This window comes from Citrobacter telavivensis (assembly GCA_009363175.1).
GTDB classification, from domain to species: Bacteria; Pseudomonadota; Gammaproteobacteria; order Enterobacterales; family Enterobacteriaceae; genus Citrobacter_A; species Citrobacter_A telavivensis.
Map to the genome: position 1 here is coordinate 168,988 of CP045205.1, position 57,671 is coordinate 226,658.

The 57,671-nt window shown below is 56.6% G+C and carries 52 protein-coding genes (2 of these 52 only partly in view); 34 read left to right on the forward strand and 18 right to left on the reverse strand.

The window, feature by feature from the left end; genetic code table 11:
• The 22 genes from GBC03_03025 to nikR form a co-directional block, all read left to right on the forward strand.
• Nucleotides 1–780, forward strand: partial view of a 1-acyl-sn-glycerol-3-phosphate acyltransferase gene (locus GBC03_03025; GenBank protein ID QFS69253.1) — the 3' portion only. Its footprint begins 36 nt before the window's first position; 780 of the gene's 816 nt are visible here — the last part of the coding sequence; the start codon falls outside the window, past its left edge; its stop codon occupies nt 778–780.
• Nucleotides 761–1,018: an acyl carrier protein gene (locus GBC03_03030; GenBank protein QFS73900.1), complete on the forward strand. Its 258-nt coding sequence runs from the start codon at nt 761–763 to the stop codon at nt 1,016–1,018. Before GBC03_03025 ends, GBC03_03030 begins: the two co-directional genes overlap by 20 nt.
• A gap of 12 nt (nt 1,019–1,030) precedes the next feature.
• Entirely contained in the window at nt 1,031–1,282 is a 252-nt protein-coding gene (locus GBC03_03035) for an acyl carrier protein (GenBank protein ID QFS69254.1), read from the forward strand.
• A 6-nt stretch (nt 1,283–1,288) separates the two neighbouring features.
• Nucleotides 1,289–1,861, forward strand: coding sequence for a DNA gyrase subunit B (locus GBC03_03040; protein QFS69255.1), 573 nt, complete (start codon nt 1,289–1,291; stop codon nt 1,859–1,861).
• Nucleotides 1,858–3,219, forward strand: a complete 1,362-nt coding sequence (locus GBC03_03045; GenBank protein ID QFS69256.1) for an AMP-binding protein — start codon at nt 1,858–1,860, stop codon at nt 3,217–3,219. Before GBC03_03040 ends, GBC03_03045 begins: the two co-directional genes overlap by 4 nt.
• Nucleotides 3,206–3,559, forward strand: a complete 354-nt coding sequence (locus GBC03_03050) for a hydroxymyristoyl-ACP dehydratase (protein QFS69257.1) — start codon at nt 3,206–3,208, stop codon at nt 3,557–3,559. Before GBC03_03045 ends, GBC03_03050 begins: the two co-directional genes overlap by 14 nt.
• Entirely contained in the window at nt 3,550–5,241 is a 1,692-nt protein-coding gene (locus tag GBC03_03055; GenBank protein QFS69258.1) for a glycosyltransferase, read from the forward strand. Before GBC03_03050 ends, GBC03_03055 begins: the two co-directional genes overlap by 10 nt.
• 3 nt (nt 5,242–5,244) lie before the next feature.
• Entirely contained in the window at nt 5,245–5,667 is a 423-nt protein-coding gene (locus tag GBC03_03060; protein ID QFS69259.1) for an acyl-CoA thioesterase, read from the forward strand.
• Entirely contained in the window at nt 5,664–6,269 is a 606-nt protein-coding gene (locus GBC03_03065; GenBank protein QFS69260.1) for an outer membrane lipoprotein carrier protein LolA, read from the forward strand. The genes GBC03_03060 and GBC03_03065 overlap by 4 nt, the downstream gene beginning before the upstream one ends.
• Nucleotides 6,238–8,556 carry an MMPL family transporter gene (locus tag GBC03_03070; GenBank protein ID QFS69261.1) on the forward strand — a complete coding sequence of 773 codons (2,319 nt, stop codon included), beginning with the start codon at nt 6,238–6,240 and terminating at the stop codon, nt 8,554–8,556. The genes GBC03_03065 and GBC03_03070 overlap by 32 nt, the downstream gene beginning before the upstream one ends.
• 86 nt (nt 8,557–8,642) lie before the next feature.
• Entirely contained in the window at nt 8,643–9,212 is a 570-nt protein-coding gene (locus tag GBC03_03075; GenBank protein QFS73901.1) for a DUF3261 domain-containing protein, read from the forward strand.
• A gap of 1 nt (nt 9,213) precedes the next feature.
• Nucleotides 9,214–10,383, forward strand: coding sequence for a beta-ketoacyl-ACP synthase (locus tag GBC03_03080; protein ID QFS69262.1), 1,170 nt, complete (start codon nt 9,214–9,216; stop codon nt 10,381–10,383).
• Entirely contained in the window at nt 10,380–10,856 is a 477-nt protein-coding gene (locus tag GBC03_03085) for a 3-hydroxy-fatty acyl-ACP dehydratase (protein QFS69263.1), read from the forward strand. Before GBC03_03080 ends, GBC03_03085 begins: the two co-directional genes overlap by 4 nt.
• Nucleotides 10,853–11,584, forward strand: coding sequence for a 3-oxoacyl-ACP reductase FabG (gene fabG / locus GBC03_03090; GenBank protein QFS69264.1), 732 nt, complete (start codon nt 10,853–10,855; stop codon nt 11,582–11,584). Before GBC03_03085 ends, fabG begins: the two co-directional genes overlap by 4 nt.
• Nucleotides 11,581–12,810, forward strand: coding sequence for a beta-ketoacyl-ACP synthase (locus tag GBC03_03095; GenBank protein QFS69265.1), 1,230 nt, complete (start codon nt 11,581–11,583; stop codon nt 12,808–12,810). The genes fabG and GBC03_03095 overlap by 4 nt, the downstream gene beginning before the upstream one ends.
• Nucleotide 12,811: 1 nt before the next feature.
• Nucleotides 12,812–13,396 (forward strand): 4'-phosphopantetheinyl transferase AcpT, encoded by a 585-nt coding sequence (gene acpT / locus GBC03_03100; GenBank protein ID QFS69266.1) that lies wholly within the window; start codon nt 12,812–12,814, stop codon nt 13,394–13,396.
• Nucleotides 13,397–13,532: 136 nt separating this feature from the next.
• Complete coding sequence (nikA, locus tag GBC03_03105; protein QFS69267.1) at nt 13,533–15,107, forward strand: nickel ABC transporter, nickel/metallophore periplasmic binding protein; 1,575 nt, start codon at nt 13,533–13,535, stop codon at nt 15,105–15,107.
• Nucleotides 15,107–16,051, forward strand: a complete 945-nt coding sequence (gene nikB, locus GBC03_03110; GenBank protein ID QFS69268.1) for a nickel ABC transporter permease subunit NikB — start codon at nt 15,107–15,109, stop codon at nt 16,049–16,051. The genes nikA and nikB overlap by 1 nt, the downstream gene beginning before the upstream one ends.
• Entirely contained in the window at nt 16,048–16,881 is an 834-nt protein-coding gene (gene nikC / locus GBC03_03115) for a nickel ABC transporter permease subunit NikC (GenBank protein QFS69269.1), read from the forward strand. Before nikB ends, nikC begins: the two co-directional genes overlap by 4 nt.
• On the forward strand, nt 16,881–17,645 hold the full coding sequence (gene nikD / locus GBC03_03120) for a nickel import ATP-binding protein NikD (protein ID QFS69270.1): 765 nt from the start codon (nt 16,881–16,883) through the stop codon (nt 17,643–17,645). The genes nikC and nikD overlap by 1 nt, the downstream gene beginning before the upstream one ends.
• Nucleotides 17,642–18,442 (forward strand): nickel import ATP-binding protein NikE, encoded by an 801-nt coding sequence (gene nikE / locus GBC03_03125; GenBank protein QFS69271.1) that lies wholly within the window; start codon nt 17,642–17,644, stop codon nt 18,440–18,442. Before nikD ends, nikE begins: the two co-directional genes overlap by 4 nt.
• Nucleotides 18,443–18,454: 12 nt before the next feature.
• On the forward strand, nt 18,455–18,856 hold the full coding sequence (nikR, locus tag GBC03_03130) for a nickel-responsive transcriptional regulator NikR (protein ID QFS69272.1): 402 nt from the start codon (nt 18,455–18,457) through the stop codon (nt 18,854–18,856).
• A 214-nt stretch (nt 18,857–19,070) separates the two neighbouring features.
• Here the strand turns inward: nikR and GBC03_03135 are convergent, their stop codons facing one another.
• The 4 genes from GBC03_03135 to GBC03_03150 form a co-directional block, all read right to left on the reverse strand.
• Nucleotides 19,071–20,195 (reverse strand): ABC transporter permease subunit, encoded by a 1,125-nt coding sequence (locus tag GBC03_03135; GenBank protein QFS69273.1) that lies wholly within the window; start codon nt 20,193–20,195, stop codon nt 19,071–19,073.
• Entirely contained in the window at nt 20,195–22,933 is a 2,739-nt protein-coding gene (locus tag GBC03_03140) for a ribosome-associated ATPase/putative transporter RbbA (GenBank protein QFS69274.1), read from the reverse strand. Before GBC03_03140 ends, GBC03_03135 begins: the two co-directional genes overlap by 1 nt.
• The gene (locus GBC03_03145) at nt 22,930–23,997 is read right to left on the reverse strand and encodes an HlyD family efflux transporter periplasmic adaptor subunit (GenBank protein ID QFS69275.1); all 1,068 of its coding nucleotides are present in this window, start codon (nt 23,995–23,997) and stop codon (nt 22,930–22,932) included. Before GBC03_03145 ends, GBC03_03140 begins: the two co-directional genes overlap by 4 nt.
• 321 nt (nt 23,998–24,318) lie before the next feature.
• Nucleotides 24,319–25,512, reverse strand: coding sequence for an aminoacetone oxidase family FAD-binding enzyme (locus GBC03_03150; protein ID QFS69276.1), 1,194 nt, complete (start codon nt 25,510–25,512; stop codon nt 24,319–24,321).
• Between the two features lie 230 nt (nt 25,513–25,742).
• Here GBC03_03150 and pitA point away from each other — a divergent pair, with 230 nt between their 5' ends.
• Entirely contained in the window at nt 25,743–27,242 is a 1,500-nt protein-coding gene (gene pitA / locus GBC03_03155) for an inorganic phosphate transporter PitA (GenBank protein QFS69277.1), read from the forward strand.
• 62 nt (nt 27,243–27,304) lie between these two features.
• On the opposite strand, the gene uspB is transcribed toward pitA, so the two are convergent.
• Nucleotides 27,305–27,640, reverse strand: coding sequence for a universal stress protein UspB (uspB, locus tag GBC03_03160; GenBank protein QFS69278.1), 336 nt, complete (start codon nt 27,638–27,640; stop codon nt 27,305–27,307).
• Nucleotides 27,641–28,038: 398 nt separating this feature from the next.
• Between uspB and uspA the strand changes: the two genes are divergently transcribed.
• Nucleotides 28,039–28,473 carry a universal stress protein UspA gene (gene uspA, locus GBC03_03165; protein QFS69279.1) on the forward strand — a complete coding sequence of 145 codons (435 nt, stop codon included), beginning with the start codon at nt 28,039–28,041 and terminating at the stop codon, nt 28,471–28,473.
• Nucleotides 28,474–28,737: 264 nt separating this feature from the next.
• Complete coding sequence (dtpB, locus tag GBC03_03170; GenBank protein ID QFS69280.1) at nt 28,738–30,216, forward strand: dipeptide/tripeptide permease DtpB; 1,479 nt, start codon at nt 28,738–28,740, stop codon at nt 30,214–30,216.
• 88 nt (nt 30,217–30,304) lie between these two features.
• On the opposite strand, the gene GBC03_03175 is transcribed toward dtpB, so the two are convergent.
• Nucleotides 30,305–30,808, reverse strand: coding sequence for an Rrf2 family transcriptional regulator (locus tag GBC03_03175; GenBank protein ID QFS69281.1), 504 nt, complete (start codon nt 30,806–30,808; stop codon nt 30,305–30,307).
• Nucleotides 30,809–31,040: 232 nt separating this feature from the next.
• Between GBC03_03175 and GBC03_03180 the strand changes: the two genes are divergently transcribed.
• A complete protein-coding gene (locus GBC03_03180) occupies nt 31,041–32,243 on the forward strand; it encodes an NAD(P)/FAD-dependent oxidoreductase (GenBank protein QFS69282.1) in 1,203 nt (400 codons plus the stop codon).
• 113 nt (nt 32,244–32,356) lie between these two features.
• Here GBC03_03180 and rsmJ read toward each other — a convergent pair whose 3' ends face one another.
• Both rsmJ and prlC read right to left on the reverse strand, forming a co-directional pair.
• Nucleotides 32,357–33,115, reverse strand: a complete 759-nt coding sequence (gene rsmJ / locus GBC03_03185) for a 16S rRNA (guanine(1516)-N(2))-methyltransferase RsmJ (protein ID QFS69283.1) — start codon at nt 33,113–33,115, stop codon at nt 32,357–32,359.
• Between the two features lie 134 nt (nt 33,116–33,249).
• Nucleotides 33,250–35,292: an oligopeptidase A gene (prlC, locus tag GBC03_03190; protein ID QFS69284.1), complete on the reverse strand. Its 2,043-nt coding sequence runs from the start codon at nt 35,290–35,292 to the stop codon at nt 33,250–33,252.
• Nucleotides 35,293–35,589: 297 nt separating this feature from the next.
• On the opposite strand from prlC, the gene rlmJ reads away from it, so the two are divergent.
• Both rlmJ and gorA read left to right on the forward strand, forming a co-directional pair.
• Entirely contained in the window at nt 35,590–36,432 is an 843-nt protein-coding gene (rlmJ, locus tag GBC03_03195; protein ID QFS69285.1) for a 23S rRNA (adenine(2030)-N(6))-methyltransferase RlmJ, read from the forward strand.
• A 71-nt stretch (nt 36,433–36,503) separates the two neighbouring features.
• The gene (gorA, locus tag GBC03_03200; GenBank protein ID QFS69286.1) at nt 36,504–37,856 is read left to right on the forward strand and encodes a glutathione-disulfide reductase; all 1,353 of its coding nucleotides are present in this window, start codon (nt 36,504–36,506) and stop codon (nt 37,854–37,856) included.
• 48 nt (nt 37,857–37,904) lie between these two features.
• Here the strand turns inward: gorA and GBC03_03205 are convergent, their stop codons facing one another.
• Nucleotides 37,905–39,299: a c-type cytochrome gene (locus GBC03_03205; protein QFS69287.1), complete on the reverse strand. Its 1,395-nt coding sequence runs from the start codon at nt 39,297–39,299 to the stop codon at nt 37,905–37,907.
• 415 nt (nt 39,300–39,714) lie between these two features.
• On the opposite strand from GBC03_03205, the gene treF reads away from it, so the two are divergent.
• Nucleotides 39,715–41,364 (forward strand): alpha,alpha-trehalase TreF, encoded by a 1,650-nt coding sequence (gene treF, locus GBC03_03210; protein ID QFS69288.1) that lies wholly within the window; start codon nt 39,715–39,717, stop codon nt 41,362–41,364.
• A gap of 3 nt (nt 41,365–41,367) precedes the next feature.
• On the opposite strand, the gene GBC03_03215 is transcribed toward treF, so the two are convergent.
• A complete protein-coding gene (locus GBC03_03215) occupies nt 41,368–42,948 on the reverse strand; it encodes a hypothetical protein (protein ID QFS69289.1) in 1,581 nt (526 codons plus the stop codon).
• Between the two features lie 152 nt (nt 42,949–43,100).
• Between GBC03_03215 and GBC03_03220 the strand changes: the two genes are divergently transcribed.
• The gene (locus GBC03_03220; protein ID QFS69290.1) at nt 43,101–43,655 is read left to right on the forward strand and encodes a GNAT family N-acetyltransferase; all 555 of its coding nucleotides are present in this window, start codon (nt 43,101–43,103) and stop codon (nt 43,653–43,655) included.
• 10 nt (nt 43,656–43,665) lie between these two features.
• On the opposite strand, the gene GBC03_03225 is transcribed toward GBC03_03220, so the two are convergent.
• Nucleotides 43,666–44,265 carry a DNA-binding response regulator gene (locus GBC03_03225; protein QFS69291.1) on the reverse strand — a complete coding sequence of 200 codons (600 nt, stop codon included), beginning with the start codon at nt 44,263–44,265 and terminating at the stop codon, nt 43,666–43,668.
• A gap of 358 nt (nt 44,266–44,623) precedes the next feature.
• Nucleotides 44,624–45,382 carry an SDR family oxidoreductase gene (locus tag GBC03_03230; protein QFS69292.1) on the reverse strand — a complete coding sequence of 253 codons (759 nt, stop codon included), beginning with the start codon at nt 45,380–45,382 and terminating at the stop codon, nt 44,624–44,626.
• A gap of 119 nt (nt 45,383–45,501) precedes the next feature.
• On the opposite strand from GBC03_03230, the gene GBC03_03235 reads away from it, so the two are divergent.
• Together GBC03_03235 and yhjD are read left to right on the forward strand one after the other, a co-directional pair.
• Entirely contained in the window at nt 45,502–46,401 is a 900-nt protein-coding gene (locus GBC03_03235; GenBank protein QFS69293.1) for a LysR family transcriptional regulator, read from the forward strand.
• Nucleotides 46,402–46,448: 47 nt separating this feature from the next.
• Nucleotides 46,449–47,477: an inner membrane protein YhjD gene (gene yhjD, locus GBC03_03240; GenBank protein ID QFS69294.1), complete on the forward strand. Its 1,029-nt coding sequence runs from the start codon at nt 46,449–46,451 to the stop codon at nt 47,475–47,477.
• Nucleotides 47,478–47,669: 192 nt separating this feature from the next.
• Here yhjD and GBC03_03245 read toward each other — a convergent pair whose 3' ends face one another.
• Nucleotides 47,670–47,849 carry a hypothetical protein gene (locus tag GBC03_03245; GenBank protein QFS69295.1) on the reverse strand — a complete coding sequence of 60 codons (180 nt, stop codon included), beginning with the start codon at nt 47,847–47,849 and terminating at the stop codon, nt 47,670–47,672.
• Between GBC03_03245 and GBC03_03250 the strand changes: the two genes are divergently transcribed.
• Nucleotides 47,830–49,152, forward strand: coding sequence for an MFS transporter (locus tag GBC03_03250; GenBank protein ID QFS69296.1), 1,323 nt, complete (start codon nt 47,830–47,832; stop codon nt 49,150–49,152). The two genes, GBC03_03245 and GBC03_03250, sit on opposite strands and share 20 nt — an antisense overlap.
• Before the next feature lie 106 nt (nt 49,153–49,258).
• Here the strand turns inward: GBC03_03250 and GBC03_03255 are convergent, their stop codons facing one another.
• Both GBC03_03255 and pdeH read right to left on the reverse strand, forming a co-directional pair.
• Nucleotides 49,259–51,319: an AsmA family protein gene (locus GBC03_03255; GenBank protein ID QFS69297.1), complete on the reverse strand. Its 2,061-nt coding sequence runs from the start codon at nt 51,317–51,319 to the stop codon at nt 49,259–49,261.
• 77 nt (nt 51,320–51,396) lie between these two features.
• Nucleotides 51,397–52,164 carry a cyclic-guanylate-specific phosphodiesterase gene (pdeH, locus tag GBC03_03260; GenBank protein ID QFS69298.1) on the reverse strand — a complete coding sequence of 256 codons (768 nt, stop codon included), beginning with the start codon at nt 52,162–52,164 and terminating at the stop codon, nt 51,397–51,399.
• A 232-nt stretch (nt 52,165–52,396) separates the two neighbouring features.
• On the opposite strand from pdeH, the gene GBC03_03265 reads away from it, so the two are divergent.
• On the forward strand, nt 52,397–53,326 hold the full coding sequence (locus tag GBC03_03265; GenBank protein ID QFS69299.1) for a sugar kinase: 930 nt from the start codon (nt 52,397–52,399) through the stop codon (nt 53,324–53,326).
• Nucleotides 53,327–53,429: 103 nt separating this feature from the next.
• On the opposite strand, the gene GBC03_03270 is transcribed toward GBC03_03265, so the two are convergent.
• The 3 genes from GBC03_03270 to hmsP form a co-directional block, all read right to left on the reverse strand.
• Nucleotides 53,430–54,923 carry an insulinase family protein gene (locus tag GBC03_03270; protein ID QFS69300.1) on the reverse strand — a complete coding sequence of 498 codons (1,494 nt, stop codon included), beginning with the start codon at nt 54,921–54,923 and terminating at the stop codon, nt 53,430–53,432.
• 222 nt (nt 54,924–55,145) lie between these two features.
• Nucleotides 55,146–56,432: a C4-dicarboxylate transporter DctA gene (gene dctA, locus GBC03_03275; protein QFS69301.1), complete on the reverse strand. Its 1,287-nt coding sequence runs from the start codon at nt 56,430–56,432 to the stop codon at nt 55,146–55,148.
• A gap of 175 nt (nt 56,433–56,607) precedes the next feature.
• A protein-coding gene (gene hmsP, locus GBC03_03280; protein ID QFS69302.1) for a biofilm formation regulator HmsP crosses the window boundary here: on the reverse strand, nt 56,608–57,671 show its 3' portion. Its footprint extends 925 nt past the window's final position; the window shows 1,064 of its 1,989 coding nt (coding positions 926–1,989); the start codon falls outside the window, past its right edge; the stop codon is at nt 56,608–56,610.

Here is a 57,671-nt window from a genome sequence, read left to right on the forward strand (position 1 = left end):
CGGATCGCCATGACCGGCTTCTGCTTCGCCCTCTTCGGACTCGGCGGGCTGCTGCTTTCGGTCGTCTGGTTTAACGTTTTGTTAGTTTTCGTATGGGACAACGCCCGCCGCCGCCGCATTGCCCGGCGCAGTATCGCCGCCAGTTTCCGTCTCTTTTTAACGGTGACCCGCGTGCTGGGCGTGCTGGATTATCAGATGAAAGGGGTGGATATTTTGCGTCAGGAACGCGGATGTCTGGTGGTCGCGAATCACCCCACCCTGATCGATTATGTACTGCTGGCGTCGGTGATGCCCGAAACAGATTGTCTGGTGAAAAGCGCGCTGCTGAAGAACCCATTTCTCAGCGGCGTGGTGCGCGCCGCGGATTATCTGGTGAACAGCCAGGCGGACGCCCTGTTACCGGCCAGTCAGCAACGACTGGCGCAGGGCGATACGATTTTGATTTTCCCCGAAGGCACCCGCACCCGTCCGGGCGAAGCCATGACGCTGCAACGCGGCGCGGCGAATATCGCCGTGCGCTGCGGCAGCGATATTCGCGTAGTGACCATCCATTGCAGCCAGCGCATGCTGGATAAAGAAAGCAAATGGTATCAGGTGCCGCCAACTAAACCGCTGTTTACCGTCGAGGTACGCGAGCGGGTGAAGCTCGACCACTTTTACGACGCAAATTTACAAGAACCGGCGCTGGCGGCAAGACAGCTAAACCGGCATCTTTTGCTTCAATTACAACCAGGTACGTTACCTCTCTCAGGAATTAATGATGCAAGCGCTTTATCTTGAAATTAAAAATCTCATCATAACCACATTGAATCTGGACGAACTGTCGACAGACGACATTGAAACCGAGGCGGCGCTGTTTGGCGACGGCCTGGGACTGGACTCAATTGATGCCCTGGAACTGGGACTGGCGGTAAAAAATCAGTACGGCGTGGTGCTTTCTGCGGAAAGCGAAGAGATGCGTCAGCACTTCTTCTCCGTCGCCACGCTGGCATCGTTCATTAATGCGCAACGTGCCTGAGGAGAGTCCGCTATGACCGATCAACACGCCATCTATGACGAAGTCTCTGCGCTGCTGGTTAAGCTGTTTGAGATAGATCCACAGGACATTAAACCTGAGGCGCGTCTGTACGAAGATCTGGAACTGGACAGCATCGATGCGGTCGACATGATCGTCCATTTGCAAAAGAAGACCGGTAAGAAGATCAAACCGGAAGAGTTCAAAGCCGTACGCACCGTGCAGGATGTCGTTGACGCGGTAGAACGCCTGCTTAAAGAAGCCTGATTCGCCGTGTCGGGCGTTCGCACATTGCCTGTGCTGACAGGCGTGCTGTTACTCGCCTGGCCTTTCCTGATTTGGTTTGGTCTGGCGCATCATAGCCTGCAGTGGTTACTGCCGCTGATGGCGCTGCTGCTGTTCTTACGCTTTCGCCAGACCCGGCGACAGGCGGGACCGTTGCGCGTGGTCACCCAGGTGGTGGCGGCGGTGGGTATCACGCTGTGCATCGCCAGTTACCTGCTTAAAACCCATCAGCTTCTGCTGTTTTATCCGGTTGTGGTGAACGCCGTCATGCTCGCCGTTTTTGGCGGCTCGCTCTGGTCTTCCATGCCCATAGTGGAACGACTGGCACGATTGCGCGATCCCCAACTCCCGGATGCGGCGGTGCGTTACACCCGCCGGGTGACGCAGATCTGGTGCGCCTTTTTTATCTTCAATGGCGGCGTGGCGCTGTTTACCGCTCTCCATGGCGATATGGCGATGTGGACCGCGTGGAATGGCATGATTGCCTACCTGCTGATGGGCCTGCTCATGGGCAGCGAATGGCTGATACGCCGTCGGATGATTAATCGAGATTTGCAATGAAGCAGACCCTGACGCTTGCCGAATGGCTCACCTCCCCTCGTCCGGCGAACACGCCCATCGCCTGGCTGGACGAACGTCACTGGACGCTCGGTCACTTGCGCCACGATGTCGCACGGTTGATGGCGCACCTGCAACAGCAGGAAGGCAGTCGCTGGGCACTCTGTTTTGAAAACAGCTATCTGTTTATCGTTGCGCTGCTGGCCGCCCTGCATGCGGGGAAAACGCCTGTGATTCCAGGGCATAACCGCGTCTCTTTGCTGGACGAGCAGCGGGCGTTGTTTGACGGTGTGCTGAGCGATAAAACGCTCGGCTGGCAGGGACCGCTGTGGGTTGTCAGCTCAGCCATGACGCTCAGCGACGAGGCGTTTATCTTCCCGCCCCTGCGCCACGATGCGTTTATCGAGCTGTTTACCTCGGGCTCGACCGGGCAGCCGAAACGTATCGTCAAACCCGTTGACCGTCTGGACCATGAAGCCGAACTGTTGGCAGCGCGCTTTGCCGACCGCCTGGCAGGCTGCCGGATAGTGGCCTCGGTTGTACCACAGCATCTGTACGGTCTGACGTTCCGCATTTTCCTGCCGATGGCGCTGGGCCTGCCGCTGCATGCGGCCATGCTTTACTATGCGGAACAACTGGCCGCGCTGGGCCGCGAACATCGCTATGTGTTTATCAGCAGTCCGGCGTTTTTAAAACGCCTCGACCACCAGCTTCCTGCGCCGTCGGTGGACATGATCCTCTCGGCAGGCGGCATGTTGCCGTGGCAGGACGTGACGCAGACCGCCGCCTGGCTGAACGTCTGGCCGGATGAGATCTACGGCAGCACCGAGACCGGCATTCTGGCCTGGCGCTATCGTCAACAAGAGAATGTCACCTGGCTGCCCTTCCCCGGCGTGTCATTTACCGCAGAAGATGAAGCATTTCGCGTCTTCTCTCCGCTGATCGCCGACGCTAACGGTCTGCTGCTTGACGATATCCTGCAGTTTGAGCCAAACGGCCAGTTCCGCCTGATGGGACGCCGTGGGCGAGTGGTCAAAATTGAAGAGAAACGCATTTCGCTCAGCGAAGTTGAGCAACGCCTGCTGGAGCTGGAGGGCATCCGCGACGTCGCCGCCCTGCCGATTGCGCGTGGCGGTCGCCAGGGGGTGGGCGTACTGCTGGTCCTGAATGACGAGGCGCGCCAGCGCTGGCAGAACAGCGGCGGAAAAACCCAGGAGCTGACGTGGCGACGGGCGCTGCTGCCGTGGCTGGAGCCGGTCGCCGTACCGCGTTACTGGCGGGTCATCGACGAAATCCCGGTCAACAGTATGAATAAGCGTGTCTATGCGCAATTACAGGAGTTGTTTCATGATACCCCATGAAATTGAGCGCCATCAGGCACAGCCCCAACAGATTGAGGTCGTCCTGCATCTTGATCCTTCCCTTTTCTGGTTCAGCGGCCATTTTGCCGTGCAGCCGCTGCTGCCGGGCGTCGCGCAGATGGACTGGGTGATGCACTATGCCACCACCCTGCTCGCCCCCGGCTGGCGTTTTCACAGCATTCAGAACGTGAAGTTCCAGGCACCGCTGCTGCCGGAAAACACCGTCACGTTAACCCTGAGCTGGCAGGAAGCACGTCAGCTCCTGACGTTTAGCTATCAACGCCACGATGGCGATGCGCGCCATACCGCCAGCAGCGGGAAGATCCGGCTATGTCGTTGACCTTGTCCCCCTGCGTGCTGATCCCCTGCTATAACCACGGCGCCATGATGTCGCGCGTGCTGGCACGCCTGCAGCCATTTAATCTGCCGTGTATTGTGGTGGACGACGGCAGCGACGCGGCTACGCAGCAGGAACTGGACAGGCTCGCCGCAGGCACCGCAAACCTGACCTTAATTCGTCTGGCGGAAAACGCCGGCAAGGGCGCGGCGGTGATCCGCGGATTAGAGGCGGCCGCAGAGGCCGGATTTACCCATGCCGTCCAGGTCGACGCCGACGGTCAACATGCGATTGAAGACATTCCAAAGCTGCTGGAACTGGCACAGGCGCACCCCGCCGCGCTGATCTCCGGACAGCCGATTTACGATGATTCCATCCCCCGTTCGCGCCTGTACGGACGCTGGATAACCCACGTCTGGGTGTGGATTGAAACCCTTTCGCTGCAACTGAAAGACAGCATGTGCGGCTTTCGCGTCTACCCGGTCAGCCCCACGCGCCAACTGGCGCAACGGGTCACGCTCGGCAAGCGGATGGATTTCGACACCGAAGTGATGGTGCGTCTCTGGTGGCAGGGCACCCCCAGCTATTTTGTCCCGACCCGCGTGACGTATCCGCCGGACGGGCTGTCGCATTTCGATGCCTTCAAAGATAACTGTCGTATTTCACTGATGCACACGCGCCTGTTCTTCGGCATGTTGCCCCGCATCCCGTCGCTGCTGTTGCGTCGAGCGTCACCGCACTGGGCGCAGCAGCAGGAAGTGAAAGGGCTATGGGGAATGCGCCTGATGCTGTGGGTATGGCGTCTGCTGGGGCGTAGGGCGTTCACGCTGCTGCTCTGGCCTGTTGTCGGCGTGTACTGGCTGACCGCAGCCCCCGCGCGCCGCGCGTCACAGAACTGGATCGCCCGCGTGCGTGCGCAGTTGACCGCGCACCAGAGACCCGTGCCGGCTAACCTCTCCAGCTATCAACACTTCCTGCGCTTCGGCAACGCGATGCTCGATAAAATCGCCAGTTGGCGCGGTGAGCTGCATTTTGGCCGCGACGTGGTATTTGCGCCTGGGGCAGAAGAGGCGCTGAACGTCAGCGATCCCCGCGGTAAACTGCTGCTGGCCTCGCACCTGGGCGATGTTGAAGCCTGCCGCGCGCTGGCGCAGTTGCAGGGCAGCAAAACCATCAACGCGCTGGTATTCAGCGATAACGCCCGGCGCTTTAAGCAGATTATGGAAGAGATGGCGCCGCAGGCCGGACTCAACCTGATGCCGGTGACCGACATCGGCCCGGACACCGCCATTGCGCTCAAAGAGAAGCTGGAGCGTGGAGAATGGATTGCCATCGTCGGCGACCGCATCGCGGTGAATCCGCAGCGCGGCGGCGAATGGCGCGTCTGCTGGAGCCGTTTTATGGGGCAAGCCGCCCCGTTCCCACAGGGGCCGTTTATCCTCGCCTCGATTTTGCGCTGCCCGGTGGATCTCCTCTTTGCTCTACGCCAGCAGGAGAAGCTGTGCGTTCACTGCGAGCCATTCGCCGACCCGCTGGTATTGCCGCGCGCCGACCGCCAACAGGCGCTACAGCAGACCATCGACCGCTATGCCGAACGCCTTGAGCACTACGCGCTACAGTCGCCGCTCGACTGGTTTAACTTTTTCGATTTCTGGCAGTTGCCGGAACCCAAAAACAAGGAGTAAAGGGTGCTGAACGATCCCCGCTTTACGGCTGAAGTCGAGCTAACCATTCCGTTTCACGACGTCGATATGATGGGCGTGGCGTGGCACGGCAACTATTTCCGTTACTTCGAGATCGCCCGCGAAGCGCTGCTTAACCAGTTCGACTACGGCTATCGCCAGATGAAAGCCTCCGGCTACCTGTGGCCGGTGGTGGATACCCGCGTCAAATACCGCAATCCGTTGACCTTTGAGCAGCGCATTCGCGTACGCGCGCGCCTGGAAGAGTTCGAAAACCGCCTGCGCATTGGCTATGAAATTTTCGACGCCGAAAGCGGGAAACGCGCGACCACGGGGTACACCATTCAGGTCGCAGTGGAAGAGAAAAGCCGCGAGATGTGCTTCGTCTGCCCGGACATACTGTTTGAACGCATGGGGGTGATGCCATGAGGTTTCTGCCGCTGCTGGCGCTGCTCATTAGCCCGTTCGTCAACGCCCTGACGCTTGACGAGTTGCAACAGCGCTTTACCGAACAGCCGGTGATCCGCGCACATTTCGATCAAACCCGGACGATTAAGGATCTGCCGCAGCCGTTGCGATCCGCGGGAACGATGTTGATCGCCCGCGACCAGGGACTGTTGTGGGATCAAACCCGGCCGTTCCCGATGCAACTACTGCTGGACGATACGCGAATGGTACAGGCCATCAACGGTCAGCCGCCACAAACCATCACCGCCGACAACAACCCGCAGATGTTTCAGTTTAACCACCTGCTGCGTGGGCTGTTTCAGGCTGACCGCAAAGTGCTGGAGCAAAACTTCCGCGTGGAGTTTGCTGATAGCGGAGAAGGCCGCTGGACCCTGCGCCTGACGCCGATCACCACGCCGCTGGATAAGATCTTCGCCACTATCGATTTGGCAGGGAAAACGTATCTGGAACGCATTGAGCTGAACGACAAACAGGGCGACCGCACCGATATCGCACTTTCTCAACACCAACTGACGCCTGCGCAACTGACCGATGACGAACGCCAACGCTTTGCCGCACAGTAAACGCCCCGCGCTGTTATGGGGAATCGCCTGCATTATGATGCTGGGCGTGTTGCTGATGTTGCTGCCTCAGGCGCGGCTCAATAGCAGCGTACTGGCGATGCTGCCAAAACAGGCTCTGGGGGCGATTCCCCCGAGCCTGAATGACGGCTTTATGCAGCGTCTTGACCGTCAACTGGTCTGGCTGGTCAGTCCCGGCAAAAAGGCCGATCCGACGATCGCCCGCGACTGGCTGGCGATGCTGCAACAGTCACAGGCATTGGCAGAGGTGAAGGGCCCGATGGATGCCGACAGCCAACAGGCGTGGGGCGCGTTCTTCTGGCAGCATCGCAACGGCCTGATCGACCCGCAGACCCGTGCCCGTTTGCAAAACGGCGGCGAGGCGCAGGCGCAATGGATTCTTTCTCAGCTCTATTCCGCGTTTTCCGGCGTCAGCGGTAAAGAACTCCAAAACGACCCGCTGATGCTCATGCGCGGCTCACAGCTGGCGATGGCCGAAAACGGTCAGCGTCTGCGGCTGATGGACGGCTGGTTAGTCGCGCAGGACAGCCAGGGAAACTACTGGTATCTGCTGCATGGCGAACTGGCCGGTTCATCGTTCGATATGCAACAGACGCATCATCTGGTGACCACGCTCGGCACGCTTGAAGGGGAGCTGAAAGCGCGCTATCCGCAGGCGCAGTTGCTGTCGCGTGGAACGGTATTCTACAGCGATTACGCCAGCCAGCAGGCAAAGCAGGATGTTTCCACGCTCGGTGTGGCGACGGTGCTGGGCGTGCTGCTACTGATTGTCGCGGTGTTCCGTTCGCTACGTCCGCTGCTGCTGTGTCTGCTGTCGATTGCCGTGGGCGCGCTGGCGGGAACCGTCGTCACGCTGCTTACCTTCGGTGAACTGCATCTGATGACGCTGGTGATGAGCATGAGCATCATTGGCATCTCCGCCGACTACACGCTGTACTACCTGACCGAACGGATGGTACACGGCGCTGAAACCTCGCCCTGGGAAAGCCTGGCGAAAGTGCGTAACGCGCTGTTGCTGGCGCTGCTGACCACCGTCGCGGCATACCTGATTATGATGCTCGCCCCCTTCCCCGGCATTCGCCAGATGGCGGTGTTTGCGGCCGTGGGGCTGAGCGCCTCCTGCCTGACCGTGATTTTCTGGCACCCGTGGCTGTGCCGTGGACTACCGGTGCGCCCGGTTCCGGCGATGGTGTTGATGCTGCGCTGGCTTGCCGCCTGGCGACGTAATAAAAAACTCTCCGTGGGTCTGCCGGTGGCACTCGCGCTTTTCGCGCTGGCCGGGCTGGCGACCCTGCGTGTGGACGACGATATCTCGCAGTTGCAGGCGCTACCGCAGCACATTCTGGCACAGGAAAAAACCATTACCGCGCTGACCGGACAGAGCGTCGATCAGAAGTGGTTTGTGGTGTACGGCGACTCCGCGCAGCAGACGCTGGAACGGCTGGAGGCCTTTGTCCCGGCGCTGGTACAGGCGAAAAAAGAGGGGCTGCTCAGCGGCTATCGCACGATCCCGCTGAATTCACTGCCCCGTCAGCAGCAGGATCTCATTTTGCTGAGAAACGCCGCGCCCGCCGTCACTCACGCCCTCAACAACGCCGGACTGACGACGGTCAACCCCGATCTCACCCCTATGCCCGTCACCGTCGATGCCTGGCTTGCCAGCCCGGCCAGCGAAGGCTGGCGACTGCTGTGGCTGAGCCTGGCCGACGGCGAAAGCGGTGTACTGGTGCCGGTAGACGGCGTCAAACAAAGCGCCGCGCTCAACGCGCTCAGCGAGAAATACCCCGGCGTCGCATGGGTGGATCGCAAAAGTACCTTTGACGCACTGTTTGCGCTGTACCGTAACGTGCTGACCGGACTGCTGTTTGTCGCGCTGGCGGTGATTGCCTGCGGCGCGATCGCCCGGTTGGGCTGGCGCAGCGGCGTCGTTAGCCTCGTGCCGTCGGTACTGTCTTTGGGCTGTGGCCTGGCGGTACTGTCATTGAGCGGTCATGCGGTCAATCTGTTCTCGCTGCTGGCGCTGGTACTGGTGCTGGGAATCGGTATTAACTACACGCTGTTTTTCAGTAATCCGCGCGGAACGCCGTTGACCTCCCTGTTAGCCATCTCGCTGGCAATGATGACCACGCTGCTGACGCTCGGCATGCTGGTCTTTAGCGCCACCCAGGCGATCAGCAGTTTTGGCATTGTGCTGGTTAGCGGCATTTTCACCGCGTTCCTGCTTTCCCCTCTGGCGATGCCGACGAAAAAAGAGAAAAAACGAGAATGATGAAACGTATTTTTGCCGGATGGCGGCTGCGCCTTATCCGGCCTACCTGGTCAACACGTTGGCGTAGGCCCGATAAGCGTTGCGCCATCGGGCAATTAGCACTGTGCCTCTTCGCGCTGATCCTCACCGGCTGCAGCCATTCGCAGAAGGCGCAAGAAGGCCGACCGCAGGCATGGCTGGAGCCGGGCACGCGGGTGACGCTGCCTGCGCCGGGCATTTCTCCGGCAGTGAACGCTCAGCAATTGCTCACCGGCAGCTTTAACGGCAAAACGCAGTCGCTGCTGGTGATGCTGAATGCTGATGACAAAAAGATCGCGCTGGCGGGGCTGTCGTCGGTCGGCATTCGTCTGTTCCTCGTGACCTACGACGACAAAGGGCTGCACACCGAGCAGTCCATTGTGGTTCCACAACTGCCGCCCGCCAGTCAGGTGCTGGCAGACGTCATGCTCAGCCACTGGCCCATTAGCGCCTGGCAGCCGCAGTTACCGAAAGGCTGGACGCTGACGGACAGCGGCGACACGCGTGAACTGCGCAATGCCCGTGGCAAGCTGGTGACAGAAATCACCTACCTGAACCGCAAAGGCAAACGCGAGCCTATCAGCATCGAACAGCATGTCTTTAAATACCACATCACCATTCAATACCTGGGTGACTGATATGATTTACATTTCTGCGGTGGGCATGATTAACGCGCTGGGCAACGATACCGATGAGATTGCCGCCAACCTGTCGCGCGGCGCGGCGCCCGGTATGCGCCCGCGCGCCGGCTGGTTACAGGGGCATCCTCACGCGGTGCTCGCTGGCGTGGACGGCGAACTGCCCGCCATTCCCGACGACTTTAGCGCCCACCGTTCGCGCAACAATCAGCTGCTGCTGGCCTCGCTCGGGCAGATCCAACCGCAGGTTGATGAGGCCATTGCGCGCTATGGTCACAGTCGCGTTGCGGTGGTGCTCGGCACCAGCACTTCCGGTCTGGACGAAGGCGACAGGCACGTTAATCTGACGCTGAACGGTGAAGAGAGCCGTCACTGGCAGTATCCGCAACAGGAGCTGGGCGACCCGTCGCGCTTTCTCAGCCACTGGCTAAGGCTGGACGGTCCGGCATTCACCCTTTCCACCGCCTGCTCCTCCAGCGCCCGCGCGATTATCAGCGGACGCCGCTTGATTGAGTCGGGTCTGGCAGACGTCGCCATCGTCGGCGGCGCAGATACCCTGAGTCGGATGCCGATCAACGGCTTCCATAGTCTGGAATCGCTCTCGCCCACGCGCTGTCTGCCATTTGGTCGCGACCGCAGCGGTATTACCATTGGCGAAGGCGCGGCGCTGATGCTGCTGACCCGCGAGCCGCAGCCCATCGCGCTGCTCGGCATGGGAGAATCCAGCGACGCGCACCATATTTCTGCACCGCATCCGGAAGGCGAAGGCGCCATTCGCGCCATCCAGCAGGCGCTGGACGATGCGGGTATCACGCCTGAACAGGTGGGATACATCAATCTGCATGGCACCGCCACGCCGCTTAACGACCAGATTGAATCAAAGGTGGTCAACGCGCTGTTTGGAGAGCGTGTCCCGTGCAGCTCAACCAAACACCTGACCGGCCACACGCTGGGCGCGGCGGGGATCACCGAAGCGGCGCTCAGCATGTTGATTCTGCAGCGTGATTTACCGCTGCCAGCGCAGGATTTCAGCCTGTCGCCGCGCGATCCGACGCTGCCGCCCTGCGGCATCATCGAGCAACCGCAACCGCTTGAACGCCCGTTTATCTTGTCAAATTCGTTCGCCTTTGGCGGCAATAACGCCAGTATTCTGCTCGGGAGAATGTCATGAGCCACTATTTATCGCCCGGCGAATACCTGCCGCACGACGCCCCCATGCTGCTGCTGGACAACGTTGTCAGCGTGCGCGAAGACACCGCCGTCTGTCGCGTCACTGTGACGAGAGACGGTATTCTGGCACCATTTCTTGACCCGCAGGGGAATTTACCCGGCTGGTTCGCGCTGGAGCTGATGGCGCAGACCGTCGGCGTCTGGTCCGGCTGGCACCGCCACCAGCAGGGTCAGGGGGCGATTTCGCTCGGGATGGTGCTCGGCGCGCGCGAATTGATTTGCGCGGCAGGCGTTCTGCCCGCAGGACGAACATTAACGATTACCGTCAAGTTGCTGATGCAGGACGAACGTTTCGGCAGCTTTGAATGCGCAATTACCGCCGACCTGGAGACGCTGGCGACAGGCCGCGTCAATACCTTCCAGCCGTCGGCAGAAGAACTTCACTCTCTATTTCAACAAGGAGCGTCCGCATGAGTCGTTCAGTTTTGGTTACCGGCGCCAGCAAGGGGATCGGTCGCGCTATCGCCCGCCAGTTGGCTGCGGACGGCTTTGTGGTCGGCGTCCACTATCACCGTGATGTACAGGGCGCGCAGGATACGCTGGATGCCATTCTCGCCGTCGGTGGCGCAGGGCGTCTGCTCAGTTTTGACGTGGCGAACCGCGAGCAGTGTCGCGAGGTGCTGGAGCAGGATATCGAGGAACATGGCGCGTGGTACGGCGTGGTCAGCAATGCAGGCGTGACTCGCGATGCCGCCTTCCCGGCGCTGAGCGACAGCGACTGGGACACGGTTATCCATACCAACCTCGACAGTTTTTATAACGTCATTCAGCCGTGCATCATGCCGATGATCGGCGCGCGTCAGGGCGGTCGAGTCATCACCCTGTCGTCGGTGTCCGGCGTGATGGGCAATCGTGGGCAGGTGAACTACAGTGCCGCCAAAGCCGGGATTATCGGTGCCACTAAAGCGCTGGCGATGGAACTCGCGAAACGCAAAATTACCGTCAACTGCATCGCGCCGGGGCTTATCGACACCGGCATGATCGAAATGGAAGAAGCTGCGCTGAAAGAAGCGATGGCGATGATCCCAATGAAACGCATGGGTCAGGCGGACGAAGTCGCCGGGCTTGCCAGCTATTTGATGTCGGACGTGGCGGGCTACGTCACCCGTCAGGTGATTTCCATCAATGGAGGGATGTTATGACGCGTCGCGTGGTGATTACGGGCATGGGTGGCGTCACCGCCTTTGGGGAAAACTGGCAGGACGTTTCCGCCAGACTGCGGGCCTATGAAAACGCCGTGCGCAAAATGCCGGAATGGCAGGTTTATGACGGGCTGCATACCCTGCTGGGTGCGCCAATCGATGACTTTACGCTGCCGGAGCATTACACCCGTAAGCGTATTCGCGCGATGGGTCGCGTGTCGTTGATGTCTACCCGCGCCACCGAACTGGCGCTCGAACAGGCAGGGCTGCTCGGCGATGAGGTACTCACCAACGGGGAGACCGGTATCGCGTATGGTTCATCCACCGGCAGCACCGGTCCGGTGAGCGAATTTGCCACCATGCTGACCGAAAAGCATACCAATAACATCACCGGCACCACCTATGTGCAGATGATGCCGCACACCACCGCCGTCAACACCGGACTGTTTTTCGGCCTGCGCGGGCGCGTGATCCCAACGTCCAGCGCCTGTACGTCCGGCAGCCAGGCCATTGGCTATGCATGGGAAGCGATTCGCCACGGTTATCAAACCGTGATGGTGGCAGGCGGCGCGGAAGAACTGTGTCCGTCAGAAGCCGCGGTCTTTGATACCCTGTTCGCCACCAGCCAGCGTAACGAACACCCCAAAACTACGCCGTCGCCGTTCGATGAACAGCGCGATGGGCTAGTGATTGGCGAAGGCGCCGGGACGCTGATCCTTGAAGAACTTGAGCACGCCAAAGCGCGCGGCGCGACGATTTACGGCGAAATCATCGGCTTTGCCACCAACTGCGACGCCGCGCATATCACCCAGCCACAGCGGGAAACCATGCAGATTTGCATGGAGCAGTCGCTGAAAATGGCGGGGTTAAGCGCGCTGGATATGGGTTATATTTCCGCGCACGGTACGGCAACCGATCGTGGCGATATTGCGGAAAGTCAGGCAACCGCCGCAATTTATGGCGATAATGTGCCAATCTCCTCGCTGAAAAGTTATTTTGGGCATACCCTTGGTGCCTGTGGCGCGCTGGAAGCCTGGATGAGCTTACAAATGATGCGTGAAGGCTGGTTTGCGCCTACGCTAAACTTAAAACAGCCCGACGCCAACTGCGGCGCGCTGGATTACATTATGGGTGAAGCCCGTAAGATTGATTGTGAATTCTTACAGAGCAACAATTTTGCGTTTGGCGGCATCAATACGTCCATCATCATCAAACGTTGGTCCTGACATGTATCGGATCGTACTGGGAAAAGTCTCGACACTCAGCGCAGGCCCCTTACCGTCTGCGCTATCCAATCTGGCGCCGAAGGGTCCTCGACGCGCGCGCTGGCTGGCGGGTCGCGTTCTGCTTTCCCATGCCCTCTCGCCGCTGCCGGAGATTGTTTACGGCGAACAGGGGAAACCCGCTTTTTCACCGGAGACGTCGCTATGGTTCAATCTGAGCCACAGCGGTGATGACATCGCCCTGCTGCTGAGCGACGAGGGCGAAGTGGGTTGCGATCTCGAAGTGATCCGCCCGCGCGCCAACTGGCGCTCGCTGGCAAATGCGGTCTTCAGCCTCAGGGAACATGCCGAAGTGGAAGCGGAACATCCGGATCGGCAACTCGCCGCGTTCTGGCGTATCTGGACGCAAAAAGAGGCGATCGTGAAACAGCGCGGCGGCAGCGCGTGGCAAATCGTCAGCGTCGACAGCACCTTCGACTCCGGGCTTTCGCTGAGCCATTGCCAGTTCGACAACCTGAGCCTCGCCGTCTGCACCCCCACGCCCTTTACGTTGACCGCAGACGCGGTGCAGTGGCTGGAAACGGTCTGACATCGCAAACATACGATTTTCGTATAATTCACGCGTTTGACCGCCCTTCTCTTGATCCAGAACACGTCAAAAGTATGATGATTCCTTAGAATCGTCATACTCATTAAGTCGTACCTCTACATCATTCGGGATCACCATTTTGTCCAGACTACGCCGCACACTTTTTGCGCTGCTGGCCTGTGCGTCATTCCTCACGCACGCCGCTGCCACTGATGAAATCACTACCGCCTGGCCGGTCAACGTTGGGCCGCTTAACCCCCATCTGTATACCCCTAACCAGATGTTCGCCCAGAGCATGGTCTATGAACCACTGGTGAAGTATCAGGCGGACGGGTCGGTCATTCCGTGGCTGGCGAAAAGCTGGACCCACTCAGCAGATGGCAAGACCTGGACTTTCACCCTGCGTGATGATGTGACTTTCTCGAACGGCGAAGCGTTCGACGCGCATGCCGCGGCGGAAAACTTTCGCGTGGTGCTCGACAACCGTCAGCGCCACGCCTGGCTGGAACTGGTTAATCAGATTGTCGACGTCAGCGCGCTCGACAAAAACCAGCTACAAATCACCCTGAAAAGCGCCTATTACCCCTTTTTGCAGGAACTGGCGCTGCCGCGTCCTTTCCGCTTTATTGCGCCGTCACAATTTAAAGACAACGAAACGATGCGCGGCATTAAAGCCCCCATTGGCACCGGTCCGTGGGTACTGCAAGAGTCAAAGCTCAATCAGTACGATGTGCTGGTCCGCAACGATCGCTACTGGGGTGAAAAGCCGCAGATTCAAAAGATTACCGTCAAAGTGATCCCGGACCCCACCACCCGCGCCGTGGCGTTTGAAACTGGCGATATCGATCTGCTGTACGGCAACGAAGGACTGTTGCCGCTCGATACCTTCGCCCGTTTTAGTCAGAACCCGAACTACCGCACCCAGCTTTCTCAGCCGATTGAAACGGTGATGCTGGCGCTCAACTCAGCCAAAGCGCCGACCAATGAGCTGGCGGTGCGCGAAGCGCTAAACTATGCAGTGAACAAGAAATCGTTGATCGACAACGCGCTGTACGGCACGCAGCAGGTCGCCGATACGCTGTTCGCCCCGACGGTCCCTTATGCCAACGTTGGCCTGAAACCACGTCAGTACGACCCGCAACAGGCGAAAGATCGGCTGGAAAAAGCCGGCTGGCGGCTACCCGCAGGCAAAGAGATTCGTGAGAAAAACGGCCAGCCGCTGCGCATTGAGCTGTCATTTATTGGTACCGATGCGCTAAGTAAGTCGATGGCGGAAATTATCCAGGCCGATATGCGTCAGGTTGGCGTCGATGTCGCGCTTATCGGCGAAGAAGAGAGCAGCATTTACGCCCGCCAGCGCGACGGTCGCTTCGGCATGATCTTCAATCGCACCTGGGGCGCGCCGTATGACCCGCACGCCTTTATGAGTTCGATGCGCGTGCCGTCCCATGCGGATTACCAGGCACAGCAGGGTTTAACCGACAAACCGCTGATTGATAAAGAGATTAGCGAAGTGCTGGAAACGACCGACGAAACGCAGCGTCAGGCGCTGTATAAAGACATTCTGACCCGCCTGCACAACGACGCGGTCTATCTGCCCATCAGCTATGTCTCGATGATGGTGGTCGCCAGACCTGAACTGGGCGCGATTCCGTACGCACCTATCGCCTCTGAAATTCCGTTTGAACAGATTAAACCGGTGAAACCCTGATGTTGCGTTATGTCCTGCGGCGCATCCTGCTGCTGATTCCGATGATTTTCGCCGCCTCGGTGATCATCTTCCTGATGTTACGCCTGGGCACCGGCGACCCGGCGCTCGACTATCTGCGCCTGTCGAATCTGCCGCCCACGCCGGAAATGGTGGCCTCAACCCGTGTGATGCTGGGGCTCGATCAGCCGCTGGTCGTGCAGTACGGCACCTGGCTATGGAAAGCGCTGCATCTGGACTTTGGTATTTCGTTCGCCACCCAGCGCCCGGTGCTGGATGACATGCTGAACTTCCTGCCCGCGACGCTGGAACTGGCCGGCGCGGCGCTGGTGCTGATCCTGCTGACCTCTGTACCGCTCGGCATCTGGGCGGCGCGTCACCGCGACCGTCTGCCGGATTTCGTCGTGCGACTGATAGCCTTTCTCGGCGTGTCGATGCCTAACTTCTGGCTCGCCTTCCTGCTGGTGATGTTCTTTTCGGTCTGGCTGCAGTGGCTGCCCGCGATGGGCTACGGCGACTGGCAGCACCTCATTTTACCGGCGGTGTCGATAGCCTTCATGTCTCTGGCGATTAACGCGCGACTGTTGCGCGCCAGCATGCTGGAAGTCTCCGGGCAGCGCCACGTCACCTGGGCGCGCCTGCGCGGGCTGAACGATAAACAAACCGAACGCCGTCATATTCTGCGTAACGCCTCGCTGCCGGTGGTGACCGCAGTCGGGATGCACATCGGCGAACTGATTGGCGGGACGATGATTATCGAGAACATCTTTGCCTGGCCGGGCGTCGGTCGCTATGCCGTCTCGGCCATATTTAACCGCGACTACCCGGTGATTCAGTGCTTTACACTGATGATGGTGGTGGTTTTCGTGGTCTGTAACCTGATTGTTGATCTGCTAAACGCCGCGCTGGACCCGCGTATTCGTCGTCATGAAGGAGCGCACTCGTGAACTTTTTCTTCTCTTCACGCTGGTCGGTTCGTCTGGCCATGGTCGTCATCGCCCTGCTGGCGGTGATTGCGCTAACCAGCCAGTGGTGGCTGCCGTATGATCCGCAGGCGATCGATTTACCGTCGCGTCTGCTGGCACCGGACAGCCAGCACTGGCTGGGAACCGATCATCTGGGACGCGATATTTTCTCTCGCCTGCTGGCCGCGACCCGCGTGTCGCTGGGTTCAGTGATGGCCTGTCTGCTGCTGGTGCTGGCGCTGGGGCTTATCGTTGGCGGTAGCGCCGGACTGTTGGGCGGACGCGTCGATCAGGCCACTATGCGCGTCGCCGATATGTTTATGACCTTCCCGACCTCCATCCTGTCGTTCTTTATGGTCGGCGTGTTAGGTACGGGACTCACCAACGTGATTATCGCCATCGCTCTGTCGCACTGGGCGTGGTATGCGCGGATGGTGCGCAGCCTGGTCATCTCCCTGCGCCAGCGCGAGTTTGTTCTCGCCTCGCGACTTTCCGGCGCGGGTCATATCCGGGTGTTTATCGATCATCTGGCCGGGGCGGTGATCCCCTCGCTGCTGGTGCTGGCCACGCTGGATATTGGTCACATGATGCTGCACGTTGCCGGGATGTCTTTTCTCGGTCTTGGCGTGACGGCGCCCACGGCGGAATGGGGGGTGATGATTAACGACGCCCGCCAGTATATCTGGACCCAGCCGCTGCAAATGTTCTGGCCGGGGCTGGCGCTGTTTATCACCGTGATGGCCTTCAACATGGTGGGTGATGCCCTGCGCGATCACCTGGATCCTCACCTTGTCACGGAGCACGCCCACTGATGCCACAGCAAATTGAACTGCAAAACATTGCCTTACAGGCCGATCGCCCGCTGGTGCACGGCGTGTCGTTATCGCTCAAACGCGGACGCGTGCTGGCGCTGGTGGGTGGCAGCGGTAGCGGAAAATCGCTGACCTGCGCGGCGGCGCTCGGGATTTTACCCGCGGGCGTTCGCCAGACAAGCGGAACGCTTCTTGCTGACGGTAAGCCGGTGCCCCCTTGCTCCCTGCGCGGGTTCACCATCGCCACCATTATGCAAAACCCGCGCAGCGCGTTTAATCCGCTGCATACGATGGCGACCCACGCGCGGGAAACCTGCCAGGCGTTGGGTAAACCGGCAGATGACACCACGCTTATCCGCGCACTGGAAGCCGTTGGTCTGGAGCACGCCGAGCGCGTACTGAAGCTCTATCCGTTCGAGATGAGCGGCGGCATGTTACAACGCATGATGATCGCGATGGCGGTCCTGTCCGATGCGCCGTTTATCGTCGCCGATGAGCCAACCACCGATCTGGATGTGGTGGCGCAGGCGCGCATCCTCGATCTGCTGGAGAACATTATGCAGAACCGCGCACCGGGTATGCTGCTAGTGACTCATGACATGGGCGTGGTCGCACGACTGGCCGACGACGTGGCGGTGATGGATAACGGAAACATCGTCGAACAGGGCGAGGTGGAAGCCCTGTTCAGGGCCCCCAAACACGCCATCACCCGCGGTCTGGTGTCGGCGCATCTCGCCCTGTACGGTATGGAGTTAGCCTCATGACTTTACTCAGCGTCACTGACCTCTCTCATCACTACGCCCACGCCAGCCTGGGGGGAAAACATCAGCATCAGCAGGTACTCAAAGAGATCTCCCTGAACCTGAAAAGCGGCGAAACTGTTGCCCTGTTGGGGCGCAGCGGCTGCGGGAAAAGTACGCTGGCACGTCTGCTGGTCGGGCTGGAATCGCCCAGCCAGGGGAGCGTGAACTGGCGCGGTGAACCGCTGGCAAAACTGAACCGGTCCAGACAAAAAGCATTTCGCCGCGATATCCAGATGGTCTTTCAGGATTCCATCAGCGCGGTGAATCCGCGTAAAACCGTCTGCGAGATCCTGCGTGAGCCGATGCGTCATTTACTCTCGCTGTCCAAAGCCGGGCAGTTGGCGCGGGTTCGTGAGATGCTCCACGCGGTGGATCTGGATGAAAACCTGCTGGATAAACGTCCGCCACAGCTCAGCGGCGGTCAGCTCCAGCGCGTCTGTCTGGCTCGCGCGCTGGTGGTGGAGCCGAAACTGTTGATTCTCGATGAAGCGGTATCGAATCTCGATCTGGTATTGCAGGCGGGGGTCATCCGTCTGCTCAAGAAACTGCAGCAGCAGTTTGGCACTGCCTGTCTGTTTATCACCCACGATCTGCGGCTGGTGGAGCGTTTTTGTCATCGCGTAATGGTGATGGAGGACGGGCAGATCGTTGAAACCAGGACCGTAGGAGAGGCATTAACCTTTTCCTCCGAGGCCGGTCGTGTGCTACAAAAGGCGGTACTCCCCGCATTCCCCGTGCGCCGTCGCGCCATTTCGTAAGGTTGATATCTGATGCAACGAGTCACCATCACGCTTGATGACGATTTACTGGAAACGCTGGACAGCCTGAGCCAGCGTCGTGGTTACAACAACCGCTCCGAAGCAATTCGTGACATTCTGCGCGGCGCGCTGGCGCAGGAAACCACCCAGGAGCACGGCACCCAGGGTTTTGCGGTGCTCTCCTATGTGTATGAACATGAGAAGCGTGACTTAGCCAGCCGCATTGTGTCGACCCAGCACCATCACCATGATTTGTCGGTTGCCACACTGCATGTCCATATCAATCATGACGACTGTCTGGAGATTGCCGTCCTGAAAGGCGATATGGGCGATGTTCAGCATTTTGCCGATGATGTCATTGCCCAGCGCGGCGTGCGCCACGGCCATTTGCAGTGCCTGCCGAAGGAAGAGTAACCGTCAACGATGCTGCCGGGGGCGCTTCGCTTGCCCGGCCTGCATTTTGTGCTCCCGTAGGCCGGATAAGGCGCAGCCGTCTTGCCGGGGGCGCTTCGCTTGCCCGGCCTGGATTTGCACTCCCGTAGACTAAATAAGACATCGCCGCCATCCGGCAAACTATGCCTGATGGCGCTACGCTTATCAGGCCTACCGTTCGCTGCGAGCCTCAACATTACGCCATCGTGCCAATCGTCTTTCGAAAACGCAGTAGCGCTATCAGGAAGAATGCGCTGCCGATGGCGAGTAACGTCAGAAACTGCGGCCAGACGATGCTGAACCCGGCACCGCGATAGAGTATCGCCTGGGCGAGACTGACAAAGTGCGTGGTTGGCATGGTCAGCATGATGTCCTGCACCGCCTGCGGCATGCTTTCGCGCGGCGTGGAGCCGCCGGAAAGCATTTGCAGCGGCAGCAGCACCAGAATCATCAGCAGCCCCAGTTGTGGCATAGAGCGCGCCAGCGTACCCATAAAAATGCCGATCGAGGTGGTGGCGAACAGGCTCAGTGCCACACCCAGCATGAACAGCGGAATAGACCCTTCAATCGGCACGCCGAGCACGCCTTTCACCATCAGCATTAGCGACAACCCCGAGACCACCAGCACCACCAGCCCCATCGACCAGACCTTCGCCATCATGATCTCAAACGGCGTTACCGGCATCACCAGCAGGTGTTCCACCGTGCCGTGCTCACGCTCGCGGATCAGCGCCGATCCGGTCAGCACAATCGCCAGCATGGTGATGTTATTGATGATCGCCATCACCCCGCCAAACCATGCCGGATCGAGGTTCGGGTTAAAGCGCATTCGGGTCTCCAGCGAAACCAGCGGCTCGCTGTTATCCCGATAGCGGGCGACAAAACTGTTCACTTCGCCGTTGATGATATTCTGGATGTAACTGTTGCCGGTGAACGCCTGACTCATGCGCGTGGCGTCAACGTTCACCTGAATATCCGGCTGCCTTCCGGCCAGCACGTCCCGCTGAAAGTTGGGCGGAATGTTGACTGCAAAGGTATAGCGGCCTGCATCCAGCCCGGCGTCCATTTCGTCAGCGGTGATCATCTCCGGCGGTAAAAACCACGGGCGGTAGAAGCTGTTGACGATACGATTCGAGAGCTGCGACTGGTCCATATCGGCAATGGCAATTGGCGCGAGATGCAGCGACCCCGGCAGCACGGTAGCGGAGGAATACACTGAGACGGTAAAAGCAAACACGATCAGCGTCAGCATCGCCTTATCGCCCAGCAGGCTACGCAACTCCTTGATGCCTAAATTATAAATATTGCGTAATCGGCGCATCACCCCTCCTGTTTTTTCAGCAACAGCACGCTCAGCCCCATCACCACCGGAATGGCTACCAGCAGCGGCACAAACAGCGGCCAGAGATCGGTGAGATCCAATGCTTTCGAGAAAGTCCCCCGGGCGATCGTCAGGAAATGGCTGGTGGGGTAGATCTCGCCGATCCACCGCCCCGGCCCTTCCAGCGAGGCCACCGGATCGATCATCCCGGAGAACTGCGTCGCCGGAATCAGGGTGATGATGGAGGTGCCAAAAATCGCCGCAATCTGACTCTTCATAAACGTGGAGATCAGCAGCCCTATCCCGGTGGCGATGATGACATACAGCAGCGCCGCCAGACTGAGCGTGAGGAAACTGCCTTTGTGCGGCACGCCAAAAACAAACACCGACAGGGCGCAGAGCAGCAGGAAATTGAGCATCCCCAGCGCGATATACGGCAACTGTTTACCGAGCAAGAACTCGCTGCGGGTGGTAGGCGTCACGTACAGGTTAATGATCGATCCCAGCTCTTTTTCCCGTACCACGCTCAACGCACTCAGCATCGACGGAATCATCATCAACAGCAGCGGGATCACCGCCGGAACAATCGCCGGCAGGCTCTTCACATCCGGGTTATAGCGATAGCGGGTTTCAATAGTCATGAGTCCGCTCTGCCCCACCGGCGTCGGCTGGCGGCTCGCCACATCCTGTAGCCAACTCTGGTGCATCGCCTGCACGTAGCCTTTCACCGTCTCAGCGCGGCTGGGCATGGCGCCATCCACCCAGACACCAATCTCCACCGGCGTCCCGCGCGCAATATCGCGGCCAAAGTTAGGCGGGATTTCGATGGCTACCGCCACCTCGCCGGAACGCATCCGCCGGTCAAGATCGTCATAGCTGATTAGCGGCGGCTGTTCAATGAAGTAACGTGAGCCCGCCAGATTTAATGACCATGCCTGGCTGCTGACGGTTTGATCGCGATCGAGTACGGCAAAGCGCAGATTTTCGACGTCCATGCTGATGCCGTAGCCCATAATCAGCATCAGAATCACCGTTCCCAGCAGTGCCAGCGTTGAACGCACCGGGTCACGACGCAGTTCCAGCGCTTCGCGACGGCTGTAGCTGAACAGTCGCCGCAGGCTGAATCCCTGACGCGGCGGCGTGACCTCTTTATGTTTTGTTTCCACCGGTACCTGGGCTTCCGGCGCTGCACCCGCCGCCTCCTGTAACCAGGAGATAAACGCCGCTTCCAGGTTGGCGGCCCCACGCCGTTCCACCAGTTCCTGCGGCGTACCGCTGGCAAGCACTTTTCCGGCGTGCATCAGCGACATACGGTCGCAGCGCTCGGCTTCGTTCATAAAGTGGGTGGAGATGAAAATGGTGACTTTGTCCCGGCGCGACAAATCGACCATCAGTTGCCAGAACATATCCCTGGCCACCGGGTCGACGCCGGAAGTCGGTTCGTCGAGGATCAGCATTTCCGGGCGATGGATCACCGCCACCGCCAGCGACAGTCGCTGGCGAATACCGAGCGGGAGCGACTCGGGTGACGTATCCTCAACCTCCGCCAGCATAAAACGTTCGCTCATCTCCTGAACGCGCTGAGGAATCTCCGCTTCCGGGATGTGAAACAGTCGCGCGTGGAGTTCCAGGTTCTGTCGAACCGTCAGTTCGCTGTACAGCGAAAACGCCTGCGACATGTAGCCCACCCGGCGACGGGTATCGATATCTTTCGGGTCGACCGGTTGACCAAACAGCCAGGCCTCGCCTTCACTGGCAGGTAACAGTCCGGTCAGCATCTTCATGGTGGTCGATTTACCGCAGCCGTTGGAACCGAGGAAGCCAAAGATCTCCCCACGCGGTATGCGAAAGTTGACGTGATCGACAGCGACGAAATTACCGAAGCGCATGGTCAGGTCTTTCGCCTCAATGGCGATCGCTTCCTGTTCCGCGTGATACGGCGGAATCACCACCGGCTGATACGCCTGGCGCTGCGCCTCTGGTAACAGGCCGATAAACGCCTGCTCCAGCGTCTCACTGGCGGTTTTATCGCGGAGTTCCTGCGCGCTGCCGGTTGCCAGTACCTCACCCGCGTTCATCGCCACCAGCCAGTCGAAGCGCTCGGCCTCTTCCATATACGCCGTCGCCACCAGCACGCTCATGTTGGTTTGCCGCTGGCGGATGCTGTCGATCAGATCCCAGAACTGGGCACGGGACAGGGGATCGACGCCGGTGGTCGGTTCATCCAGAATCAATAACTCCGGGTCATGGATCAACGCACAGCACAGCCCCAGCTTTTGTTTCATACCGCCCGAGAGTTTCCCCGCCGGACGATCGCGAAACGGAGCCAGGCCCGTGCTGTTCAGTAGTTCCGTAATCCGCGCTTCGCGCTCGGCTTTGTCATGCCCAAACAGGCGAGCGAAGAAATCGACGTTTTCGTATACCGACAGCGTGTGGTAAAGGTTTTTCCCCAACCCCTGCGGCATCCAGGCAATGCGCGGACAGACGTCACGGCGGTGCTTCGGATCGCGCATATCGCCGCCCAGAACCATGACGTTGCCTTGCTCAATCACCCTTGCGCCGGAGATAAGCGACAGCAGGCTTGATTTTCCCACGCCGTCGGGACCGATCAAGCCCACCATGCAGCGAGCGGGGATATCCAGCGTGATGTTATTCAGCGCCACCGTGGTCCCGTAATGCTGACTCACGCCGTCAAGGTGCACCACGGGAGGAACGGGAACCCGCGCCAGAGGGGTCATTGCGGCAACCTCACCGCCAGCGAATCAGGCCAGGGAGTCTGTTCGTTCAGCCGCACCCACGCCATACCTGGCAATCCGGTTTTGACATATTCCAGATGCTGCTGGAGTAATTCCGGAGGAATGCGCGCCTTGACGCGAAACATCAGCTTCAGACGCTCATCGCTGGTTTCGACGGTTTTCGGCGTGAACTGCGCGACGCTGGCGACGAAACTGATGGTGGCAGGAATGCGCAGATCCGGCGCGGCATCAAGCACCAGACGCGCTTCGCCGCCAATCTTCAGCAGACCCGCCTGTTCGGTAGGCAGAAAGAACGTCATGTAGACATCGCTGAGATCGACCATATTCAGCACCCGACCGCCCGCGGCCAGCACTTCACCGGGTTCTGCCACGCGGTACTGAACCCGGCCATCACGCGGAGCTTTAAGCTCGCTGTCTTCGATGTCCGCGACAATTCGTCGTTCGGTCGCCTGTGCCGCGTCGACACGGGTTTGTGCCTGAATAATGCTGGTGCGCGCGGCTTCAATTGCCGCTTTCGTCGCACTGACCTGCGCCTTTGCCGATTCCAGTGCCGCGCGCGCGCTTTCGGCGGCGGCGCGATCGTCATCCAGTTGTTGCGCCGATACCGCGCCACGCTGGGAGAGCGAGCGGGAACGGACGTGACGTTTGGAGACGGAATCCAGTTCGGCTTCGCGCTGTTTCACCACCGACTGAGCGGCGCGGGTTTCGCTCTGGCGCTGTTCGAGCAGCGCCCGCGCAGCCGCCACGGCGCTTTCGGCCTCTTTGATTTGCGCAATGGCTTCCAGCCGTTGCTCCTGCAACACGCGGGTATCCATCTTCGCCAACACCTCGCCCTGGCGAACAAACTGCCCTTCGTTCACCAGAATGGCATCAATACGCCCGGCGATTTTGGTCGCGATATCGACTTCCGTCGCCTCGATCCTACCGTTGCTGGCAGCAAAACCTTCCGGTACGCCTGCGGGCCGTAGTACCCACCACACACCGGCAGCAACCACCACCAATACGCCCAAAACCCACCACGTCAGATGACGCTTAATGTTGTCCATAATCGACCCGCCATAATCCCTGTTATCAAACAATGCGTGTCACAAAACCCCACTGAACGGGCGTTCAGCGGTATCTTCCCTCCGGGATAAGAAGGAAAAAGTGAGGGTGACCAGGCGGCGTACAGGCGTCATAACGACGCTCGCCGTGAAGGAAAGTGAATGACAGAGAGGTGCGAAAATCGGGTAGTAATGTTGTCATCATCAGCGTTCCTGGCCGTAAATGAAACACGCATACTCATAGCTAGTATCAATAAAATACTAGCATCATTATGGATGATGTCTATTCGCTTATGGTTTGTAATGATATACGAGGTGAATAATTCACGCCCCAGCCAAATCCTGCGCACATGCCCAGGCGCTGGACCACGCCCACTGGAAGTTGTACCCCCCCAGCCAGCCGGTGACGTCCATCACTTCGCCAATAAAGTAGAGACCCGGTACCTTGCGCGCTTCCATGGTCCGTGACGACAGTTCGTGGGTGTCTACCCCACCGAGCGTCACTTCCGCCGTGCGATACCCTTCGGTGCCGTTCGGCTGTACCCGCCAGTCGGTCAATGTGTCAATCAGCGTCTGCTGGTCACGAACGTTGAGCTGTTTAAGCGAGACATCAGGGATCTGACCGAGCTGTTGCAGGCACTCCACCAGACGCTTCGGCAGCAGCATCGCCAGCGTGTTCTTCAGGCTTTGATTCGGATGAGCGCTACGCTGTTCGTCAAGAACATCATTCAGGCTGACATCCGGCAGTAAATTGATGCTGACAAATTCGCCAGGCTGCCAGAAGCTGGAAATCTGTAAAACCGCCGGGCCTGAAAGGCCACGATGGGTAAACAGCAGATTTTCGCGAAAGACGGTGCCGTCCTGCGCGGTGATAACCGACGGGACGGAAACGCCAGAGAGCACCTGAAGCTGCTCCAGCAGCGGCTTGTGCAGGGTAAACGGCACCAGCCCGGCGCGGGTGGGCAGAACCTTCAGGCCAAACTGCTCGGCAATTTTATAGCCAAACGGCGTCGCGCCCAGACCCGGCATCGACAGCCCGCCGGAAGCAATCACCAGCTTTTTCGCGCCGACGGTGGCCCCGTTCAGCTCCAGCGTAAAACCGTCATCATCCTGCGCAACGCTCAGAACTTCACAACGTAAGCGCAGGGTCACATTGCCTTTTTCGCATTCCGCCACCAGCATATCGACGATTTGCTGGGCGGAATCATCGCAAAAAAGCTGCCCGAGCGTTTTTTCATGCCAGGCGATACCGTGCTTACCGACGAGATCGATAAAATCCCACTGGGTATATCGCGCCAGCGCAGACTTGCAAAAATGCGGGTTCTGACTCAAATAGGCCGCCGGCTCAACATAAAGGTTCGTAAAGTTGCAGCGACCCCCACCGGACATGAGGATCTTACGGCCAGGCTTCTTACCATTATCAATGAGCAGCACCCGACTGCCAGCCTGTCCTGCCTGTGCTGCACAGAACATACCTGCCGCGCCAGCGCCTATAATAATGGCATCAAACCTTTCCACTTTACGTTCCTCTCTGAATTCAGGGCGTGAATTGTAAAGTTATCTCAGTGGTCGCACCAGCGAGAAAATCCTCAGGAAGAAGTATTTGCATGAAATATATAAGATAATTCTTTATAGGCACTATTGTATTCAGACGTTAAATCAAAAAAAGTCTATATTTCACTTTGCCCGCGCCGCTAAAGTCACTGATAATGCGCCGCGTTCATGTCCTCAAGATGGCGTAACGTCCTATGCTACATTTGTTTGCTGGCCTGGATTTACATACCGGGCTTTTATTATTGCTTGCTCTGGCTTTTGTGCTGTTCTACGAAGCAATTAACGGCTTCCATGATACAGCCAACGCAGTTGCAACCGTGATCTACACCCGTGCGATGCGCTCGCAGCTTGCGGTGGTCATGGCTGCCGTGTTCAACTTCTTTGGTGTGCTGCTGGGCGGTCTCAGCGTAGCCTATGCCATCGTGCATATGTTACCGACCGATCTCCTGCTCAACATGGGATCTTCGCATGGACTTGCGATGGTGTTCTCCATGCTGCTCGCCGCCATCATCTGGAACCTGGGTACCTGGTACTTTGGTTTACCCGCATCCAGCTCTCACACGCTGATTGGCGCGATTATCGGCATCGGTTTAACCAATGCGCTGATGACCGGCACCTCAGTGGTGGACGCACTCAATATCCCGAAAGTCATGGGCATTTTTGCCTCGCTGATCGTCTCGCCCATCGTTGGTCTGGTGGTCGCAGGCGGCCTGATTTTCATTCTGCGTCGCTACTGGAGCGGAACCAAAAAACGCGCCCGTATTCACCTCACCCCAGCTGAACGTGAAAAGAAAGACGGTAAGAAAAAGCCGCCGTTCTGGACCCGTATTGCCCTGATTCTCTCGGCTATCGGCGTCGCCTTCTCGCATGGTGCGAACGACGGTCAGAAAGGCATTGGTCTGGTTATGCTGGTTCTGATTGGTGTGGCACCGGCAGGCTTCGTGGTGAACATGAACGCTTCGGGTTACGAAATCACCCGTACCCGTGATGCCATCAATAACGTCGAAATCTACTTCCAGCAGCATCCCGATCTGCTGAAGAAAGTGACGGGCGTCGATCAGCTGATTCCGTCTCCGGAACCGGCCGCAACGCAGCCGACGGAATTCCACTGCCATCCGGCAAACACCATTAACGCGCTGGATCGCGCGAAGGCGATGTTGTCGAACAACGTGGAAAGCTATGACAAGCTGAGCGTTGAGCAGCGCGGCCAACTGCGTCGCATCATGCTGTGCATCTCCGATACGACCGATAAAGTAACGAAGCTGCCGGGCGTGAGCGCTGACGACCAGCGTCTGCTGAAGAAACTGAAAACCGATATGCTGAGCACCATTGAGTATGCGCCTATCTGGATAATTATGGCGGTCGCGCTGGCGCTGGGTATTGGTACCATGATCGGCTGGCGCCGTGTGGCAACCACCATCGGTGAGAAGATTGGTAAGAAAGGCATGACCTATGCTCAGGGAATGTCTGCACAGATGACAGCAGCCGTCTCTATTGGTCTCGCCAGCTACACCGGGATGCCGGTATCCACCACCCACGTTCTCTCCTCCTCCGTGGCGGGGACGATGGTTGTCGACGGTGGGGGTCTGCAACGTAAAACGGTGACCAGCATTCTGATGGCGTGGGTGTTCACATTACCCGCCGCGATCCTGCTGTCCGGTACACTGTACTGGATCTCGCTGAAGCTTATCTAAGCGAGAAGAGAAAAGAAGTTACCGAAGCAAGCGGGTCAGGAAACTGGCCCGCTTTTTTATGCTCAGTGCCAAATCATCAAAGCAATAAGACTGATCACCACGAGCCCGCACAGCGCGCTGGTCAAAATGAACTGACGACGTACCCGCTCACAACGGCGGATGAATTCATCATCATGATGATCGCGGTAGCGCTGGGCGTAGATATACCACACCAGGCGTACCTGCTTATTGGGTTGGCCGTGCGAGGTGAAAAAGCCGCCCCCATCTACATATTGATAGAGCAAAGGATCGCAACCACGAAGTACCACGAGCAGCGCGCGTAAAGACGAGAAATAGCGCGCCATATTCACAATGCAAACAACACATAACGCCCAGAATAATGCAACGGTGCTTATCATACGACCTCCCCGGCGACCCGCCCACGGAGCTCCGCTCCGGGACTACCGCTCCCCGAAACCTGCCAGACAGTCAATGAAAAAGTACGACTAAAAACCGCTCATTTTGAGCTTATCATCTGAGCGGCTCTCTAAATAGTGTAGGAGATCAGTTAATTTTTTTGCCAGAAGGTTAATCACTATCAATGCAATTATCTAAATTTTTTGTTTAACTATCTGGTAAGCAAGGCGGATTGACGGATTATCCAGGTCGCTATAATGTAAGGATAGTCTCTACAATCCATCGCGGCTGAGCTAGCCCCGCGTAGACATACCGCACAGTTCGCAGGACGCGAGTGATGAAAAGGTAGAAAAATCGCTAGCTGGCTGGTCATCGACAACTTTATGGAAGGAGTAATACTATGGCTTACAAACACATTCTCATCGCGGTTGATCTTTCACCGGAAAGCAAAGTTCTGGTCGAAAAAGCGGTCTCTATGGCACGTCCGTACAACGCAAAGGTTTCCCTGATCCACGTTGATGTAAACTACTCTGACCTTTATACCGGCCTGATTGACGTCAATCTGGGCGATATGCAAAAACGCATTTCTGAAGAAACCCACCACGCGCTGACCGAACTGTCCACTAACGCAGGCTATCCGATCACCGAAACCCTGAGCGGCAGCGGCGATCTGGGTCAGGTGCTGGTAGACGCTATCAAGAAATACGACATGGACCTGGTTGTTTGTGGTCACCACCAGGACTTCTGGAGCAAACTGATGTCCTCCGCACGTCAGTTGATCAACACCGTTCACGTCGACATGCTGATTGTTCCACTGCGCGACGAAGAAGAGTAAAACACGTCCAGCCGGATTCCCCGGCCATGTCAGAGCGCCCGCCTTTGCGGGCGTTTTTGTTTCTGTCATTCCCGAAAACGATCAGTACAACCTTCCACCTCATTAATCATAATTAGTGTGATCAACTGATTAGAACGAAATCAATCTGTATAATACTCTACACCACCGGCTAATAGCCGCAGTCTATAACAGAGTCAGACTTTTTCGGCGCGTTTTGTATTACGCGTTCATACTTTTCGGGATGGCATTGAAAGGCGAAGCAATATGAATACATCTGCACCTACGGGTTTGCTGCAGCAACCCCGCCCGTTCTTCATGATCTTTTTTGTCGAGTTATGGGAACGATTTGGCTATTACGGCGTTCAGGGTATCCTGGCGGTTTTCTTTGTTAAGCAACTCGGATTCTCGCAGGAACAGGCGTTTATCACCTTCGGCGCCTTTGCCGCACTGGTGTACGGTCTGATCTCAATTGGGGGTTACGTTGGCGACCACCTGCTCGGCACCAAACGGACGCTGGTGCTGGGCGCTGTTGTACTGGCACTCGGCTACTTTATGACGGGAATGTCGTTGCTCAAACCGGACCTCATTTTTATCGCTCTTGGGACGATTGCCGTCGGCAACGGCCTGTTTAAGGCGAACCCGGCAAGCCTGCTCTCCAAATGCTATCCGCCAAAAGATCCGCGTCTGGATGGCGCCTTCACCCTGTTCTACATGTCGATTAACATCGGTTCGCTGCTGTCGCTGTCGCTGGCGCCGGTGATCGCGGATAAGTTTGGCTACGCCGTCACCTACAACCTGTGCGGGGCGGGACTGATTGTCGCGCTGCTGGTCTATTTCGCCTGCCGCGGTATGGTGAAAGATATCGGTTCCGAGCCAGACCATCTGCCGATGAGCTTCCGCAATCTGTTGTACGTCCTGATTGGCACCGTGGCGATGGTCTTCCTCTGCGCCTGGCTGATGCACAACGTGAAAATCGCCAACCTGGTGCTGATTGTGTTGTCGCTTGTGGTGACGATTATCTTCTTCCGCCAGGCCTTCAAACTGGATAAAACCGGTCGCAACAAGATGTTTGTGGCGTTTATCCTGATGCTTGAAGCCGTACTGTTTTACATTCTGTATGCGCAGATGCCCACTTCGCTGAACTTCTTTGCCATCAACAACGTTCACCATGAGATCCTCGGTTTCACCCTTAACCCGGTGAGTTTCCAGGCGCTCAACCCGTTCTGGGTGGTGGTTGCCAGTCCGGTGCTGGCGGCTATCTACACGCGTCTGGGCAGCAAAGGTAAAGACCTGACGATGCCGATGAAGTTTACCCTCGGGATGTTCCTGTGCTCGCTGGGCTTTCTGACCGCCGCCGCCGCAGGGATGTGGTTTGCCGATGCGCAGGGGCTTACGTCGCCGTGGTTTATCGTGCTGGTCTATCTGTTCCAGAGTCTGGGCGAGCTGCTGATTAGCGCGTTGGGACTGGCAATGGTGGCGGCGCTGGTGCCGCAGCATCTGATGGGCTTTATCCTCGGGATGTGGTTCCTGACGCAGGCCGCCGCGTTTCTGCTGGGGGGCTATGTCGCCACCTTTACCGCCGTACCGGAGAACATCACCGACCCGTTGCAGACACTGCCTGTCTATACCGGCGTGTTCAGTAAAATCGGATTAGTGACGCTGGCGGTCACGGTTGTGATGGCGCTGATGGTGCCGTGGCTGAACCGGATGATTAATACGCCGGATAGCCATCAATCATCATAACCCTTCGCAGGCCCGATGGCGTTACGCTATCGGGCAGTCAAACCGGTGCCGGATGGTAGCGTAAACGCCCTATCCGGCCTGATTTCGTTCATCCTTTGCGTACGTTGATCCATTCCTGTACTTCGACCACAAAGGTCTCGGGTGCTTTGCGATACATTTTGCGCGCCAGGTCCAGAATCGTATGCTGTCCTAATGCCTCTTCCATACGCTGCTGCGCCATATCCATCACCGAGCGTACGCCGCAGATCCCTTCACAGGCCCACGCGGGCGGTTGTTCCTCAAAGACCGCGAGTCGCTGGCGAATCTCCCGACATTCAAAGATGCGCTTGTCACCGTCGATAGCGTTAACCACATCCAGCACCGTAATGTGCTCGGCAGGTCTGGCAAGCTGAAAACCGCCGCCTTTACCCTCGATGCTACGCACCAGTCCCGCCTTCGACAAACGGGTAAATATTTTGGCCAGATAGTCGTAGGGCACGCTTTGCAGATCGGCAATTTCGCGCACGCTCATATCGCGGGCGTCCCCTTTGCTATCCACCATACACATCAGGCTATGAATGCCGTACTCAACCCCGGAACTGTAGAATGCCATGCTCTTATCTCAGCCAAAATAATTCTGAGTTATTGTAGCTTTTTCATCATCATCATTCCAGATGAGAAGAAGAAACTCATTGAGAGAAAATATTTAATTCATTAATTTTCAATATGATAAATGCATTTTACGCCACTACCTCCCCGTGAAGAATGAAATCACATTGCATCTTTTAACTACGACAAATAAAATCCGAGTAAATTAACCATCATGACTACCGGATAAAACCATCATGCGTAAACAGATTCTGATCGTCGGTGCAGGTTTCTCAGGGATGTGGGCAGCGCTTAGCGCGGCCCGGCTGCTTGAGAAAGAGGCCAACCCAAACATTGATATCACCGTCATTGCTCCGCAGCCCGAGCTGCGCGTTCGTCCGCGTTTTTATGAAAATGCGGTTGAAACACTCGTTGCCCCGCTCCAGCCGCTGTTCGATGTCACCGGCGTTAACTTTCTGCGTGGGACGGTCAGCCAGATCCTTCCCGCATCAAAAGAAGTGAGCTGTACGGATGCCAGCGGTGAAACGCGTTTGCAGCGCTATGACCGCTTAGTCCTCGCCAGTGGCAGTCACGTAAACCGCTCGCAGGTGGCCGGTGCGCAAGCCCACGCCTTCGATTTGGATCAGCTGGAAAGTGCCGCTGTACTTGAAAAGCATTTGCAGAGTCTGGCAAGCCAACCCGAGAGTGAAGCGCGTAATACCGTGGTCGTCTGCGGGGGCGGTTTTACCGGCATTGAAATGGCGCTGGAGCTGCCGGGCCGTCTGCGCGACATTTTTGGTGCTGAAGCTAAGACCAGAGTAGTCGTAGTAGAACGCGGCCCCCAGCCAGGTTCACGCTACAGCAACGCATTGCGTAACGTCATTGTCGAAGCCTCGGCTGAACTGGGTGTGGAATGGCAGGTAAACGCCGACGTGGAAAGCGTGAATGCCTCTGGCGTTACGCTGAAGGACGGACGAACTATCGCTTCACAGACCGTCATCTGGACCGTGGGTGTCCAGGCTAACGATCTGACGACACAAATTGATGCCCCGCGCGACCGTCAGGGTCGTCTGCACGTCAACGCTAACCTGCAAGTGGTGGGTTATGACGATATTTATGCCACCGGCGATGTGGCTTACGCCGCCACTGACGATAAGGGCAATCACGCATTAATGACCTGCCAGCATGCGATCCTGTTGGGTAAATTTGCCGGGAACAATGCCGCAGCCAGCCTGCTGGACGTCGCCCCCCTGCCGTATCGTCAGGAAAACTACGTCACCTGTCTGGATTTGGGGGCCTGGGGAGCGGTCTATACCGAAGGATGGGATCAGCAGGTAAAACTGACGCGTGCCGAGGCCAAGAAACTGAAGCTGTCGATTACTCGTGAGCTTATCTACCCGCCGAAGGCCGATAAAGCCGTCGCGTTTGAGATTGCCGATCCTCTGGCACCGTTTGTGTAATCCGTATTGCCGGATGGCGGCTCACGCCTTATCCGGCCTACAAAAGACAAAAGACAAAAGACAAACTACGCTAAGTCGTAGGCCTGATAAGCGCAGCGCCATCAGGCAATCTGTTAATCCGCCAAAGGCGTGCCGGCATAAATATCAAACCGGTGCCCTTTGGTCACCACCGCATTCGGCGTGGCGACATCCGCCAGCGGCGGCGCATAGTCCGGACGTTTCACCACCACGCGTTTAGTCGCGAGTTGACGCGCAGGTTCGAGCAGGCCGTCAGCGTCCAGATCCGGTCCCACCAGCGACTGAAATACCCGCATCTCTTTCTTCACCAGCGCGCTTTTCTGCTTATGGGGAAACATCGGATCGAGATAAACCACCTGCGGACGCGGTGTGATATCGGTCAGCGCCGTCAGGCTGGAAGCATGAATCAACTGCAAACGCGCCTGCAACCACGGGCCAATTTCCGCATCGGCATAGCCGCGCGCCAGTCCGTCGTCGAGCAACGCCGCCACTACCGGGTTACGTTCCAGCATCCGCACATGACAACCGACGCAGGCAAGGACAAAGGCATCACGTCCCAGCCCTGCCGTGGCATCCACCACATCCGGCAAATAATCGCCTTTGATACCGACCGCTTTGGCGACCGCCTCGCCGCGACCGCCGCCAAATTTGCGCCGGTGCGCCATCGCCCCGCCGACAAAATCGACGAAAATGCCGCCGAGCTTCGGTTCATCACGTTTACGCAACTCCAGATGTTCCGCAGTCAGCACTAGCGCCATCAGATTGTCTTCATCGTGTTCCAGCCCCCAGCGGGCAGCCAGAACAGATAAGGCGCCGTCTCCGGCGCCCGTTTCATCAATTAAGCAGATTTTCACTTCCGCTTTACCCTAAATAATTCGAGTTGCATCGAGGCAACAAGGGAATAAATCCCTGGGAGCGTACAAACAGTACGCGACCAGGGTGAATGAGTGCAGTTGCCGAAGAGGCGGCTTGAAGTATGACGGGTAAATTAACCTTTGATTCCGTAATGCTCAAGCATTGCGTCGAGCTGCGGTTCGCGGCCACGGAAGCGTTTGAACAGCTCCATGGGTTCTTCGGAGCCGCCGCGCGTCAGGATATTGTCGAGGAACGACTGACCGGTATCGCGGTTGAAAATCCCCTCGTCTTCGAAGCGGGAGAAGGCATCCGCAGCCAGCACGTCAGCCCACAAATAGCTGTAATATCCCGCCGCGTAGCCGCCGGCGAAAATATGGCTGAAGGCATGCGGGAAGCGGCCCCATGACGGTCCCGGCACCACGGCGACCTGTTTTTTAATCTCCGCCAGCGTTTCAAGGATTTTTGCCCCTTGCTGCGGGTCAAATTCCGCATGCAGACGGAAGTCAAACAGACCGAACTCCAGCTGACGCAGGATGAACAGCGCCGCCTGGTAGTTCTTCGCCGCCAGCATTTTATCCAGCAGTTCTTTCGGCAGCGGTTCGCCTGTCTCGTAATGACCGGAGATAAACGCCAGCGCGTCCGGCTCCCAGCACCAGTTTTCCATAAACTGGCTCGGCAGTTCGACCGCATCCCACGGCACGCCGTTGATCCCGGAAACCCCTGCGGTTTCGATACGGGTCAACATGTGGTGCAGGCCGTGACCAAACTCGTGGAACAGGGTGATCACTTCGTCATGGGTAAACAGCGCCGGTTTGCCGTTGACCGGGCGGTTAAAGTTACAGGTCAGGTAGGCGACCGGTTTTTGCAGAGAACCGTCCGCTTTGCGCATCTGACCGACGCAGTCGTCCATCCACGCCCCGCCGCGTTTGTTTTCACGGGCGTACAGGTCAAGATAGAAACTGCCGCGCAGTTCGTTGTTTTCGTCATACAGTTCGAAGAACCGCACGTCCGGATGCCAGACATCCACATCGTGACGCTCTTTCGCGGTGATGCCGTATATGCGCTTCACCACTTCAAACAGGCCGTTCACCGCTTTGTTTTCCGGGAAGTACGGACGCAACTGTTCGTCGCTGATGCTGTAAAGGTGCTGTTTCTGTTTTTCGCTGTAGTACGCGATATCCCACGGGTTCAGCTCATCAACGCCAAACTCTGCTTTTGCGAAAGCACGCAGTTGCGCCAGCTCTTTCTCGCCCTGCGGACGCGCGCGTTTTGCCAGATCGGTTAAGAACCCCAGCACCTGCTGCGGGTTTTCCGCCATTTTAGTGGCGAGCGATTTAAAGGCGTAGCTTTCAAAGCCCAGCAGTTGCGCCAGTTCATGACGCAGGGTGAGGATCTCTTCCATCACCGGGCTGTTATCCCATTTACCGGCGTTCGGCCCCTGATCGGAGGCGCGGGTCACATAGGCGCGGTACATCTCCTCACGCAATGCCGGATTGTCGCAGTAGGTCATCACCGGCAGATAGCTCGGGATATCCAGCGTCAGCAGATACCCTTCCTGCTCTTTCGCTTCAGCCTGCGCTTTCGCCGCCGCCAGCGCGCTTTCCGGCATCCCGGCTAGCTCTGCTTCGTCAGTAATCAGCTTCGTCCAGCCCATGGTGGCGTCGAGCACGTTGTTGCTGTACAGGTTGCCAAGCTCAGACAGGCGGGTGGCGATCTCTCCGTAACGCTGCTGTTTTTCTTTCGGCAGGCCAATCCCGGAGAGTTCAAAATCACGCAGCGCATTATCAACGGCTTTTTTCTGCGCGGTATTGAGTGTGGCGTAATGGTCGCCATCACGCAGGTCGCGGTACGCCTTATACAGACCTTCATGCTGACCAACCCAGGTGCTGTATTCCGACAACAGCGGCAGGGTTTGCTCATAGGCTTCGCGCAGTTCCGGGCTGTTTTTCACTGAATTCAGATGGCTGACCGGAGAAAAAATACGCCCCAGGACGTCATCGACTTCCGCAAGCGGTTGGCAAAGGTTTTCCCAGGAATACGGTGCGCCCTGCGCGACCACACGTTCCACATTCTCACGGCAGTCGTTCAGCGCTTTGGTGACGGCGGGAACGACATGCTCAGGCTTGATCGCGGAAAACGGCGGCAGTTCGAAGGGAGTCAGTAATGGATTCGTCATATGCACAGTCCTGGTTAAAAAGGGGGAAACAAACGCGTATGCGCGTTGTTGTCGGGTGGCGGCTGCGCCTTACCCGACCTACAAAGGCAGGGACCCGTAAGTCGGATAAGATGCGTTAGCGTCGCCATCCGCCATGTAATGTATGTAGCATGGGGTTAAGTGTAGTGAATTTCAATGCCAGGCGTTGCGCTTTCGCGGCAGCGGTGACTTTTCTGTATACTGTGGCGATATGCTTTTTTTCGCCCGAAAGCGTGACGCTGCTCGGGCCTACGTTTATAACCTGGAACACGTTTACCCATGCTCAGTTATCGCCACAGCTTCCACGCTGGCAACCACGCCGACGTCCTTAAACACACGGTTCAGAGCCTGATCATCGAGTCGCTTAAAGAGAAAGATAAACCGTTTCTCTATCTGGACACCCATGCAGGCGCGGGCCGTTATCAGCTAAGCAGCGAGCAGGCTGAACGTACCGGCGAATACCTGGAAGGCATCGCTCGCGTCTGGCAGCAGGACGATCTGCCTGCCGAGCTGGAGCCATACATTGGCGTGGTCAAACACTTTAACCGCAGCGGACAGCTGCGTTACTACCCGGGTTCTCCGCTTATTGCCCGTCAGCTGCTACGCGCGCAGGACAGTCTGCACCTGACTGAATTACACCCGAGCGACTTCCCGCTGCTGCGAGGAGAATTCCAGAAAGATGAGCGTGCCCGCGTGGCCCGTGCCGATGGTTATCAGCAGTTGAAGGCGAAGCTACCGCCGGTCTCCCGTCGCGGCTTGATCCTCATCGACCCACCTTACGAAATTAAATCGGACTATCAGGCCGTCGTCGCCGGGATCAACGAAGGCTATAAACGTTTTGCCACCGGGACATATGCCCTGTGGTATCCGGTCGTATTGCGTCAGCAAATCAAGCGCATGGTGCATGACCTGGAAGCGACCGGTATCCGTAAAATCCTGCAAATTGAGCTGGCGGTGCGCCCGGACAGCGACCAGCGCGGCATGACCGCCTCCGGCATGATTGTGATCAACCCGCCATGGAAGCTGGAAGCGCAAATGAACACCGTGCTGCCCTGGCTACACAGCAAGCTGGTGCCAGCAGGTACCGGGCATACCTCGGTAAATTGGATCGTGCCTGAGTAATCGCAGTCATCGGTGGAACCTATTGATTTCAGGTATACAATCGCGGCAATCAGAATGGAAGGATAAGACTCATGAGCAAGCATTATGACTACATCGCCATCGGCGGTGGTAGCGGCGGTATCGCCTCGATTAACCGTGCAGCCATGTACGGCCAGAAGTGTGCGCTGATTGAAGCCAAAGAACTGGGCGGCACCTGCGTCAACGTTGGTTGCGTCCCCAAAAAAGTGATGTGGCATGCTGCACAAATCCGTGAAGCGATCCACCTGTACGGCCCGGACTACGGGTTTGACACCACGATCAATAAATTCAACTGGGATACGTTGATTGCCAGCCGTACCGCCTATATCGACCGCATTCACACCTCGTATGACAACGTGCTGGGTAAGAATAACGTTGATGTGATCAAAGGCTTTGCCCGCTTCGTCGATGCCAAAACGATCGAAGTCAACGGTGAGACCATTACCGCTGACCATATCCTGATTGCCACCGGCGGTCGTCCGAGCCACCCGAATATTCCGGGCGTGGAATACGGTATCGACTCCGACGGTTTCTTTGAACTGCCAGCCCTGCCTGAGCGCGTTGCCGTTGTCGGTGCCGGTTATATCGCCGTGGAACTGGCGGGCGTGATTAACGGTCTGGGGGCCAAAACCCATCTGTTCGTGCGTAAACACGCGCCGCTGCGCAGCTTTGATCCGATGATCACCGAAACCCTGGTCGAAGTGATGAATGCCGAAGGGCCGGCGCTCCATACCCATGCGATCCCGAAAGCGGTGGTAAAAAATGCCGACGGTAGCCTGACGCTCGAACTGGAAGACGGCCGCAGCGAAACGGTCGATTGCCTGATTTGGGCGATTGGTCGCGAACCGGCCACCGATAACTTCAACCTGGCCGCGACTGGGGTAAAAACCAACGAAAAAGGGTATATCGTTGTCGATAAATACCAGAACACCAGCGTGGATGGAATTTATGCCGTCGGTGATAACACTGGTGCCGTCGAGCTGACTCCGGTTGCCGTTGCGGCAGGCCGTCGTCTTTCCGAGCGTCTGTTTAACAACAAGCCGGACGAACATCTGGACTACAGCAACATCCCGACCGTGGTCTTCAGCCACCCGCCGATTGGCACCGTGGGTCTGACTGAACCGCAGGCGCGCGAGCAGTATGGCGACGACCAGGTGAAAGTGTATAAATCCTCGTTTACCGCAATGTATACCGCGGTGACCTCGCACCGTCAGCCGTGCCGTATGAAGTTAGTCTGCGTTGGCCCGGAAGAGAAAATCGTCGGTATCCACGGCATCGGCTTTGGCATGGACGAAATGTTGCAGGGCTTTGCGGTGGCGCTGAAAATGGGCGCCACCAAGAAAGACTTCGACAACACCGTCGCCATTCATCCGACGGCAGCGGAAGAGTTCGTGACCATGCGTTAAGCATTTAAAATGCCGGATAGGGCATCAGCGCTATCCGGCACATCCTGATCATTTACCCTGCATATACGGCGTATACACTCCGGTCTGACTCTCAAGGAAGGCGACAATATCATCGATATCTTCCTGCGGGATCTCTTTCCCCACCTGATAACGCAGCATCAACTTAACCGCCCCATCCAGCGTCGGGACATCGCCGCGGTGGAAATACGGTGCCGTGAGCGCAACGTTACGCAGACTCGGGACTTTCTGGCGTAATTTATCGCGCATTTCATTGGTCACGTTCATTCGACCAATATCGGCTGCGGTAATCTCACCAAAATTAAAGTCTTTCTTCAGACCCAGCGGTTCAAATGAACGCCCCCCCAGAATCATCCCACCATGGCAGGTGGCGCATTTATTGTCTTTAAACAATTGATAGCCATGCTTCTGTTTAGCCGTCAGTGCGTTTTCATCACCGCGCAACCAGTTATCAAACGGAGAATTAGGCGTGATCAACGTTTTCTCGAACTCTGCAATCGCATCGGTAATCGTTTCACCGCTGAATCCCTGCGGATAGACCGCGAGGAACTGCTGTTTCAGGATGGGATCCTTGTCAAGTTTACCGATGATTTCATCCCAGGATTTCGACGCCATTTCTATCGGGTTCAATGGCGGTCCCCCCGCCTGTGCCTGCAGCGTTGGCGCACGACCATCCCAGAACTGCTCCACGTTAAAGACCGAGTTGAATACCGTTGGCGCGTTGATCGGTCCAATCGCACCGCCGACGCCAATCGATGTCTTCCGCCCATCCACGCCTCCCGCATTCAGGGCATGACAATGCGCACAAGAGATAGTGCTGTCGCCTGACAAACGCGGATCGTGATAAAGGGTAAAACCGAGTGCCACTTTCTGTGCATCGGTCGGCAACGTTTCAGGAATCGGCTGCACTGGCTCATTGCGATGTTGGCTGGCCGTGTCATTGCTGGCGTAATACTGCTCACGTTGTGTCGCAATCCAGCCAAGCATCGCTTCCCGTTCCTCATCACTCACCTTCCCCGCCCAGTGCAGCGCGGTGTAGCGGGTTGGCGGCATGGTTTCATACTGCATCACCCATTCAATTTTATTGAGATCGCTCTGTGAAACGGGTTCATCCGCCAGCAGCGCGGCGCGAACGGCTTCAAGGTTGAAGGATTTATAACCCAGTTGAATATCGTAATTCATCAACTGTTTCGCGATGGGAAAAGAGGAATAAAACGGTAATTCTGCGGAAGGGGTATGACAATAATCGCATCCTTTCTCACGTAAAAATCCCAGAACCTGATTATTTTCTTCCCGCGTTGAAGCCTGAACGGAAGCAGCCTGACTGCGTTGTTTTTCGTGATACCAAACGTAACCGGATAATCCTAAATAACAGATAACGATGCCTGCTATGGCAATCGCAGTAAGTCGGGTAATGATTTTCATTATTTTACCCTCACGGTAGTGAGTTATTGTGACCCAGAAAATTAAGAAAAGTGGGTGTCCTTTATGGACCTTGCCATCATAGAAAATAAACAAGACGCTAACTTGATAAGTATCAATCAATTACATGGGCGGTATCTATCGATGAGATAGCTTTTCCCTATTAAGAGTAAGGTTTATCTAATTCACAAATCGTTGCAATCGAATGTTCCGAAAATAAGCCTTCTCATATATTGCATTGGAAAATAATTATCTCGAATTATCAGTGCACTATATAGTTATTGCGTTAAATGCTTGCGGTGTAAACGTGATCTACCGCACGCTTTATCCCCCACGTACCGAAGCGAATGTCTACGCTTAAAAGACAGCCGGGCAACACCCGTATCTTTTACGACGCAATCCGGAGGCCTTTCTCATTATGATCAACCAGAAACTGCAACACGCCCCGTCAGAGGAATTCACGATCGACGTCGATCTTTTCTACGAAACGGATCCGTGCGAGTTAAAGCTGGATGAGATGATCGAGGCAGAGCCGGAACCTGAGATGATCGAGGGGCTTCCCGCCTCTGACGCGCTGACGCCAGCCGACCGTTATCTGGAACTCTTCGAGCACGTTCAGTGCTCAAAGATTTTTGCCGACAGCAAAACCTTTCCTGACTGCGCGCCAAAAATGGATCCGCTCGATATCCTGATTCGCTACCGTAAAGTCCGCCGTCATCGGGACTTCGACCTGCGACGCTTTGTTGAAAATCATTTCTGGCTGCCGGAAGAGTACGGTACCGAATATGTCTCCAATCCCGAAAATTCCCTGAAAGAGCATATCGACCAGCTGTGGCCGGTGCTAACCCGTGAACCGCAGGATCACATTCCGTGGTCATCGCTGCTGGCACTGCCGCAGTCCTATATCGTACCGGGTGGTCGATTCAGCGAAACCTACTACTGGGACTCCTATTTCACCATGCTGGGCCTCGCGGAAAGCGGTCGGGAAGACCTGCTGAAGTGTATGGCGGATAACTTCGCATGGATGATTGAAAACTACGGTCACATTCCGAACGGCAACCGCACCTATTATCTCAGCCGCTCGCAGCCGCCGGTGTTTGCGCTGATGGTCGAGCTGTTCGAGGAGGACGGCGTACGCGGCGCACGGCGCTACCTCGATCATCTGAAAATGGAGTATGCCTTCTGGATGGACGGCGCAGAGTCGCTGGTGCTCAATCAGGCCTATCGTCATGTCGTCAGGATGCCGGACGGTTCCCTGCTCAACCGCTATTGGGATGACCGCGACACGCCGCGCGATGAGTCATGGCTGGAGGATGTGGAAACCGCCAAACACTCAGGACGTCCACCGAACGAGGTGTATCGCGATCTGCGTGCGGGCGCGGCATCCGGCTGGGATTATTCCTCCCGCTGGCTACGCGACGCCGGACGACTGGCAAGCATTCGCACTACGCAGTTTATCCCTATCGATCTCAACGCGTTCCTGTTCAAACTGGAGAGCGCTATTGCCAATATCTCGGCGCTGAAAGGGGAGCGCGACGTTGAAGCGCAGTTCCGCCAGAAGGCGAGCAACCGGCGGGCTGCCATCAATCGCTATTTGTGGGATGAGGAAAATGGCTGCTACCGCGACTATGACTGGCGGCGTGAGCAAATGGCGCTGTTTTCTGCCGCCAGCATCGTTCCGCTCTACGTCGGGATGGCGACCCATGAACAGGCCGATCGGCTGGGAGATACCGTGCGTACCCGTCTGTTGACCCCCGGCGGTATTATGGCCTCCGAATACGAAACGGGCGAACAGTGGGATAAACCCAACGGCTGGGCACCGCTACAGTGGATGGCGATTCAGGGCTTTAAGATGTACGGCGATGATGCGTTGGGAGATGAAATCGCCCATAGCTGGCTCCAGACGGTGAATCACTTTTATCAGCAGCACCATAAGCTCATTGAGAAATACCACATCGCCAGCGGCACCCCGCGCGAAGGCGGCGGCGGGGAATATCCGTTGCAGGATGGCTTTGGCTGGACCAACGGCGTCGCGCGCCGCTTAATCGGGTTGTATGGGGAGCCGTAATGGCTAACGGATCACCTCATAAACGGCGCTCTGGATTTTCAGCCACTTCTTGTTATCCGCGCTGGGATCGGCGCGATAACGTCGCTCTGCCTGCTCGGTATCATGCTGCTGTCGCGATACCACCGCAGGCACCGTGCAAAAGCGCCGCAAATAGGCTTTGTGTTGACTCGTCAACGGCGCACCGCCAGACATCGCGTGACCAACCGTGTTGATAAACCGGCGACAGGGTTTGTTTTCATCCATCTGTGAGGGATAACGCAACAGCAACTCAAGGACATCCGTATTGTTGCGGGCAAACGCCGCTTCGGTCCACGAGACCTGCCAGTTCATGCCGCCCTGCAAAAAGAGCGCGGTGACCCGGCTGTCATTCCTGTCTATCGCCGCACGCATGTTAAACACATCCCAGGTGATGCCCATCTGCGTCACCATTTCGCGTGCGGAAGGCAATTCGCGCTTAGGTTCCGCCTGAGTGATCTTGATGTTCGGCGCGGGCGCGGCCGGCTGCGAACTCACTAACCACGCACCGCCGCCCAGGATGGCGATCACCATGAGCCCCACCGCGCCCCAGAGCACGCCCGTGATCAGCTGCTCACGTTCTTCTGCCGTACGCAGCGAGCGCTTACGCGGCGGTTCAACAGATTCGCCAATTTCCTCTGTGTCACCCCCGGCCTGACGGTCCTTTTTCCGCGCGTCCTCCCAAAACTGTGCCAGTTGCCCCTCTTCCACAATCATCAACGTTGCCGGGTTAATGCGGGCGCGTCCCTGTTCATAGGCACGCTGGACGGGACGGACAATATGCTGAAACTGACAGGAGAGTAGCGTCAACTGTGCCGATGACAGCGGCTCTCCGGCCAGCACCGTGTTACGAGCCTGCCGACAGTCATCGAGAAACACCCGCAACGTCAGACGCGGTTCGACAAACAGGGTCAGCACTGAGGCATCGTTAAAGATTCCGGAATAGTGGCGGGTAAAAATCTTCTTATCGACAATCATCAGCGCCAGCTCACCAAAACGCATGCCATTCAGCGGATCCTGGCGTTCGCCCAGCTTAATCCAGCGCCTGAGCTTATCCGTGCCAAAGTTGTCTTTAAGGTAATTATTGAGCTGCGTTTTATCCGGCCACATCTGCGAGATCAGCGCGGTCAGGGTCAGTTCAATCGCGCGTAACTGCCGCTCTGCGCGCACTTGCTGACTGTGATCCGCCTCTTCAATCTCTGTTTTAAAATTAAGTAACGACTGATGATGGCGCAGTTGTTCCAGCGACCTGACCACGCGCAGAGCGGCAATCAGTTGGTTTTCACTGACCTCCTGCCCGCTGTCATATTGCGGTACGCACTGCTGAAGATGGCGCAGTTGCAGCGTGAACTGGCTCAACTGAGCGTCGTTAAGGTGCAAACGCCTGGCGACCTGGCTCCAGCCGCCCAGATTCAGCCGGGCCTGATCCAGATGTTCCAGAAACCAGCGCGGATCTTTACCGTCGGAGGCATGCACCCCCAGCAGTAGCAGGATCTCCACCGAGGCCTGGCGGATAATCCCCAGGCAGTGCTCAAAGGTCGTGCGTGTCGTCAAAACGCTAATTGTCATTCTCTTCCTTCGCCAAAAGTGCCCCCATGCGGAGGTCATTAATTTTGTTTTAGTTCTTTGTTTTAATTATTAGTTTTTATAGATATAACAAGTTCAATAATTATTACAGTGACCGCTACGTGAACATTGAGAAATATCTCAGGAGAGAGCCCGTGCCCATACTGAAAACAGCCCGTCTGACCTGCCGCCCTATCGCTCCTGCCGACTGGCCTTTTTTTCTCGCACTCCAGCAAGATAGGAATGTGATGCGCCATGTGGCAGACGCGCGAAGCGAGGGCGAGATTCGGGAAGCGTTCGATTCTCGCTTACCGGCATGGCATCCGGGTGACCCGCACTGGCTGTGTCTGATCCTGTGCGATAACGAAACCCACAATCCCCTCGGTGTGACGGGCTACATTCATCGCGCAGAAGCGTGTGCCGAGGTTGGCTTTTTGTTGGCGCCTGACGCGCAGGGAAAGGGTTACGGGACAGAATCGTTACGGGCCGTCTGTGATTACGCATTTACCCGCGGTGGCCTGCGCCGTCTGACCGCCTGCGTTACTGAAGGTAATCAGGCTTCCAGGCATGTGCTGGAGAAAGTGGGATTTGTACTGGAAGGCACGCTCAGGGAGAGCTACTGGCTGCAACAGCGCTGGCAGAATGACTGGCTGCTGGGGTTATTAAAACAGGAATATATTACGACCGCAGGATCTCCGGTCGTAATATAACTACAGATTATTACGACTGAACCAACAGCATGGCCGCCTGGGTGCGATTTTTAACATCCAGTCGGCGATAGAGTGATTCAAGATGCGCCTTCACCGTTCCGGTACTAATATTTAGCGCACGGCCAATTTCCTTATTTGACTCACCTGACGCCAGCATCGCGAGAATCTCTCGTTGACGAGCGCTTAGCGCATTAATATCGCGGCATTCTGTGGGCGGCATCGTTAACCATTCGCCGGGTAAAAACATCATCCCCATCGCGACGCTATTGATCGCCAGCGCAAATTTTTCCGGCTCAGAATCGCGTGGAATAATGGCCAAAACGTTATATTGCGCCAGCTCCTGCAACCCTTTTTTACCGCAGTCTGTCGCGATAATTAAGATTTTGACGAGTGGAAACTGTTGCACCGTTTTTTGCAGAAGCCAACGGCAGAATTCGCCGTCAAGATCGCCGTCCAGCATAAGCAGGGCTTCCGGGTTCTCTTCCAGTTTGTACCAGAGTTCATCGGCCTGACTGACACCCTGAATACTCACTCCTGGAATTCGCTGTTGTAAACTGATTTTCATTCCATGAATAAATATTGACTGCCTGTCAAACATGATGATTTGCATTACTCTCTCCACCGTTTCCGATAATAATATTAAGGAGGGGAAGGGTATTACCCGACGGGTAAAATAAACATTCGCCATTTGGCGGAGGGTCATTCTACAGATATCGGGACGGGAGAAAAGTAAAAAAATAAATTTTTACAGCTGAAACATGAGAATTACATTCAGGTATAGAAAGCAGGCAATAAAGTAAGACATTCCTTATATCTCACCGCTTCTTAAATTAATTGAATATTAAATCACGGAAAGAATAACGAACGCGCATGAGAAAAGAAATTGTCTCCTGCGCGGAATTATGTAACAGAATTAAAATTCGCATTTCATGTTCATTCAGCGAGCACAACGGCTCGCTGAATTCGGCTTACAGGAACATTCCTCCCGAAACTTCGATACGCTGCGCCGTCATCCAGGCCAGCTCGTCGCTGAGTAACGCGGCGATCGCATCGCCAATATCATCGGGAAGACCGGCGCGGCCCAGGGCCGTTTGCGACGCCACGTACGCATTCAGCTCTTTATTATCCCGCAGGCGTCCACCGCCAAAGTCGGTTTCAATCGCGCCGGGCGCGATGGCGTTGACCGAGATCCCACGCGCGCCAAGTTCTTTCGCCTGGTAACGTGTCAGCACTTCCATCGCCCCCTTCATGGATGCGTAGGCGGCGTACCCCGGCAACGCAAAACGCGCCAGCCCGGTTGAAACATTAAGAATACGCCCGCCTTCGTTGATCAGCGGCAGCAGGTGCTGCGTCAGGAAAAACGGGCCTTTAAAATGGATGCGCATCAGTTCGTCAAACATCTCTTCTGACGTGTCGGCAAAGGGCGCATATAAGCCGATTCCGGCATTGTTCACTAAATAATCAAACGTCTGTCGATTCCAGCGGGTTTGCAACTGCGTTTTCACCTCGGCGGCGAAAGCGACAAAGCCAGCCGTATCACCGACATTCAGTTGAATTGCCGCCGCTTTCCTGCCCTTTTGCTCAATTTCAGCGACGACATCCAGCGCTGCCTGCTGTTGGCTGTGATAGGTAAAGAGAATATCCGTTCCTTTGTCCGCCAGCTTAAGCGCGGCGTTTTTACCCAGTCCGCGGCTCCCGCCGGTCACCAATGCGATACGTTGCGTCATAAGAAACCTCATTTCATCTGTTGTGTTGATTGAGATAAAGCTTATTAGGTGATAGAAAAACAATAAATGTCGCTAATTGCGCATAACTGTTTCATCCGGAACAACAATAGGGTCATAGAATGGATAAAATTCATGCAATGCAGTTATTCATTCGTGTCGCGGAGCTGGAGAGTTTTTCTCGCGCTGCCGACACCCTGGGACTCCCTAAAGGTAGCGTATCGCGCCAGATTCAGGCGCTGGAGAACCATCTGGGGACTCAGCTTTTGCACCGCACCACGCGGCGGGTACAACTGACGCAAGACGGCATGGTCTACTACGAGCGGGCGAAAGACTTGTTGAGCAATCTGGATGAACTGGATGGTCTGTTTCAGCACGATCCCACCAGTATCAGCGGCAAATTACGGGTCGATATGCCGGTTGGCGTCGCACGAAATCTGGTGATCCCTCGACTGCCCGCCTTTTTACAGCAGTATCCGGGAATCGAGCTGGAGCTCAGCAGCAGCGATCGGCTGGTGGATTTGATCCGCGAAGGTTTTGACTGCGTGGTGCGGGTCGGCACGCTAAAGGATTCCGGTCTGATCGCACGCCCGCTGGGCAAGCTTACCGTGATCAACTGCGCCAGCCCGCAGTACCTGGCGCGTTTTGGCTATCCGGAAAGCCTGGAGGATCTCGCTTCCCACGCGGTGGTGCACTACTCGCTAAACCTGGGGACACGACCGCCGGGTTTTGAAATCGCCACCAGCAGCGGGACGCAGTGGATAAAAACCGGCGGTACCCTGACGGTAAACAGCACCGAAACCTATCACGCCGCCTGTCTGGCAGGGCTGGGAATTATTCAGGTTCCTCGTGTCGGGGTTCGTGAGGCGTTACGCAGCGGTACACTCGTTGAGGTGCTCCCACAATACCGCGCCTCGCCGATGCCGGTATCGCTGCTCTACCCACACCGGCGTAATCTTTCACGCCGCGTGCACCTGTTTATGGAGTGGCTGACCGGCGTGATGAAGGACTACGTGGACTGAGACGCTATACTGTCCAGAGAATTAACAAAAGAAGGACGCCTGACCTGATGATGCAGGATAACGACGTAAAACGCCCCACTGAGGAACTTGAACACGACCCGGTACGCAAAGTCGACACAGCCGGGGCCGCAAAGCACGAGATGAAAAACGCCGCCAGCGAGAAGCTGAAAACGGTGACCACCACCGTCGAAAAAATCCAGCGCATCCCGGTGATTGCGCACCTGCTCCGCGCGGCAGAACGCTTTAACGATCGGTTAGGGAATCAGTTCGGCGCGGCCATCACCTACTTCTCGTTTTTGTCGATGATCCCCATCCTGATGGTGTCGTTTGCCGCCGCGGGCTTTATTCTCGCCTCACATCCCACGCTGTTGCAGGACATCTTCAATAAAATCCTGATGAACGTCAGCGACCCGACGCTTGCCGCTACGCTGAAAAGCACCATCAATACGGCTGTCCAGCAGCGTACCACCGTCGGCCTGGTCGGATTAGGGATTGCCCTCTACTCCGGGATTAACTGGATGGGTAACCTGCGCGAGGCGATACGCGCCCAGTCGCGGGACGTCTGGGAACGCACGCCACAGGATCAGGAGAAAATCTGGATCAAATACCTGCGTGATTTTATCTCGCTGATTGGCCTGTTGATTGCGCTGATTGTGACGCTGTCGATCACCTCGGTCGCCGGTTCAGCGCAGCAGATGATTATCTCTGCCCTCTACCTCGACAGCATAGAGTGGCTGAAGCCCACCTGGCGGCTGATTGGCCTGGCGATCTCTATTTTCGCTAACTATCTGCTGTTCTTCTGGATTTTCTGGCGTTTGCCGCGTCACCGCCCGCGTAAAAAGGCGTTGATTCGCGGTACGCTGATTGCGGCGATTGGCTTTGAAGTCATTAAAATCATCATGACCTGGACCCTGCCGGCGCTGGTGAAATCGCCCTCCGGCGCGGCGTTTGGTTCCGTGCTGGGGCTGATGGCGTTCTTCTACTTTTTCGCGCGCCTGACGCTGTTCTGCGCGGCGTGGATTGCGACCGCCGAGTACAAAGACGATCCCCGGATGCCAGGCAAAACGCACCGTTGATTCTCACCCTCTGCCGGATGGCGCTGCGCTTATCCGGCCGACAAAACATCGCAAATCGTAGGCCGGATCAGGCGCTTGCGCCGTCATCCGGCAATATGGTCAGGCACTTACTTCCGCATCGCCTCACTCATTCAGCATTTAAATCCAGCCCTTAACTTTTATTTAACCAAAAACCAGTTTTATCCACTAATTTTAAAATTGTGTGAAGCATTTCATGGACGAGAAATCGCAGGCATAAACATTATCCGCTTTTTGCCTGATTTTTAACCATGTTGAGCGGTTGTTACAGATTGAAATGTCGCTTTTGCTGTGCGTAATATGGCCGTTCGTTCGCCAAAAATAAGAAAATACTATGCAAGCAACCGCCACCACACTCGATAACGAGCAGGAACATACCCCGGTCAATTCGCGCAATAAAGTTGTCGTCGCCTCGCTCATTGGCACTGCCATTGAGTTCTTCGACTTCTACATCTATGCGACCGCCGCCGTGATTGTCTTCCCGCACATCTTCTTCCCGCAGGGCGACCCGACGGCGGCAACGCTACAGTCGCTCGCCACGTTCGCTATCGCCTTTGTCGCGCGCCCGATTGGTTCCGCGCTCTTCGGCCACTTTGGCGACCGGGTAGGGCGTAAAGTGACGCTGGTGGCGTCTTTGCTGACAATGGGGATCTCGACGGTGATCATCGGCCTGCTGCCTGGCTACGCCACCATTGGCATCTTCGCCCCGCTGCTGCTGGCGCTGGCACGTTTTGGTCAGGGGCTGGGACTGGGCGGAGAATGGGGCGGCGCGGCGCTGCTGGCGACGGAGAATGCCCCGCCGCGTAAGCGTGCGCTGTACGGCTCGTTCCCGCAGTTGGGCGCCCCCATTGGCTTCTTCTTTGCCAACGGCACCTTCCTGCTGCTCTCCTGGCTGCTGACCGATGAGCAGTTCATGAACTGGGGCTGGCGCGTGCCGTTTATCTTCTCGGCGGTGCTGGTGATTATCGGTCTGTATGTCCGCGTGTCGCTGCATGAGACACCGGTCTTCGCCAAAGTGGCTGCCGCGAAAAAGCAGGTGAAAATCCCGCTCGGAACCCTGCTGACCAAACACGTTCGCGTGACGATCCTTGGCACGTTCATCATGCTGGCGACCTATACGCTGTTTTATATCATGACCGTGTATTCGATGACGTTCAGTACCGCCGCTGCGCCGGTCGGTCTGGGCCTGCCGCGTAATGAAGTGTTGTGGATGCTGATGATGGCGGTCATTGGCTTTGGCGTGATGGTGCCGGTTGCTGGCCTGCTCGCTGACGCCTTTGGTCGTCGCAAGAGCATGGTCATCATCACCACGATGATTATCCTGTTCGCGCTGTTCGCCTTTAAACCGCTGCTGGGATCCGGCAATCCGGCGCTGGTCTTCGCCTTCCTGCTGCTGGGGCTGAGTCTGATGGGGTTGACGTTTGGGCCGATGGGCGCACTGCTGCCTGAACTGTTCCCGACCGAAGTGCGCTACACCGGCGCATCGTTCTCCTATAATGTCTCTTCGATTCTGGGCGCGTCCGTTGCGCCGTATATCGCTGCATGGTTACAGTCCAACTATGGGCTGGCGGCCGTGGGGACCTATCTCGCGTCTATGGCGGCGTTAACGCTGATCGCGCTGCTGTTAACCCATGAGACGCGTCACCAGTCGCTGTAATCTTTACATGCCGGGTGGCGGCTACGCCTTACCCGGCCTACAAACACGACCACTTCCGTAGGCCGGGTAAGCGCAAGCGCCACCCGGCACAACGCAGACCACACCATCATTTCTTCATCTGCGATAAAATCATCCGGCACTGATTGGCATCCCCTTCCGAGGGTGAAATCAGTGCCAGCAGCGCGGCGGCGGGCGTCACTAACGTCGCCAGCGCCGCAGCCACCGCGCCACGGGCAATCAACGGCCCGGCTTTTACCCCCGCCTGCGGCTCCTTAAACGTCCCACGCACGTACAGCGGTGAACGCAAGGTAATGATGCGGATACCTTTGCTCTCCGGGTCGATGGTCAAATCCAGCTGTTCTGAGGCAAAGCTCGCCGTCCCGGTGACGTTGATCAACGCATTTTCGGTGTCGAATGCAAAAATTTGCGGACGCGCCACGCCGTTCACAATATCGAGATTCGCCGCCGCACAGTTGACCCGCACTTCGTCATCGCCAAAGATCTGCCCGACAATGTAGTTCCCGACGTTCAGGCCAACGATCTCCATCAGGTTGCGGCTGATCAACCCGTCGTTCATCAGCAGTTTCAGGTTGCCATTGCTGTTGCCCAGCAGCGCCGCCACGGAGTTCCCGCTGCCGCGAAGTTCGGCGTCACCGTTCATTTCACCCAGCGTTTTCTGCATCAGTTCGACGTTCGGCATCAGTTCTTTCAGTTTTAAGCGCCGCGCCTGAATATCTGCGCGCCCCTGCATCGGCTTTTTGTCGCCTTCCAGATGAATCGTTGAACTGATGCTGCCACCCGCCAGACCAAACTTCAGCGGTTGCAGGCGCAGGTCAGCATTCTGCAGAATGATGTGGGTTGAGAGATCGCGGATCGGCAGACTGCTGCCATGTTCAATACGCCGCCCTTTGAAGCGCACGTCGGCGTCCATCACGTTCCATTTGTCCGTTTCGAAGCGGTCATAGGGCAGCACTTTGTCCGCTGGCTGTATGCTCTTTTCGCCCTTTTTCTGTTCTGAGCGCTGCGCTTTCTCCGCGCCTTTACCGGAATCAACGCCGATCAGCGGCCCCAGATCCGCCAGCCTGAGCTGGCGTGATTCCACGTCGCCTTCCAGTTTCGGACGCGGTTTCCCCGTCGTATAGGTCAGCGAGCCGTGAATATCGCTGTCGCCGATTCGCCCATTGAACTCCCGGTAGTCAAACACTGACGAGGCGTTGGTATCGATTTTCGCCACCAGCCGACCGTCCGTTTCGAACGGCGGCGTATCCGGCAGCAGCACCCCCGTCAGATCGTACAGCTCGCCCAGTGAATCCCCGGAGAATTTCAGTTGCAGATCGACGCCGCCCATCTTCATTGGGTCCTTAACCACGCCCACCAGCGCCACTCGGGTATTGCCGGAGCGTAAATCAGCCTGCACTGGAAACGCGGCGCCTTCGCTACGCAGCGCCAGCATACCGCCCATCTTTCCCGTTCCAGTAAGCGGTTCGCCGTTGTATCGCCCCTGTGCCTTCAGGCCAAACACGTAATCTTCAACCTTCGCGTTATCGCCTTTTGCTTTGCTTCCCGTGACTTCACTGAACGGCAACGGCTTGCCCAGCGGATCGACCAGGATCTCGATATCCGCTTTGCTGACCTTATCGTCAATGGCGATCCGCCCCTGATCGAAGAGAATCGTGTCCAGCCGGAAAGACCAGGCAGAAGGTTTGGCATTGGCGTCTTTGTTTTCTGCGCCTGCCAAGTCAAATGTCCAGTTATTGTTCTTCTCAGACAGGCGAATCAGCCGCGCATCGGGTTTCACCAGTTTGATCCACGGCAGCCAGACGGTTTTGCTTAATAGCGCCAGCGGGGCGAGCGTCGCTTCGACGCGGGGAAGGTGCACCATCGTCACTTCGGGAATATCGGGGGGATTGCCGAGGATAATATCTTCAGCATGCACGTGCGGCCACGGCACCCAACTGCGCCAGCCGGTCTCCTGCTTTTGGCGCTCCCAGACGACCCCCAAATCACCACGAATGGCGAACGGTCGGTTAAGTTCGGTAGAGACTTTCTGGTTGATGGTCGGTTTGAGGCGGTTCCAGTCAAATGTCGCTATCAGTACGATAACGACAACGATCAACAACAAGAAAGTCCCTGTTATTACTGTCGTTATTTTTCCGGCTTTGGTCATAGTTAGCGTCCTCACGTCTTCCCTTGCCTGTCCTAAAGATAGTCCAGCCAGACGGAGTTAGCGGAAACCGCCGGTTTTTACAGTGACAGAATGACCTCATCGAGATGGGAAAATGGGACCGGGCGCGACAGAAAATAGCCTTGTGCGGCAAAGGCAGGCGAACGTTGTACATCGCGCCACTCTTCCAGCGTTTCCACTCCTTCAACGATCACGCCGCGGCAATAGCGGTTCATCAGTTGCAGCAGCATGGTAAAGAGATTGCGCCCCTCAGGCGTCTGGCGAAGCATCACGAACAGTTCGCGCGCGATTTTGATGTAGTCATAGCGGACCTCGTTCAGGGCAGAGAAGTTAGCCATCCCGGTCCCGAAATCATCCAACCACAGCGGGCCAAACTCGCACATGCTGGCGAAGGAGGATTCTTTTGGCAGATGAATATGTTCTACCAGTTCAAAACGCAGCCACGGCATCCGTTCAATCATCTGCACAATGTTGGGCTGCTGGCGCATGGTGAGCAGCGTTGGACCATCGACATTCACGGAGGCCAGTAATTCATGACGCTGGAAAAAGTCAGCCTTTTGCTCCAGCAACTGAAGTTGTTCTTTGACGATATCAACGCGATGGCGCACCGCCACCCCGGCAAAATAGCGATCGGGAGCGATACGTTGGGTCGGATTGTCCGGATGCGTCACCACCGTCAGCAGTTCAACCGCTAACAGGCGTCCGTTGGTCTGGTAAATCGGCTGGTGAGTGTAAGCACGCTCGCACTGCAGCCAAAAGCGCCGATCCTGCAAGCTTTCAACGCTCGCCTCGGAATTGCTTAGCTGCTGGATAACCTGGTTTATCATCTCAGATGTCCCGTGATTAAGTGTGTTACTGCCCCGACTCGTCAAAGGTTATCGGCCTTCAGGCGGAGAACTTTATGTTCGGTCACGCGCAAAATTGAAAACGCGTTTGTAAAAATCAACGCAGAATACGGACTGGCTCAAAAAAATTTTTGGAACGTTGTTTTAATATGATTGACCACCCAACACCCACAGCGCACACTAACGCTAACTTTTTCTAAGCAGGTTCACGACTATGTCCAAAAAGATTGCCGTGATTGGCGAATGCATGATTGAGCTGTCACAGAAAGGCGCAGATGTTCAGCGCGGATTCGGTGGCGATACATTGAATACCTCCGTTTACATTGCCCGTCAGGTTGATGCTGCGGCACTCTCCGTACACTACGTCACGGCACTGGGCACGGACAGTTTCAGCCAGCAGATGCTGGAGTCATGGCACGGTGAAAACGTGGATACCTCACTGACGCAGCGCATGGAAAACCGTCTGCCGGGCCTCTACTACATCGAGACCGACAGCACCGGCGAGCGGACGTTCTATTACTGGCGTAACGAAGCGGCGGCGAAATTCTGGCTGGAGAGCGAGCAGTCAGCGGCCATTTGCGAAGAACTGGCGACCTTTGACTATCTCTACCTGAGCGGTATCAGCCTCGCGATCCTGAGCCCATCGAGCCGTGACAAACTGCTGTCGCTGCTGCGCGAATGCCGCGCCAACGGCGGGAAAGTCATTTTCGACAACAACTACCGTCCGCGCCTGTGGGCCAGCAAAGAAGAGACTCAGCAGGTTTATCAGAAGATGCTGGAATGCACCGATATCGCCTTCCTGACGCTGGACGACGAAGATGCGCTCTGGGGCGTGAAGCCGGTTGAAGAGGTGATCGCACGTACGCATGCCGCGGGAGTGCAGGAAGTGGTCGTGAAACGGGGTGCAGATTCTTGCCTGGTGTCTGTCGACGGTCAAGAACCGATCGACGTTCCCGCGGTAAAACTGCCAAAAGAGAAAGTGATCGATACCACTGCCGCTGGCGACTCGTTCAGCGCCGGGTATCTGGCCGTTCGTTTAACCGGTGGCAATGCCGCCGAAGCTGCCAAACGGGGTCACCTGACAGCCAGCACCGTCATTCAGCATCGCGGGGCGATTATCCCACGCGACGCCATGCCACAGTAAAATCGACCAGCGCCTGATGGCGGCGTAAACGCCTTATCAGGCCTACAGAAATCGTCTCCGTAGGCCTGATAAACGAGCAACATTCAGCAATTCTGTGATTTCCCTACTGCGCCGCCGGAATATCTGTCACTTCAGGATGCACTTCATCCGTCTCAACTGGCGTCGCCGCTGCCGCAACCGGGGTCATAATCTGTTCCCACGTCGCCTGTAACTCCTTCATGTTGAATTCCGGCTCACCTTTCGGCTGCAGCAGAATCAGCGCCATATCCTGTGATAACTGCTGACGCAGATCCTGATTCAACATTTCAACGGTCAGGCTGTTCAGGAAATCCTGACGCAAACGCTGATACTGCTCGGGCGCGATATCCACGACCTGATTTTGCAGCGAACGCAGACGTTGACCGATCAGAATATCGGTATCGGTACGGGCGTAGGTCGCAAACAGCTTCTGCAATTCCAGATTCTTTTGCGCTACCAGCGCGTTGAACTCTTCTTCCGGCAGGCCGTTATCACGCACTTTCGCCAGTTCACGCGCCACCGTGCTCAGATTGGCGGTAACCTTGTCGTTTGGCGATTCAATGTTGACAGCACACTGGGCGCGCTGGAACAACACGCGACAGTCAAAGCCGAGGCCGATGTCTTTCGCGTTGTTTTTGCTCAACGCCTGCTGAATGTGCCAGAACAGCGCTTCACGCGCTAAATCCGCGCGCCAGTAGCGCAGCAGCGCAGCGGACTCACGAATCGGCTGCCATGGCGTATCCCACATCACGGAAAGACGATCCTGGCGCACGGCGTCGGTCATGATGCTTACCGCTTCCGCACGCAGCGGTGAAAGCGTCGGCACTGGCGCAGGCGTTTCGCGTTTACCTTTCAGTTCACCAAACGTTTTGTTGATTTGCTCGGCCACCGAACGCGCATCGACGTTACCGACGATAATCAGCGTCATCGCATCCGGGGTGTACCATTTCTGATAGAAATCATGAACTTTCGCCGCATCCACCGGCATTTTCACCGGCTCGGCAGGATCGTGGCCCAGCAGCGCTGACCCTTTCAGACGATAGCGCCACCAGCCCTCTTTGGTATCGACGGGCAGCGTGGTGACCATGTCTTCCGTGCTCAGCGCGTGATTCACGACCTCAGGGGTGATAGTCAGTTTGCCCATCGTATTCGCCAGATAGTTCAGCGACTCTTTCAGCAGATCGTTACGGTTATTGGGCAGGCTAAGATTGTACTGCGTGGAATCGTAAGAGACCGTCACGGGCGGCATCGGACGCTTAGGGTCAAATCCCTGCTGCCACAGTGAACGCACCTGTGCGGCATCAAGGCCGCCACTCTGGGTTAACGCAATACGGGGAATAAGATGACTGAAACCGCTCTGTTGAGTACTTTCGGTGAGCGAACCGGTATTTACCAGCAGACGGACCTCGATACGGTCGCTGGGGCGCTGCGGGGTGGCTAACACTTGCCACTGTAAACCATTTGCCAGCGTCCCCTGTTGCCATGCCGGGTCTGGCTGGAGCGCATCCGCCTGCACATAGCCAGCAGTGGCCATCATCAGCAAACCGCCCGCTATAAGTCGAATTTTTGTGCCCTGCATGTGAACCCCTGATCAACAATCCTGGTAATAAAAAGACAACCCCTGTTGGGTTTGCCTGAATATGACGTTAAAAACACTTCGTGTTAGACCGCAAGAACATGAAAATGTCACGGAAGAAGTGAAATAAACCCGATACCTCCATGTTGAAGGATTCGGGCCCAGGGGTCAATTATGCGCAGGAGGCCGCAGCCCCACAAGGGACTGCGGTCATAAGTGTCGAGATTAAGAGGATATTTCGTGCGTTTTGCCTTCAGGTGCACGATTATTCAGCACATCGTCAAGCTTCTTGTGGTCCAGTTCCTTCACCCACTTCGCCACAACCACCGTTGCCACACCGTTACCGACCAGGTTGGTCAGCGCACGAGCTTCAGACATAAAGCGGTCGATACCCAGGATAAGCGCCAGACCGGCAATCGGCAGATGGCCAACCGCAGAGATGGTCGCCGCCAGCACGATAAAGCCACTTCCGGTGACGCCCGCCGCCCCTTTAGAGGAGAGCAGCAGAACCACCAGCAACGTAATCTGATGGAAGATATCCATATGACTGTTGGTGGCCTGGGCGATAAACACCGCCGCCATCGTCAGATATATCGATGTCCCATCAAGGTTAAACGAATACCCGGTGGGAATAACCAGCCCCACGACCGACTTGCGACAGCCGAGTTTCTCCATCTTGTCGAGCATACGCGGCAGCGCGGACTCGGAAGAGGACGTACCCAGCACAATAAGCAGTTCTTCACGGATATAACGGATAAATTTAAAGATGCTGAAGCCTGTGGCGCGGGCAATTGAACCCAGAACCACCACCACAAACACGATACAGGTGATGTAAAAGCAGATAATCAACTGCCCCAACTGCACCAGCGTACCGACACCATATTTCCCAATCGTAAAGGCCATCGCCCCGAACGCCCCGATTGGCGCCAGGCGCATGATCATATTGATGATGCCGAAAATGACCTGCGAGAAGCTTTCAATCACGTTGAAAATCAACTGACCTTTGCTGCCCAGACGATGCAGGGCAAAACCAAACAATACCGCAAACAGCAGAACCTGCAGGATGTTGCCGCTGGCAAAGGCGCCAATGACGCTGCCCGGTATCACATCCATCAGGAAGGCAACAATGCCCTGGTCTTTCGCCTGAGCGGCATAGACCGCTACCGCTTGCGCATCAAGGCTTGCCGGGTCGACGTTCATTCCGGCACCGGGTTGTACGACGTTGACGATGATAAGACCAATTACCAACGCAATCGTACTGACAATCTCAAAGTAAAGGAGCGCAACCGCACCTGTACGGCCCACTGCCTTCATGCTTTCCATACCTGCAATGCCGGTCACGACAGTACAGAAGATGACAGGGGCGATGATCATCTTAATCAGCTTAACGAACGCGTCGCCAAGCGGTTTCATTTGTGCGCCAAATTCAGGGTAGTAATGGCCAAGGAGAATACCAATGGCTATTGCTGTCAGGACCTGAAAGTAGAGGCTTTTAAACAGAGAGATTTTCATAAGGTGTCCTTGAAGTAAAAACCACAGGTCTTGTAAGGTTTTGGTTAACCTGCGGCCTTAAAATAACACCCAGACAACATGGCAGAAATGCACAAGGATCATAATTGAAACAAAAATGTTAAAAAACTTGAGCTGGCTCGCACAAGCCGGACCTTTTTAAAGTATTGTAATCACGTCAATTGTGCTTCAGGTAACGTTCTTCGAAGGTTTCTGCGGGTACAGCACGGGCATAAAGGAAGCCCTGAGCGATTTCAACGCCCGCCTGCGCCAGCCATTCACGCTGGGCTTCGGTCTCGACGCCTTCCGCCACCATCTGCAGATTCAGGCTACGCGCCAACAGGATAATGGCCGAGATCATGCTGTTATCTTCTGGCAGACCATCGACAAACATTTTGTCGATTTTCAGCACATCGATTGGCAGGGATTTCATATGCTGGAGCTGGCGCAGCCCCGCGTAGCCCATGCCGAAATCGTCCAGCGCGATACGCACGCCTGCGTTACGCAACGGACGCAGTATCGCCACGGCGGCATTCGGATCGTCGATCCGCCGACTCTCTGTCACTTCCAGAATGAGCATACCCGGCTGGATACGGTAACGGTTTAACAGTTCCAGCATGTCTGGCACCATATTCGGGTGCATCAACTGGAGCGCCGACAGATTGACCGACAGCGGTAGCGTGATCCCCCGCTCCTGCCAGGCCGCGAGCTGGCGGCAGGACTCCTCCAGCACCCAGTGGCCCACAGTGACCATCAGGCCGCAGGATTCAATACGTTCAATCATCCCTTCCGGCAATTCCCAGCTTCCGTCCGGCTGTTGCATGCGCAGCAACGCTTCGGCACTCACCACCTTGCCGCTGCTCATCTCCACCTGAGGCTGTAACCACAGGGCAAAGCGGTGGTTGTCCAGAGCGGTAAGAATATCACTCTCTTCGGTTAGCCGTTTCTGGGCCGCTTCCATCTGCTCAGGGTCGAAGAACTGAATCTGGTTTTTGCCCTTGTGTCGGGCGGTAAACGCCGCCGAGACCGCGCGTCCGTAGAGCTGTTCGGCGCTGAGATCGCCATAATACATCGCCACGCCAATGCAGCAGCTCGGACGCAGTTGGATCCCCTGCACTGGCAGTCGTTCATTAATGATAGTGAGTACTTGCTGACCTAGAGTAATCGCGTGCCACGGCTCTTTAACGCCGTGGGCGATAATGGCAAAATCGTAACCGCTAATCTGTGCGAGCACCATTCTCG

Bases quoted from the DNA above. Each gene is read 5' to 3' on its own strand.
- GBC03_03235 (QFS69293.1), top strand. From the start codon at position 45,502: ATGGATAAAATTCATGCAATGCAGTTATTCATTCGTGTCGCGGAGCTG.
- GBC03_03045 (QFS69256.1), top strand. From the start codon at position 1,858: ATGAAGCAGACCCTGACGCTTGCCGAATGGCTCACCTCCCCTCGTCCG.
- fabG (QFS69264.1), top strand. From the start codon at position 10,853: ATGAGTCGTTCAGTTTTGGTTACCGGCGCCAGCAAGGGGATCGGTCGC.
- yhjD (QFS69294.1), top strand. From the start codon at position 46,449: ATGATGCAGGATAACGACGTAAAACGCCCCACTGAGGAACTTGAACAC.
- dtpB (QFS69280.1), top strand. From the start codon at position 28,738: ATGAATACATCTGCACCTACGGGTTTGCTGCAGCAACCCCGCCCGTTC.
- GBC03_03080 (QFS69262.1), top strand. From the start codon at position 9,214: ATGATTTACATTTCTGCGGTGGGCATGATTAACGCGCTGGGCAACGAT.
- GBC03_03085 (QFS69263.1), top strand. From the start codon at position 10,380: ATGAGCCACTATTTATCGCCCGGCGAATACCTGCCGCACGACGCCCCC.
- GBC03_03205 (QFS69287.1), bottom strand. From the start codon at position 39,299: ATGAAAATCATTACCCGACTTACTGCGATTGCCATAGCAGGCATCGTT.
- prlC (QFS69284.1), bottom strand. From the start codon at position 35,292: ATGACGAATCCATTACTGACTCCCTTCGAACTGCCGCCGTTTTCCGCG.
- nikB (QFS69268.1), top strand. From the start codon at position 15,107: ATGTTGCGTTATGTCCTGCGGCGCATCCTGCTGCTGATTCCGATGATT.
- GBC03_03145 (QFS69275.1), bottom strand. From the start codon at position 23,997: ATGGACAACATTAAGCGTCATCTGACGTGGTGGGTTTTGGGCGTATTG.
- pdeH (QFS69298.1), bottom strand. From the start codon at position 52,164: ATGATAAACCAGGTTATCCAGCAGCTAAGCAATTCCGAGGCGAGCGTT.
- nikD (QFS69270.1), top strand. From the start codon at position 16,881: ATGCCACAGCAAATTGAACTGCAAAACATTGCCTTACAGGCCGATCGC.
- dctA (QFS69301.1), bottom strand. From the start codon at position 56,432: ATGAAAATCTCTCTGTTTAAAAGCCTCTACTTTCAGGTCCTGACAGCA.
- GBC03_03070 (QFS69261.1), top strand. From the start codon at position 6,238: ATGACGAACGCCAACGCTTTGCCGCACAGTAAACGCCCCGCGCTGTTA.
- nikE (QFS69271.1), top strand. From the start codon at position 17,642: ATGACTTTACTCAGCGTCACTGACCTCTCTCATCACTACGCCCACGCC.
- gorA (QFS69286.1), top strand. From the start codon at position 36,504: ATGAGCAAGCATTATGACTACATCGCCATCGGCGGTGGTAGCGGCGGT.
- treF (QFS69288.1), top strand. From the start codon at position 39,715: ATGATCAACCAGAAACTGCAACACGCCCCGTCAGAGGAATTCACGATC.
- nikR (QFS69272.1), top strand. From the start codon at position 18,455: ATGCAACGAGTCACCATCACGCTTGATGACGATTTACTGGAAACGCTG.
- GBC03_03215 (QFS69289.1), bottom strand. From the start codon at position 42,948: ATGACAATTAGCGTTTTGACGACACGCACGACCTTTGAGCACTGCCTG.
- GBC03_03265 (QFS69299.1), top strand. From the start codon at position 52,397: ATGTCCAAAAAGATTGCCGTGATTGGCGAATGCATGATTGAGCTGTCA.
- GBC03_03065 (QFS69260.1), top strand. From the start codon at position 5,664: ATGAGGTTTCTGCCGCTGCTGGCGCTGCTCATTAGCCCGTTCGTCAAC.
- GBC03_03175 (QFS69281.1), bottom strand. From the start codon at position 30,808: ATGGCATTCTACAGTTCCGGGGTTGAGTACGGCATTCATAGCCTGATG.
- GBC03_03140 (QFS69274.1), bottom strand. From the start codon at position 22,933: ATGACCCCTCTGGCGCGGGTTCCCGTTCCTCCCGTGGTGCACCTTGAC.
- GBC03_03250 (QFS69296.1), top strand. From the start codon at position 47,830: ATGCAAGCAACCGCCACCACACTCGATAACGAGCAGGAACATACCCCG.
- GBC03_03135 (QFS69273.1), bottom strand. From the start codon at position 20,195: ATGCGCCGATTACGCAATATTTATAATTTAGGCATCAAGGAGTTGCGT.
- uspB (QFS69278.1), bottom strand. From the start codon at position 27,640: ATGATAAGCACCGTTGCATTATTCTGGGCGTTATGTGTTGTTTGCATT.
- GBC03_03270 (QFS69300.1), bottom strand. From the start codon at position 54,923: ATGCAGGGCACAAAAATTCGACTTATAGCGGGCGGTTTGCTGATGATG.
- GBC03_03255 (QFS69297.1), bottom strand. From the start codon at position 51,319: ATGACCAAAGCCGGAAAAATAACGACAGTAATAACAGGGACTTTCTTG.
- rlmJ (QFS69285.1), top strand. From the start codon at position 35,590: ATGCTCAGTTATCGCCACAGCTTCCACGCTGGCAACCACGCCGACGTC.
- GBC03_03180 (QFS69282.1), top strand. From the start codon at position 31,041: ATGCGTAAACAGATTCTGATCGTCGGTGCAGGTTTCTCAGGGATGTGG.
- GBC03_03095 (QFS69265.1), top strand. From the start codon at position 11,581: ATGACGCGTCGCGTGGTGATTACGGGCATGGGTGGCGTCACCGCCTTT.
- pitA (QFS69277.1), top strand. From the start codon at position 25,743: ATGCTACATTTGTTTGCTGGCCTGGATTTACATACCGGGCTTTTATTA.
- acpT (QFS69266.1), top strand. From the start codon at position 12,812: ATGTATCGGATCGTACTGGGAAAAGTCTCGACACTCAGCGCAGGCCCC.
- GBC03_03035 (QFS69254.1), top strand. From the start codon at position 1,031: ATGACCGATCAACACGCCATCTATGACGAAGTCTCTGCGCTGCTGGTT.
- GBC03_03055 (QFS69258.1), top strand. From the start codon at position 3,550: ATGTCGTTGACCTTGTCCCCCTGCGTGCTGATCCCCTGCTATAACCAC.
- uspA (QFS69279.1), top strand. From the start codon at position 28,039: ATGGCTTACAAACACATTCTCATCGCGGTTGATCTTTCACCGGAAAGC.
- GBC03_03230 (QFS69292.1), bottom strand. From the start codon at position 45,382: ATGACGCAACGTATCGCATTGGTGACCGGCGGGAGCCGCGGACTGGGT.
- GBC03_03225 (QFS69291.1), bottom strand. From the start codon at position 44,265: ATGCAAATCATCATGTTTGACAGGCAGTCAATATTTATTCATGGAATG.
- GBC03_03030 (QFS73900.1), top strand. From the start codon at position 761: ATGCAAGCGCTTTATCTTGAAATTAAAAATCTCATCATAACCACATTG.
- GBC03_03050 (QFS69257.1), top strand. From the start codon at position 3,206: ATGATACCCCATGAAATTGAGCGCCATCAGGCACAGCCCCAACAGATT.